At 46.4% G+C, this 48693-nt stretch carries 40 protein-coding genes; 29 read left to right on the forward strand and 11 right to left on the reverse strand.

Annotation, left to right across the window (positions count from 1 at the left end):
* The 4 genes from A6049_RS34120 to A6049_RS16160 all read left to right on the forward strand — a co-directional run.
* The coding region (locus tag A6049_RS34120) for an SPFH domain-containing protein (protein ID WP_240321467.1) at window positions 1-487 on the forward strand (487 nt) is incomplete at its 5' end.
* A gap of 216 nt (window positions 488-703) precedes the next feature.
* Window positions 704-1456, forward strand: a complete 753-nt coding sequence (gene yaaA / locus A6049_RS16150) for a peroxide stress protein YaaA (RefSeq protein ID WP_063565644.1) — start codon at window positions 704-706, stop codon at window positions 1454-1456.
* A 1012-nt stretch (window positions 1457-2468) separates the two neighbouring features.
* The gene (locus A6049_RS16155) at window positions 2469-3185 is read left to right on the forward strand and encodes a DUF1648 domain-containing protein (RefSeq protein ID WP_205412020.1); all 717 of its coding nucleotides are present in this window, start codon (window positions 2469-2471) and stop codon (window positions 3183-3185) included.
* A gap of 389 nt (window positions 3186-3574) precedes the next feature.
* Window positions 3575-3856, forward strand: a complete 282-nt coding sequence (locus A6049_RS16160) for a DUF6809 family protein (protein ID WP_095206129.1) — start codon at window positions 3575-3577, stop codon at window positions 3854-3856.
* A gap of 219 nt (window positions 3857-4075) precedes the next feature.
* Here the strand turns inward: A6049_RS16160 and A6049_RS16165 are convergent, their stop codons facing one another.
* Together A6049_RS16165 and A6049_RS16170 are read right to left on the reverse strand one after the other, a co-directional pair.
* Window positions 4076-5431 (reverse strand): right-handed parallel beta-helix repeat-containing protein, encoded by a 1356-nt coding sequence (locus A6049_RS16165; protein ID WP_240321470.1) that lies wholly within the window; start codon window positions 5429-5431, stop codon window positions 4076-4078.
* A 468-nt stretch (window positions 5432-5899) separates the two neighbouring features.
* Window positions 5900-7492 carry a catalase gene (locus A6049_RS16170; RefSeq protein WP_063565646.1) on the reverse strand — a complete coding sequence of 531 codons (1593 nt, stop codon included), beginning with the start codon at window positions 7490-7492 and terminating at the stop codon, window positions 5900-5902.
* Between the two features lie 235 nt (window positions 7493-7727).
* Between A6049_RS16170 and A6049_RS16175 the strand changes: the two genes are divergently transcribed.
* Window positions 7728-9710 (forward strand): ATP-dependent DNA helicase, encoded by a 1983-nt coding sequence (locus A6049_RS16175; protein ID WP_063565647.1) that lies wholly within the window; start codon window positions 7728-7730, stop codon window positions 9708-9710.
* Between the two features lie 135 nt (window positions 9711-9845).
* On the opposite strand, the gene cysK is transcribed toward A6049_RS16175, so the two are convergent.
* The 4 genes from cysK to A6049_RS16195 all read right to left on the reverse strand — a co-directional run bounded on the left by cysK (window position 9846) and on the right by A6049_RS16195 (window position 13139).
* Window positions 9846-10805 carry a cysteine synthase A gene (gene cysK, locus A6049_RS16180; RefSeq protein WP_063565648.1) on the reverse strand — a complete coding sequence of 320 codons (960 nt, stop codon included), beginning with the start codon at window positions 10803-10805 and terminating at the stop codon, window positions 9846-9848.
* Between the two features lie 285 nt (window positions 10806-11090).
* Window positions 11091-11477, reverse strand: coding sequence for a YhjD family protein (locus A6049_RS16185; protein ID WP_063565649.1), 387 nt, complete (start codon window positions 11475-11477; stop codon window positions 11091-11093).
* Between the two features lie 394 nt (window positions 11478-11871).
* Window positions 11872-12105, reverse strand: coding sequence for a hypothetical protein (locus A6049_RS16190; protein WP_063565650.1), 234 nt, complete (start codon window positions 12103-12105; stop codon window positions 11872-11874).
* Window positions 12102-13139, reverse strand: coding sequence for a nucleotide-binding protein (locus A6049_RS16195; RefSeq protein WP_090951561.1), 1038 nt, complete (start codon window positions 13137-13139; stop codon window positions 12102-12104). Before A6049_RS16195 ends, A6049_RS16190 begins: the two co-directional genes overlap by 4 nt.
* Window positions 13140-14054: 915 nt before the next feature.
* Here A6049_RS16195 and A6049_RS16205 point away from each other — a divergent pair.
* Entirely contained in the window at window positions 14055-14777 is a 723-nt protein-coding gene (locus tag A6049_RS16205) for a YitT family protein (protein WP_063565653.1), read from the forward strand.
* 191 nt (window positions 14778-14968) lie between these two features.
* On the opposite strand, the gene A6049_RS16210 is transcribed toward A6049_RS16205, so the two are convergent.
* The gene (locus A6049_RS16210) at window positions 14969-15442 is read right to left on the reverse strand and encodes a DUF2188 domain-containing protein (protein ID WP_063565654.1); all 474 of its coding nucleotides are present in this window, start codon (window positions 15440-15442) and stop codon (window positions 14969-14971) included.
* A gap of 223 nt (window positions 15443-15665) precedes the next feature.
* Between A6049_RS16210 and A6049_RS16215 the strand changes: the two genes are divergently transcribed.
* Entirely contained in the window at window positions 15666-16466 is an 801-nt protein-coding gene (locus A6049_RS16215) for a lipid II flippase Amj family protein (protein ID WP_063565655.1), read from the forward strand.
* A gap of 327 nt (window positions 16467-16793) precedes the next feature.
* On the opposite strand, the gene msrA is transcribed toward A6049_RS16215, so the two are convergent.
* Together msrA and A6049_RS16225 are read right to left on the reverse strand one after the other, a co-directional pair.
* A complete protein-coding gene (gene msrA / locus A6049_RS16220) occupies window positions 16794-17756 on the reverse strand; it encodes a peptide-methionine (S)-S-oxide reductase MsrA (protein WP_063565656.1) in 963 nt (320 codons plus the stop codon).
* A gap of 128 nt (window positions 17757-17884) precedes the next feature.
* Window positions 17885-18496 carry a TVP38/TMEM64 family protein gene (locus A6049_RS16225; RefSeq protein ID WP_063565657.1) on the reverse strand — a complete coding sequence of 204 codons (612 nt, stop codon included), beginning with the start codon at window positions 18494-18496 and terminating at the stop codon, window positions 17885-17887.
* A gap of 200 nt (window positions 18497-18696) precedes the next feature.
* Between A6049_RS16225 and A6049_RS16230 the strand changes: the two genes are divergently transcribed.
* Window positions 18697-19635: a Gfo/Idh/MocA family protein gene (locus A6049_RS16230; RefSeq protein ID WP_063565658.1), complete on the forward strand. Its 939-nt coding sequence runs from the start codon at window positions 18697-18699 to the stop codon at window positions 19633-19635.
* Between the two features lie 83 nt (window positions 19636-19718).
* Complete coding sequence (locus A6049_RS16235) at window positions 19719-20033, forward strand: hypothetical protein (protein ID WP_024631043.1); 315 nt, start codon at window positions 19719-19721, stop codon at window positions 20031-20033.
* A gap of 41 nt (window positions 20034-20074) precedes the next feature.
* Here A6049_RS16235 and A6049_RS16240 read toward each other — a convergent pair whose 3' ends face one another.
* Complete coding sequence (locus A6049_RS16240) at window positions 20075-20893, reverse strand: AraC family transcriptional regulator (RefSeq protein WP_063565659.1); 819 nt, start codon at window positions 20891-20893, stop codon at window positions 20075-20077.
* A gap of 189 nt (window positions 20894-21082) precedes the next feature.
* Between A6049_RS16240 and A6049_RS16245 the strand changes: the two genes are divergently transcribed.
* The 8 genes from A6049_RS16245 to A6049_RS16280 all read left to right on the forward strand — a co-directional run bounded on the left by A6049_RS16245 (window position 21083) and on the right by A6049_RS16280 (window position 28393).
* On the forward strand, window positions 21083-22195 hold the full coding sequence (locus A6049_RS16245) for a Gfo/Idh/MocA family protein (RefSeq protein WP_063565660.1): 1113 nt from the start codon (window positions 21083-21085) through the stop codon (window positions 22193-22195).
* 27 nt (window positions 22196-22222) lie between these two features.
* A complete protein-coding gene (locus A6049_RS16250) occupies window positions 22223-22987 on the forward strand; it encodes a sugar phosphate isomerase/epimerase family protein (RefSeq protein WP_063565661.1) in 765 nt (254 codons plus the stop codon).
* Window positions 22980-24062: a Gfo/Idh/MocA family protein gene (locus A6049_RS16255; RefSeq protein WP_063565662.1), complete on the forward strand. Its 1083-nt coding sequence runs from the start codon at window positions 22980-22982 to the stop codon at window positions 24060-24062. The genes A6049_RS16250 and A6049_RS16255 overlap by 8 nt, the downstream gene beginning before the upstream one ends.
* Before the next feature lie 180 nt (window positions 24063-24242).
* Window positions 24243-25211: a sugar phosphate isomerase/epimerase family protein gene (locus A6049_RS16260; protein WP_024631039.1), complete on the forward strand. Its 969-nt coding sequence runs from the start codon at window positions 24243-24245 to the stop codon at window positions 25209-25211.
* Window positions 25212-25235: 24 nt separating this feature from the next.
* Complete coding sequence (locus A6049_RS16265; RefSeq protein ID WP_063565663.1) at window positions 25236-25964, forward strand: ThuA domain-containing protein; 729 nt, start codon at window positions 25236-25238, stop codon at window positions 25962-25964.
* Window positions 25965-26286: 322 nt separating this feature from the next.
* Window positions 26287-26583: a winged helix-turn-helix transcriptional regulator gene (locus A6049_RS16270; protein ID WP_148661829.1), complete on the forward strand. Its 297-nt coding sequence runs from the start codon at window positions 26287-26289 to the stop codon at window positions 26581-26583.
* A 167-nt stretch (window positions 26584-26750) separates the two neighbouring features.
* Window positions 26751-27482: a hypothetical protein gene (locus A6049_RS16275; protein ID WP_063565664.1), complete on the forward strand. Its 732-nt coding sequence runs from the start codon at window positions 26751-26753 to the stop codon at window positions 27480-27482.
* A 197-nt stretch (window positions 27483-27679) separates the two neighbouring features.
* Complete coding sequence (locus A6049_RS16280) at window positions 27680-28393, forward strand: hypothetical protein (RefSeq protein WP_063565665.1); 714 nt, start codon at window positions 27680-27682, stop codon at window positions 28391-28393.
* Between the two features lie 82 nt (window positions 28394-28475).
* Here A6049_RS16280 and A6049_RS16285 read toward each other — a convergent pair whose 3' ends face one another.
* On the reverse strand, window positions 28476-29192 hold the full coding sequence (locus A6049_RS16285) for a Crp/Fnr family transcriptional regulator (protein ID WP_063565666.1): 717 nt from the start codon (window positions 29190-29192) through the stop codon (window positions 28476-28478).
* Between the two features lie 430 nt (window positions 29193-29622).
* Here A6049_RS16285 and adhE point away from each other — a divergent pair, with 430 nt between their 5' ends.
* The 12 genes from adhE (at window position 29623) to yidD (ending at window position 48170) form a co-directional block, all read left to right on the forward strand.
* On the forward strand, window positions 29623-32235 hold the full coding sequence (gene adhE, locus A6049_RS16290) for a bifunctional acetaldehyde-CoA/alcohol dehydrogenase (protein ID WP_063565667.1): 2613 nt from the start codon (window positions 29623-29625) through the stop codon (window positions 32233-32235).
* 577 nt (window positions 32236-32812) lie between these two features.
* A complete protein-coding gene (gene pflB / locus A6049_RS16295; RefSeq protein WP_063565668.1) occupies window positions 32813-35071 on the forward strand; it encodes a formate C-acetyltransferase in 2259 nt (752 codons plus the stop codon).
* An 83-nt stretch (window positions 35072-35154) separates the two neighbouring features.
* A complete protein-coding gene (pflA, locus tag A6049_RS16300) occupies window positions 35155-35907 on the forward strand; it encodes a pyruvate formate-lyase-activating protein (protein WP_063565669.1) in 753 nt (250 codons plus the stop codon).
* Window positions 35908-36122: 215 nt separating this feature from the next.
* Window positions 36123-37487 (forward strand): extracellular solute-binding protein, encoded by a 1365-nt coding sequence (locus A6049_RS16305; protein ID WP_063565670.1) that lies wholly within the window; start codon window positions 36123-36125, stop codon window positions 37485-37487.
* Between the two features lie 164 nt (window positions 37488-37651).
* The gene (locus tag A6049_RS16310; protein WP_063565671.1) at window positions 37652-38536 is read left to right on the forward strand and encodes a carbohydrate ABC transporter permease; all 885 of its coding nucleotides are present in this window, start codon (window positions 37652-37654) and stop codon (window positions 38534-38536) included.
* A complete protein-coding gene (locus tag A6049_RS16315; protein WP_063565672.1) occupies window positions 38536-39366 on the forward strand; it encodes a carbohydrate ABC transporter permease in 831 nt (276 codons plus the stop codon). The genes A6049_RS16310 and A6049_RS16315 overlap by 1 nt, the downstream gene beginning before the upstream one ends.
* 31 nt (window positions 39367-39397) lie before the next feature.
* The gene (locus A6049_RS16320; RefSeq protein WP_063565673.1) at window positions 39398-41239 is read left to right on the forward strand and encodes a cache domain-containing sensor histidine kinase; all 1842 of its coding nucleotides are present in this window, start codon (window positions 39398-39400) and stop codon (window positions 41237-41239) included.
* Entirely contained in the window at window positions 41236-42870 is a 1635-nt protein-coding gene (locus tag A6049_RS16325; protein WP_063565674.1) for a response regulator, read from the forward strand. Before A6049_RS16320 ends, A6049_RS16325 begins: the two co-directional genes overlap by 4 nt.
* 13 nt (window positions 42871-42883) lie before the next feature.
* Window positions 42884-44545: a beta-N-acetylhexosaminidase gene (gene nagZ, locus A6049_RS16330; RefSeq protein ID WP_063565675.1), complete on the forward strand. Its 1662-nt coding sequence runs from the start codon at window positions 42884-42886 to the stop codon at window positions 44543-44545.
* Between the two features lie 277 nt (window positions 44546-44822).
* Entirely contained in the window at window positions 44823-47078 is a 2256-nt protein-coding gene (locus A6049_RS16335) for a stalk domain-containing protein (protein WP_063565676.1), read from the forward strand.
* A 373-nt stretch (window positions 47079-47451) separates the two neighbouring features.
* On the forward strand, window positions 47452-47916 hold the full coding sequence (locus A6049_RS16340; RefSeq protein WP_063565677.1) for a Fur family transcriptional regulator: 465 nt from the start codon (window positions 47452-47454) through the stop codon (window positions 47914-47916).
* Window positions 47917-47918: 2 nt separating this feature from the next.
* A complete protein-coding gene (gene yidD / locus A6049_RS16345) occupies window positions 47919-48170 on the forward strand; it encodes a membrane protein insertion efficiency factor YidD (RefSeq protein ID WP_063565678.1) in 252 nt (83 codons plus the stop codon).
* The last annotated feature ends 523 nt before the right edge of the window (window positions 48171-48693 follow it).

Raw genomic sequence — 48693 nt, forward strand, 5'->3', positions numbered from 1 at the left:
CGCAGCTCGTAAAGGTATTTCCAAGTTTACAGTCATTGATGTTTATGGTGAGAAGTCATCCGAAGCAGGAGTGGATGTCCAACAACGTTTTTCTGACGACGTTAAAGAGTTAGGCTTTATTGTATCTAACGTTACCGTAGGTGTTCCTCAACCTGACGCTAAGACTCAGGAAGCAATCGATAAGCGTGTCGAAGCTTCTCAAGAACTGGAACGTAAAACGACTGAACTTGAGATCGCCAAAAAAGAAGCAGATCGTAAGCGCGTGGAAGCACAAGGTAATGCAGACAAACTATTGATCGAAGCAGAAGGTCAAGCTAAAGCAAATAAAGAGCTTCAACAATCATTATCGAGTCAACTCGTTGAATATGAAACCATCAAGAAATGGGATGGAGCCCTTCCATATGTAAGTGGGTCAAATACGCCAATGATTCAATTGCCGACTACAAAAACAGAGCAAAATAGCGGCACGGGGAGCGTATCTCCCTAATTAGCGGTTTGAAATGCACCCCTTACTTTTTCAACAATTTAATGTGTTGAATACTAATGAACAAGCCGGTCCAATCGTGGGCTGACTTGTTCATTTTTGAGTCATTTCAAAGGTACCATGAAGGATTTAGTTAAGCCTAGACATTGGATTCACCTGTCCAATCCTGTACAATGAATAACGACAAAAACAACGGTAGATTAAGGATGGATCAGCACGATGAGAATTATTATATCACCAGCTAAAAAGATGAAGATTGATACCGATCTTATGGCTATTGCGCAGATGCCGCAGTTTATAAAAGAGTCAGAACAACTACTCAGTTTGCTTCAAAAGTTAACCTATGACGAACTCAAAGCAATGTGGAAGTGTAACGATGCAATCGCCGAACAGAACGTGGAGCGGATTCGGAATATGAATATAAAAGCAAATCTTACGCCAGCCATCTATGCCTATGAGGGCATTCAGTATCAGTATATGGCTCCGGGTGTTTTTCAAAATAAGGAACTGGAGTATCTGGAGCAGCATTTACGCATATTATCCGGTTTTTATGGCGTGTTACGGCCTTTGGATGGTGTCACACCTTATCGATTGGAAATGCAGGGTAAGCTGCAAGGTCCAGGTTTCAAATCGCTCTATCAATTCTGGGGCAGTAAGTTGGCAGATCAACTTCAAGCGGAAAGTAACTGTATTCTGAATCTGGCTTCCAAAGAGTATAGCAAAAATATTTTGCCGTTTCTGAGTGAGGAAACCCAGTTCATTACATGTGTATTCGGACAAATGGTCGATGGGAAGCTTGTTGAAAAGGCAACGCGGGCCAAAATGGCTAGAGGTGAGATGGTACGGTATATGGCAGAGCGTAAGATTACAGATTTGGAGGATGTCAGAAGCTTTGATCGGTTGAACTTCGCTTTTTCAGAAGAGTTATCGGATAAGAGTATGTATGTCTTCTTGTATTCAGAGGGGAAATAGCCAGTTTTACAACGATGGATTTGATGTACATCTTGCAAGGGAGTTTGTTGTCACGTCTACATTGAACCAACAGGCAATTAGAAAATATTGATCTACACAGCCCTGTCATTGATGGGATGTTCGCGTGAATCAATTTATAAAACACCTGCTAATAAATATTAGTGGGAGTTTTTTTGTTTTAAAGTATAGTTAGCAATCTTAATAATCTTCCATTTGATGATACAATATTAGCTGCCAGGGGTAGATTTGTTTGAGAATCGGACTCTTGCTAAAGCTCCTAGTTCAATCAAAAAGAGGAAAAGATAAATTACAATTGTGTTGAGGTCATTCGTTTCGTGGCTAAGCATCAAAAAAATGGGATAACGAAAACCTATCCTTTACCTACACAGAATTTCAAACAGATGTACTTGCCATAATTCAGTTGTCAGATGAGTAACTCTACGTAACAAAAAATCTGGATAAATTGTTAATTTCGCCCCTGTAGTCACTAAAAGCGATTATAATTAAATTTATGTTCAAGTCGATTACCTATCCTAATTTAATAGGATAATCATACGCAAAAAGGCATAGTGATGATTCCCCTATGCTATAAGGGTTATAGAGTTTTCGAATACACACTTATGTATAAGAGGAGGCGAATGATATAACGATAATGCCTGTTATGGTAATGATCTTTGTATTTGTACCTACCATTGTACTCATGGTAAGCATGCCTTATTTAACAAGAGAGACGATTAGTTTTGGGGTCACCGTCAGCGCTGCACAATTCCACAGTGAGCCTCTGCGCCAGATGCGGAAATCATATGCTAGGATTAGTGCTACCTTACATACCATCCTATTCATTGTTTGCATCATCTGCCTAATATACGTTGAACATTCCAAGCAACAAAGTTGGATCATTGTCACTTATTCACTCGCCATGGTCGTAATCTCCCTAGTCATAAACATTAGCTATCATTTCAAAATGAAAAGTTTACTACCTATGCTGCCTATTGCTCCGGAACCGTCGATCATGGCAGTGGACACTGAATTTCGGGAAAGAAACATTGGCTTGTCTAGTAATTGGTTCCTCATTCATTTTTTAATTATTGGTGTTAGTATTCTAACTGTGCTACGCAACTACGATCTTATTCCTGATCAGATTCCGATCCATTTCAACAGCAGTTGGAACGTAGACCGCTATGCAGCTAAATCTTATAGTTCTGTGTTTATGCCTACGCTCATGCAAGTGTTCATAACACTTTTGTTCATATTTGAGAATTGGAGTATTCGCAGAGTGAAGCATCAAGTTCAACCCACTGATCCTAACCGTTCCATCAGACAAGACGTAACATTCCGCCGTACTTGGTCATATTTTATGATTACAGCAAGCTTCTTAATAGTTATCCTGTTTTCCGTCGTGCAACTAAACATGATATCTCTGCTTAACATCAATTTCGCTATCCCCATTATCCTAATTATAATAGCTTTTATCATCCTATACGCCTTCGCCTTATCGTTCTGGGCTGGTCAGGGCGGAAGCCGCTTGGAGCGATCTGACGATTCCTCCAATGTCAGACCTGTCCATGATGATGATAAATGGCTATTAGGTATGATTTATTTCAATCGCAAAGATCCAAACCTAATGGTCGAGAAAAGGTTCGGAGTTGGCTGGGGATTAAATTTCGGTCACCCAGTAAGCTGGCTGACTTGTCTCGGAATTATTGTACTGTTAGTTGTGGTGCGGTAACAAGGCTTGGAGGTTAATACTCAGCGGAGTATTCTAGCTTTCAACAAATAAATATTTTCGCTTCAAAATTAGACGCCATTCACATTAGACAAGAGCAGTTGAGAGGTGGGAAAACGAAAATCCACTTCCTTGATTAACAATTAAAAGGAGAATCGGCATTAGATAACATAATATTCGAGCAGCGGTTCTTAGGGAAAATGGTCTGCTGGATGGATTTCGAAGATGATATTTCGGCAGACACATCCGACTAGATAGAGGATGATCCACTTTATTAATATAGCGGTTGGGATGTCCCACTTGTCACGTTCGCAGTTATACTAGCGGATTTCCCGCTAAATTATCATCTCACCTCATCCCCTGAGTTACAATATCCCTGAGGTGACCGTACCATGAAGGATAACATGTCAAACCTGATCGAGGATTTGTTTCACGGAAACCTGCGGTTGGACGAGTCGATTCATCCTGAGCATGCCAAGTATCAGGAGATCAATCGCCGCATATCGGACCTGATGCAGAACTATAAGACACAGCATACGGAGAACGAATATGATGCATTGGAAGAATTGGTAGACTTAATCGGGCAATCGACGTCCATGTACGTGGAAGCAGCGTTTGAGCAAGGTTTCCGCACAGGCGGTAGGATGATGATCGAGGTTTTGTGCAGAGCATGAGCGCAAACGATTAACCCAACCTATACGCGAGCAGGGCAGATGTAACCTTTCAAAACCAGCCCAAAATATTCGAAAACATAAGTAACTAGCATTAACTGTTGGTTGCCCGATCATTCAAACCCAAAAATCCCCTTCTCCATTACCACCGATCAGGCTGGCATGGAAAGGGGCTTTTGTGTTTAATCCCGCAATTATTACCTACACCTGTCTAACTACAACCTACCGCGCACCAATATTCGTACCCGATGGCGTACCCGATCCAATCAGATCACTGCCAGTGGCAAGCTTCAGGAAGTCGCCCAGGACAGGCGTTCCATCCGCGCTGCGTGTCACCGAAGGTACGAGGGAGACAAAGTCGGCTGCGCTGGCGAGCAGGCCTTTGTCGTTCACGCTCTTCTTGTTTTTCCACCAGACGTTGGTGCTGCTGACGTCGGTTCCGCTGGTTTTGTCGCTGGCGCCGCCTTCGAAGGACAGGTTGTTGGTGAAGATATGTGTGCCTACATCAAAGGCAAAGTTGCTTTGGCCATTTTGCCAGGACGTATTGTTTTTCATCTGGATTGAACCGGGATTGCTGTTATAGGTGAAGCCGTGCTTTTTATTTTGAAAAGCAATGCTGTTCTCCACGATGTGATTCACCGCGATTTTCTCGCCGCCCAGCTTGAAGCCGTTACCGTCACTATTGGAGGTGGATGTACCATCCGAAGTCTGCCCATTGTGATGGGAGATGCTGTTGCGGATCGTTACGACGCCAATGGCGCCCGTATCTGTTTTGCTGTACAGATCCCAGCCATCGTCCACATTATAGGCAGCGATACAACCGTCGAACAGGTTGCCCGGGCCAACCGTCAATTTGGCGGCAAAGCCGTCTGCATCTTCTCCGTCATCCGGATCATAGTTATCATGGGAATAGGAGCGAATAATTTCATTATAGGCAGGCCATTCGCTGTTTGCCGCAGTCGAAGCATAACGTCCGAGTTGGATGCCAGTATCCCGGTTATGATGAGCTTCGATCTGTTCCAGACGGTTGTAACTGCCCCCGATAAAGATACCGTTGTCGCCCGCACCTTTCACTTCAAGTCCTTTGACGAGCCAGTAGTCTCCGAACATTTGCAGCCCGCGATTGGTGGAGGCGAAGGTTTGGGCCGAGAAATCAAAGATAGGCTTTTCCGATCCGTACGCCACCAGATTTTTGCGCTGTCCTGATGAACCACTGTTGCCTCGCTCAATCGTAACCGTTTCCGAGAAGCTGTAGGTACCGCCGCGCAGATATATCGTTTTGCCCGGTGCGATCTGGGTCAACGCGTTAGCCAGTGACGTAGGACTCGCGAGGGTTCCGGGATTGCTAGCCGAGCCGCCAGGAGCGACATATAGATCACCTGCAGCGAGTGCGATACTGGAGGTAGCCACAGAATCAGAAGAATTTTGCAGTCCGCTATCGATCAGTTCCGCCGCACCAGCCGATCCACCGCCGAGCAATAATAGAGGGAACGCGGCACTTAGGCAGATGTGAGTCATTTTCGATTTCAGCGAACGTTGAGATGATGCATGAGCAGAAGTAATAGGGAATAATTTCATTAAGCAAACCTCCTTAGTAATTGGGAAATGAAGTCCTAGAGGACACAGATTCATGGTAAATGTTGTAAACGTTATCATCAATAATCATTTGATCAGATGGACACAACCTACTGATAAGCCTCGTATAACTGGTCGGAAATGGAAATTCATATGAGTAGCGTATAATCCTGCGCTCAGTTCATGTCCCTCATTTAACAGGGGATCATCTGAAATGAACGTAGGAAGAGCCCCTTTTCCCGGCAAACGGCATGATCCATACCTCTAATCAACCGAAATCAACCTTATAAATATTTAAAATAGAAGGGCCCCACATGATCAGCTCACAGGCTGCTCAGGTTGAAACACCAAATACCCCCGATAGCAGCTGCACAAGCAGTCTTTGCTACCAGGGGTTATGAAATGAACCTATACGTTGCTATATAACATGTCCTTTACCTTAAAATACGCCTTAGCTAAACCAGCCAGTGCTTAATATGGATCTGCTTCATGGCTGCGCTTGGCTGCCTGTTCCACCGTGGGCTCATGCTTGGGTTGAACCGTAGCACTGTCATCCGTTGAGACAGAGGATAATCCTTCCACTACGCGGCGTCCATAATCAGCATCCGCTTGTGTGAAATGGGAGATCATGCGCTCGCGGATATCCGGTTTGCATGTGGCTAAAGCATCTACCAGATTGCTGATCAGCTCGTCTCGCTCCCAATCTTCAAACGAACGGTAGGTATCCCCGGCTTGTCCGAAGTCATTGGTACGCTCAATTTTCTCGCGAACAAGATGACCCTCAATAAGAGGTTCATGCTCCTTGCCACGTGGGGTTGCTTCTTTTAAGCCGCCCAACGAGGAAGGTTCATAGTTGACGTGTGGATTCTGACCTGGTGCACGGTCGACCTGATATTGCATCTGCCCGCCGCTCTGATTGGTGGCAACCCGATTTTTGGGTGCATTAACTGGCAGTTGCAGATAGTTGGCACCGACCCGGTGACGCTGGGTATCCGAGTAGGAGAAGGTGCGGCCTTGCAGCAGTTTGTCATCCGAGAAATCCAGTCCATCCACCAGTACACCTGTGCCAAACGCTGCTTGTTCCACTTCATTAAAGTAGTCTTCGGGATTGCGGTTTAGCGTCATTTTCCCAACCGGCAAAAACGGAAACTGCTCTGGCGGCCACAGTTTGGTCGGGTCCAGCGGATCAAAATCCAGTTCTGGATGCTCGCCGTCCTCCATAACCTGAACGCACAATTCCCATTCCGGGTAATCTCCTTGTTCAATGGCGTGATACAGGTCGAGTGTAGCGTGGTTAAAGTTCTGCCCCTGAATATCGCTAGCGTCTTTTTGGAGCAGGTTGCGTATGCCTTGATTGAGCGGTTCCCAGTGATATTTAATGAGCACGCCTGTGCCTTCCTGGTTCACCCATTTGTATGTATTGACGCCCGACCCCTGCATTTGTCGATAGTTGGCCGGAATTCCCCAAGGGGAAAAGAGAAACGTAATCATATGGGTGGCTTCAGGACTGAGCGAGACAAAATCGAAAAACCGTTCCATATCCTGTGCATTGGTCAACGGGTCCGGCTTGAAAGCATGTACCATGTCCGGGAACTTGAGTGGGTCACGAATGAAAAAGATTTTCAGATTGTTGCCCACCAGATCCCAGTTGCCGTCCTCGGTATAGAATTTCACAGCAAATCCGCGCGGGTCCCGAAGCGTCTCCGGTGAATGCCCACCATGAATAACCGTAGAGAAGCGAACGAATACGGGCGTTTCTTTGCCTTTTTCCTGAAACAGACGTGCACGTGTGTATTTCGATACCGGTTCGTCCCCGGCCGTTCCATAAGCCTGGAATACGCCATGAGCGCCAGCGCCGCGGGCATGGACAACCCTTTCCGGTGTACGTTCACGGTCAAAATGAGTGATCTTTTCGAGAAAATGATAATTCTCCAGCGTAGTCGGTCCCCGACTGCCGACGGTTCGTACGTTCTGATTGTCCGTGATGGGATGTCCCTGTCGGTCCGTTAAAGTCTCGCTTGATTGGTCTGAGGAATGCTCGGATTGTGAAGAATGGTTATCCATAGATGGAACGCCACCTTTCCTTAAGTTGGATTCCTGTATATATTTTCCCTGTGGACAGGTTCTATACATCGTGTCAACCAACGAACATCTAAGCTACCTTTTGAAAAAACTAACCAACTGCCCTTCAAGCTCCCTCGTAAAAAAAGCTTGTCACCCGCCTCATGGCATGGGATAATTAACTTTTGCCCAGCGGCCTTTTTTGAACGGAAATGAAATTTGGACCGCTTGTCTAAGAATGGAGGCTGACCTAGGATTGTCTACACAACGTTATCCTTTTGCATATGATCCGGCAGAGCCCTTTGTATCCCGTCTCGGGGAATGGGTTGCCGATGTTTTTTACGATATTTTGCCTGAGTCTGGCTTCGAGGTACGGGATGAACAGATTTTTATGGCGTACCAGCTCGAACGGGCCTATGGAGATAAAAAGACCATTATGGCTGAGGCTGGTGTGGGGACAGGCAAGACACTAGTCTATCTGCTCTACGCGGTCTGTTATGCACGTTATACGGGTAAACCGGCGGTGATTGCCTGTGCTGATGAGTCCTTGATTGAACAGCTTGTGAAGCCCGGCGGAGATATTGCGAAGCTGGCTGCACATCTGGACTTGGAAGTGGATGCACGTCTGGGAAAATCACCTGACCAATACGTCTGTCTGAATAAATTAAGTGCGATGAGATTTGCGGACGAGGATGCGCAGGTGATCGAAGAGGTGCATGAGAGCCTTCCGGATTTTGTGAATACGCCGGGTACGCTTCAGGCCTTCCATCCGTATGGTGACCGTAAACAGTATCCACATCTGAATGATCGCCAGTGGAATAAAATTAACTGGGACCCGTTCCAGGATTGCTTCGTTTGTCCCAAACGTCAACGCTGTGGTCTGACGTTATCACGTGACCACTACCGCCGTTCCAAGGACATCATCATCTGTTCCCATGATTACTATATGGAGCATGTGTGGACCTATGAAGCGCGCAAACGCGAGGGACAATTGCCATTGCTGCCTGATCACAGCTCGGTTGTATTTGATGAAGGACATTTGCTGGAAGAAGCGGCCCTGAACGCACTGAGCTACAAATTGAAACACCGCATCTTCGAGGAACTCGTCACTCGCCTGCTTGAAGGTGAGATTCGTGAATCCCTCGCCGAGCGTGTGGATGAAGCGATAGAGAGCAGTGAGCGACTGTTCGCGTTGCTGGATACGTATACGGTAGCCATTCCCGGATCGGAACGGAAAGAAGTGCGGGTAGAACCGCCGTTGCTGCGGGAGATTGAACGACTGACCAGCGTATTGGATGCGATCGGCGAAGAATTGGTATTTGAGAGCGGATTGTTCTCGCTGGACGGCTATCAGATGCGTGTAGTGGAAGAACATCTGGACATGATTCAGTCTGCCCTTGCGTTGTTCCGTAAGGAAGATGGGTACATCTGCTGGGCTGAACAGAGCGATGACGAGACAACCTTATCGATCATGCCGCGTACCGTGAAGGAAATTCTGAACGAGCGTGTGTTCAACACAGGCATTCCGATTGTCTTCTCATCCGCAACGTTATCTGTGGATAATTCATTCCGTTATGTGGCAGACAGTCTGGGGATTGATGATTTTGTATCGTTCTCCGTGGCTTCTCCATATGACTATGCGGACAAAATGCAGATGAAGATTACAGATGAAACCGTACCTGGTCACCCGGAAAATGAAAATCGGTTGCGTGACGCCGTAACGTTGCTTCAGGAGAGTGGGGGTCGTGCCCTGATTCTGTTCCGTACGATGGAAGAGCTGCGTGCATTCAAGCAGGACATTGTTCATGTCCCTGAGGCTCAAGGGTTACGCTTTATGTATGAGGGAGATCGGGAGATTAGTGACCTGATTGCCGCTTTCCAGGAGGATGAGGAGAGTGTACTGTGCTCCGTCAATCTGTGGGAAGGTCTGGACGTTCCAGGACCGTCATTATCCAATGTCATGATCTGGTCGCTCCCGTATCCACCACAGGACCCTGTATTCAATGCAAAACGCACAGCGTCAGCGGCACCTTATGAAGAGATCGATCTTCCATACATGCTGCTGCGTGTAAAGCAAGGTCTTGGACGTCTGATTCGGACGAGCACGGATTCCGGTTCTGCGGTCATTCTCGATGAATCGCTGTATACCAAAAAGGAAGCAAAAGACCGCATTGCGGCTCTGCTTCCCGAAGGTGTAGAATGGACAACCCTGACACACTAGTTCTATATTTAGAATATTTAACTTAACTGGCTCCTTTCCAGAATAAGTACTTGTACGCTACGGATTCAACGTCCAGCTGTGATCAAGCGCTCATTTTGGAGGGGAGTCTTTAACTTGTGTAAGAGTTTTTCTTTGTTAAAAAATACCCATGCTCAAATACCGTTCCCCGGTATCGGGCGCAATGCAGAGCACTCGGTGACCCGGCCCCAGTTCCCGCGCGATGCGCAGGGAGGCCCACACCGAAGCGCCAGAGGAAGGGCCGAGTAGCAGCCCTTCCCGGGCAGCAAGCTGCCGCATCGTATCCAGTGCATCCTCATCGGACACCTGGATAATGGCATCCCACACGTCGGTATTCAGAATGTCCGGAATGAACCCCGGACTTGTACCGACGAGCTTGTGGGGTCCGGGCTCGCCGCCGGACAGCACAGGTGAACCTTTCGGCTCTACCGCATAGATACGAATGTCCGGCAGCTGCTTACGCAGTTCTTCTCCCGTTCCGGTGATCGTACCGCCTGTTCCCGCCGTGGCGATAAAGGCGTCCAGCTTGCCTTCCATCTGCTGCATAATTTCGGGAGCCGTGGTGATCCGGTGGATGTCCGGGTTCGCTTGATTCTCGAATTGCTGGGGAATGAAACTTCCCGGAATGTCGGCCTGAAGTTCTTTGGCCTTGCGAATCGCGCCAGGCATCCGTTCTGCGGCAGGGGTGAGCACGACATCTGCGCCATAGGCTTTCAGAATGTTGATGCGTTCCTTGGACATGTTGTCCGGCATGATCAGAATGGCCTTATATCCCTTGGCAGCAGCATTCATTGCAAGACCGATGCCGGTATTGCCGCTGGTTGGTTCGATAATGGTTGCGCCGGGAAGCAGTAGTTCTGCCCGTTCAGCCTGAACGATCAGGTTATAGGCGGCACGGTCTTTGACGCTGCCGCTCGGATTGAAGTATTCCAGCTTGACGTATACGTCAGCGGAATCGCTACCTGTAAGTCTGTTCAGTCTGACGGCAGGTGTCTGGCCTATCAGCTCAGTAACATTTGCGGCAATGCCTGTATGTGCGGGTGTTTGATTATTAATTAAATGCGAATTCAAGTCCATGAAGTACAGCTCCTTGATTGATAAGACGTTGAAAGCAATTCCCAATGAACAAGTCTGTCCGCCTTTAATGGCAGGCAGGCTTGTTGCTTATAGGAATCCATTTTCATTACAAGTCTGAACGGAATGTACAGACAAGTCTATTCCATCTTAATGAACTCAGCCTCACCGGGTCAACCTGTTTCGATTAGGCAGAAGGGTGAGGAGTCTAAGGAGTAAGTGAACCAAGTGGACTAAGAAAGAAATGTGAATTCAAACGATGAAGGGTACATTAAGCAGATGAATTAGCTATATCGGCTGGGTCAAATCCATATCCAGATGCCGACTAAGCTCTTTTTTGACTTCATTCCGCGCGAACGTCCACAGCATATAGAACCGCTGCAAATAGCCTCTGCACAGGTACTGGGTTTCGATTCCATCAACTTGCCGTTTCTCCTCCAGAACCTTGACGCCACGAGTTCTCATTTGTTTGCGAAGCGTAAGCATTTCCTTAAGTACATCATTCTGAATGCGGGTTAGAGACAGAATGTAGACCTCTGGCATTTTGAGCTGCAACGTATCCAGTGTGCGAATATCCCGTTCAAGCACATCCAGCAGAAGAGTGCGTACAACCATGCTTTTAATCAATCGGTGGTCTTCATCCGCAGGGGATGGGGCGGAAGGGGATGATGACATACTTTCACTTCCTTAACCTTGAATTCGGACATGTTCTTATTTACAGAACGTATGTTCTTATATTATAATCAATATATGCAATGATGATACACAATACAACCGAGAAATATTGGAAGTAGCACATATGCGATTTATGCTGAGGTTGTAGGCGGTGAAATAGGGACAAGCCTTCTCCAAAATAAGGTATAATTTTTGGGTTTTGCAGGAAACCTAAGGGCATAAAGAAAATGACTTAATGCATCAGCCGAATAGGTGAAGAGCTTTTAGTCCGTTGGTACTAGCGAATGTTATGAAGGGTTGCCAAAGTGTTGCAACAAAAAAGCCCCTGCCTTGGGCGGCGGGGCCAGATGATCTACCGAACCAGACGGCAGAGTTGTATATGAGCATAAAGCGGTTAAGCCAGATACTGAGGCTTCTCGTAAAGAGCCTCTTTTTCCAGAATCACTTTGTAAGGTCTTTCCTTACCCTTCAGGGAAGGGCCAATCGTAGTCAGCGGTACGGCCGGTTTGTGGAAACGATCTTCTTCCTTGGGTTCCGGAACCGGTCGTGATGATTCGGGCGCAGAACTGAGGCGTACCTTTTTGTCGCTGCCCCAGCGCTTGCTTATTTTTTTCGTTTCCGGTTTCATTCCGGTTCGCCTCCTAACAAATCGTTGATGGCGTTGAACAGATGACGGTTCTCCAAATCCATCTGCTGAAATATCGCCTCATCCGCTTCAATATGTCCAATAATATGGACTGTGATTACATACCTCTTGGCTACAGGATAGCATAGCAGATACTCTTTCTCAAGATAATCGTCATAGAGGTTGATCTTGATTTTGTTCTCCAGGTAAGAATCAATGACCAGAATGCGCTTCGGATCATCGGGCTGCTTGTCGTCATTGGCGGACAAGTTATATTTTCTTCCCGGTTCCCCAACGTTACCACATAATTGTTCAATATGACCACTGTCATCTGTACGGTATATGGCAGTCCCACGCACGGCAAATGGAGGAAGGGATACAAATGCACTTCGAAGTGCATCGCTCATTCGCTCCAACATAACCGAATCTGCTTTGCGGGTACGCAGTAACTCCCTGAAGAATCGCAGCAGCTTGAGCAACTGTAATCGGGCTTCACCCTCAGACCTTTTGTGCTTCTCGATAATTTTTTCCACTTCGGGATCGCTCCATCGCCCCTGTTCTTCGATGCTGTCGGCGATTTTGGAACAGGCCACCGAGACGGCTGGCGCCCATTTCCCGTCTGAACGAATTTCATAAACCAGTGGATTTAACCCCAGCAGATCTGTGGGCATACGTAAACCTTCGATCTTGCTGGCGTCTTTGATGTCAGTAATATCCTCTGGAAGAATGAAAAAAATACGCTTTCGTCCTAACCGACCCATAAACAAACCCATTTCCAGCATTGTATTATCACGGACAGAGGCATAGTACTTCCCACGAATTTTCGATATATCATCCGGATGAAAAATAAAAATGGCAAAGTCTGTTGTACGCACTTCTGCTTCCAAATCGTCCATGGTATAGCTGCTTGGATTAAAAACTCCGGAGTACCAAGGGGTAACTTCGGCCGAGAAACGCAAGTTTTCGTGTACTGCGGCTGCAATCGGCTTCGCTTCCAGCGAGCAGCCAATAAAGACTCTTGGCTTTAACGTTTTCATAATCCGCCTCGCTTAAACGGGTAGTGGGATTCAATTGTTATATTATACCATAAACAGCAGAGTAAGTCTGGAAACGTTTAACTGGACCCAAGATAAGCCGATTACATTTGCTATAGTGTATGTGCAAGAGGGAAATGATTCCTTTAAAATCCGCGGAAAAATAAAAAATGGACCCAAATTGTCACAGTTGGGTGACTGGACAGTTATATTTGGAAGCTTCAGTCATAGAATGAAGGAGCAGGTAGCACCATTAGGTAGAGAAGCTTGTCCTGGTGTGGCTGTTTGGCGGCTCATGCAGGCAAGAGTGTGCTTTTTGCTCTTATTTGAAGGGTCTGCTGTTTCGACCCAATCACATCGGTGTTATATAATAGAAGAACAAGCAAGTTAGCTTAGATTTTTAAACTGAATTGAACGTTACATGTGTCTATAGAAGGCGAACTAAATTTTTACACGAGAACGTAGAGTGCAGAACCCGTCTGAAGAAACGAAGTGTTCGCCTTTATCACAGGATTTTTCCCTTAGGAAAAGGGAATCAAAAAATCCGGGGATAACAGCGATCGAAAGAGGGTACTGCAATCGAAGTGGTTAAGTGTAAAGTTTATATGGTCTTATGCATGGTGTAATATTCATCAGTTTAATTGGCACAGCTAACCACCAACAGACAGAAAGGATCAGGATACCATGAGTTCCCGAAGGATAATTTCCCCAAGGACGATCTGGAAACGTTACGATCTCTCTTATACTTAGCGCCCCTTGTAGAGTACACCACCGTAAAGAAAAAAACGGCTGACTCTGCGAAAGAGGGGATTGGAATGAATAATATTCGAAGGACAAATACGATGATTTCTTCCAGGCTTGCCTTTTGCAGGGTACGGTCGGTGCAAACCAACCTTTACAAACTGCGAGGGAACCTGAATGAAGAGAACATCGTTAACCTTACAACAAGTTAAGACAGAGGCGGTAAAGTTCGCCATTATGCTGCTCGGAACATTTATTTTGGCATTTGCCTACTATCACATTAATTTTCAGAATCATTTATCGGAGGGCGGATTTGTCGGTCTGGCCCTGCTTGGAAAGTACGCGACAGGCTTATCACCTGCTATTGGCATGCTGCTGCTGGATATTCCAGTCATGATTCTGGCCTGGTTCCTCAAGGGCTGGAAGTTCATGATTCAGGCGCTGCTGGGTGTGGCCGCATTCTCATTGTTCTATGACGGGTTTGAGCGGTACTCCACCCTGGTTATTCCGTTTCACGGTAATTTGTGGATTCCGGCAGTCTTGTCCGGTGTTATCACCGGCGTGGGTGCTGGTATGGTGCTTCGATTCGGAGGAGCAACAGGTGGAGACGACATTCTGGCGGTGCTCATTAGCCGTTGGAAGGGCTGGAAGCTGGGAACGGTTTTCTTTGTCAGCGATGCGTTTGTACTCGGATTGTCGCTTTTCTTTCTACCGGTAAAAGAAACTTTATATACCATTCTGGCCGTATGGATTGCCAGTAAAGTGATTACGTATATGGTCAGTTTCCCGGCTCGCCGGACGGTTACGACCTCAGCTGTGAAGCTGCCCGTGTCGACTGCTGCCAAAGTAGTCAGCGGTGCTTCACAACGAGCTCCTGTGGCTAGAGGGGTTTCGCATTAAACGTAACGGCCACCCTATTCGAAATGAATGTTGTTCAAGTAAGGTGGGCTTGCCTCATACCAAACACAAAGCCCTTTTGCATGCTTGATGGGAATCATTCCATTAGCGGCGAAAGGGCTTTTTTGCTTGCCTTCAGTAAAAAAAATTAAAAGTAATACATTCACGATATTTCTATTTTAGAACAGATTCACTCAAGGCTTGATGGAAGAGGCAATTTGCCCATCTTCATTATGGATAATAGCCCGAATGTTTTGTTTTTCACTCTTTTCTTTGGCAGCATCCACAGCTTCGGCTTTGGTTCGGAACGTAGCCAGAGATTTGGATTGACCTTCTTCCTTGATGGCCCAGCCAGAGTCGGTAGGAACGACATGAATATTATCATGGCTTTTGGAAGAAGAGACAGGTTCGGAATGACGGCGTGGAGATGAAGATTTTCCATGCTCCGATTTGCTGTCTGATGAAGTATGTTTTGTAGCCTGCTTCGAATGCTTCGATGTGGGATGATTCTCATCCCATTCTTCCGCTTTGGCAGTCGCGATTGCAATGGAGCGTCCTTCCTCATAACCGTCATCCAGCAATGCATTGGCAATCTCAATGGCCTTATGTCTGACACGAGGCTCCAGATTTTTCATGGAAACGGGATAATCCTGTTTGTTCCACGGCATATTGATTCCCTCCTGTACAATATAAGTTATTTGTATATTACCCTGCACCCGGATGAATAAACGATTATTGTGGAGAACTTCGAAGCGTGTGCTGTATTTTTGTGCATTCTACTGTTCAACTTCTTAGTGCTTTTCTATACTTTTATGTGGATGAGGAGTATAATGCTTCCATACTTGAAATTACAATAGAAGCACATTAGGAAAAAGATAAGGAGATTTACATATGTTTAGTTTGAGCCTGGCCATTCCTATGTTATTTACCATGCTTATTCATGCGGCTGACAGCCTGTCCTATGCACTGCGCCTTGGGGGATTACGCACTCGGCGAATAGCGCTGGCCTTGTCCCTGTCCGGAATTTTGTTGCTGGTTTCGCGTACCTCCAATATGGCCCAAGGGCCGATGGTAGGCAATCTGGTGGATACTGCGGCGAGTGGAGGGAACCCACACTTTGCAGCGCAACTGCACTGGCTGATGGGTGCGGCTACGATAGGAACGGCCTTGGCTATTCTAAGTTTTCCAACGATGGTCAAGCTCGCTTCCCGAATGGTCGTTCATTTTGAGGCGGCAGGATCGATTCCTTCCATGGTTCGAGGACTGATGAAACGCAGCAAGCTCAAAAACGCGATGTATTATATTACCCCGCCATCATGGAAAATGGCAAAACTATTGGTACAAAACGGAATGCCCAGACGTCTAATGACGTTGAACATAGCGGTGACAGCAATCTATACGACTGGGGTCCTGTCCAGTCTGTACGCTGCGTATCTTTATCCGGGTCAGGCTGTAGCTGCTTCGCAATCCACCGGACTCATTAATGGAGTAGCGACCATTTTGTTAACCATCCTGATTGATCCTCGTATTTCGTTGCTCAGCGACAAATCTCTGCGTGGTGAAATTCGGCTGGATCGAATGAATCAGATCTATGGCTGTATGCTTGTATCCCGTTTATTTGGTACATTGTTGGCGCAGTTGTTATTGATTCCATTTGCTTACTGGATCGGCTGGATTGTGAGTATGATGTAAGCCAATTTCAATCTATATACAAAAAAAGCAAACTAAAAAGGGGGCTTCCCATATGTCATAAAGATGACGGGAAGCCCCTTTTAGTCTTAATTAATGTCTAACGAACTGAGCACAAGTTAATACTCCAATTCCCTCAAGTCTGTGGTTTAACGAATCGTAGAGGCATTATTTGATCGCTTTACATGTGCTGCCTCAGGCTTTTTCGTAGATTTCAACCGAATAACGTGACTGAAGCTCGTTAAAATTAGTATTGCACGTTAATTGTCATCTTAAGGTGCGTTCGATTCGCTAGCGCTTCATTATTTCCGTACTTCAATGAATCATAACTTAATTAAACAGTACGGCGTATTCGGCATATCCTTCTTTTTCTAGGTCTTCTTTGGGTACAAAACGAAGGGCTGCGGAATTGATGCAATAACGCATTCCACCAGCTTCGGCAGGGCCGTCATTGAACAGGTGACCCAAATGGGAATCCCCTTCACGACTTCTCACTTCGGTACGAATCATGAAATGGCTGAGATCCGTTTTTTCCTTCACATTGTAGTCCCGCAGTGGACGGGTGAAACTTGGCCAGCCGCAGCCGGAATCGTATTTGTCGGTGGAACTGAACAGTGGCTCACCGGATACGATGTCCACGTAAATTCCGTCACCATGGTGGTCCCAGAACTCGTTATGAAATGCTGGTTCGGTTGCGTTGTTCTGGGTAACTTCGAACTGCAGCGGCGTCAGACGCTCTTTCAGGCCGTCTTTATCCACTTTGCCGGACCAGTTGCTTTCGATAAAGTCTTCACGTCCAGAACCTTTACGGTACCGTTTGTAGTGCGCAGGATTTTTGTGATGGTACCCTTGGTGATGCTCCTCTGCTTCATAGAACGTTTTCGCTGGCAAAATCGGTGTGAAAATTGGTTTGTCAAAACGTCCGCTTTGTGCCAAAGCTGCTTTGGAAGCTTCTGCGATCTGGCGTTGTTCTTCACTGTGATAGAAGATGGCCGTCTGGTAAGATGATCCACGGTCATGGAATTGTCCACCCGTATCCGTTGGGTCGATCTGTTGCCAGAACAATTCAACGAGCTTCTCATATGGGAAGATGGCCGGGTCGAATGTAATTTGAACGGCCTCTACGTGACCAGTCGTTTCCGAGCAGACCTCCTCATATGTGGGGTTCTCCGTATGTCCTCCTGTATAACCCGATACAATCTTATGAATGCCGGGTAGTTCCTCGAAGGGGGATACCATACACCAGAAGCACCCGCCTGCAAAAGTTGCTTTTTCACTAGTATGTTGTTCCATGCTATAGTCACTCCATTTCTGATGAAGAATGATATTTTGGCTTACTCTTCTATTATATCCCGAATTGGCAAGCCAACCAAGCAGGATCGTAAAGAGGATGAGTCTGAAATGTTTCTGACTGTTCCCACTTAGGCTTTTTTACGAGAGCGTAAGCGAAACAAGAGCAATATTATCGTCATGAACACCAGATAACCGGCAAGGATTAGCAGGCTCACCCAGATTGATGTTTCTGCTTGTGCACCTGCATAGGCAAAAACAAAAATCGCAGGCAGTTTGCCAATTGCCGTCGCAACCATGAAGACCCAGAATGGGGTATAGGTAATGCCCGCGTAGATATTAACCGCCATTTGGGGCACGATGGGCAGCAGTCGCATAGACACGATACCCATGAAGGGATGAGCCTCCATCCATGTTGTAAATCGATTCAAACCCCGAATGCGTTCGAGATAGGATCTGGCCTGATTTCGGAATATCGTCCTCGCTCCGGTGTATACCAGCAGTGCAGCAAATGTGGTCCCAAGCCAGCATATCCAGGCTGCTGTTGCAGTACCGTAACTATAGCCAAAGGCAATAATGACGATCTTGTACGGAATTACGGGTACAAGAGCAAACAATGTCGCCATGGCTAGTAAAAGTGGAATGGACTGATGCAGATCGGTCCAGGCCAGCAGTTCATATCTGTAAATAAACGTGACTCCGGCAAGTAAAACATATAAGAGGAGCCATAACCATTTTCGCAAAATCCCAAACGCTCCTTTCAGACCAGGAAGGTCTTACTGTATCCCAATCCGTATTGCTTTCTCTCTAAAGTTTACCACGTTCAACCAAAGGATGGACAATTCATGGCGGTTCTAGCTGCAATCACTGGCATGTTGCTGCCTGAAGGGTTACACTATAGGACGTAGAAATATAGAACTCATCTGAAGGTGGAATGATCATAATGGAAACAACCAAGCGAACCCGTGCTGCGATCATCGGACTCGGGGACATTGCACGTAAAGTATATTTGCCGCTGTTGACTGCCCACTCGGACGTGGAAATTGCGGGGATTATGAACCGTTCTCCCGAGCCGGTGAAGGAAATACAGCATACCTATAGATTGAACAATGGAACAACGGATATGAAAGAATTGTTGTCCTGGGATCTGGATGCGGTGTTTGTACATACAGCGACAGAAACTCATTTTGACATTGTCATGCAATGTTTGGAGCGGGGGCTGGCAGTATACGTGGACAAACCGCTGTCCTATACGTTACGGGAGTCGGAAGAAATGACCGCATTTGCGGAAGCACAGGGTCTTCTTTTGGCGGTAGGTTTTAACCGGAGATTTGCACCTTTGTATCAAAACGCGAAGGAATGGATGCAGGCTGGACAAGGCTTTGAATCGCTGACAGTTACTAAACATCGTACAGGCATTCAGGATCGTCCCGCTGCGGAAACTATCTATGATGATCTGATTCATATTCTTGACCTGATGTTATGGTATTCAGATCACAATGTGCAGCTGCTCCATCAGTGGATACGTAAAAATGACTTGGACCGCCTGCTGCACGCCGCAGGATCAGCCAAGTTGGGTAGAACGGCATATGGCAGATTCGATATGATACGCCAAGCAGGAGCGGATCTGGAGAAGCTTGAGCTGTATGGCGGGGGAAGATCGGTAGAAGTGCTGAACATGGAAATAGCGAAGTATGAGGAACGCGGTGCACAGGAACGCAAGGAAACCTTTGGCAGCTGGGAAAGTATTTTGACCCGAAGAGGATTTACGGGAGCGATTGATCAATTTTTGGCAAATCTTGAAACCCCGGATGACTGTGCCATCAGTGCAAGTCACGTTATGGACAGTCATGACCTGGCTGAACAGCTTATCCGTGGTTAATCTTGCAGAAGGTCGTGCGGGAGTATAAATGAAGCCTTCCGCACCAATGATTCATTAAACGATAATGGAGGAAGAATAACACCATGGATGAATATGAAAAAGAACGCAACAAACAGATTGAGGAAGCTGTAATTGAGACGTATAAACAGGAAGAGGAAATGATGATTCTTGTATTTGCCCAGTGGTGTGTCAATCAGGGACTGGATCCGGAAGAGATGTACCGGCAAGCCTACCCGGAACAACTGAGCAACGAGCGTTTGCAGCAGGTGCTGAAGCTAGTTGTATCCAAGGAGGAAGCCGGTGACATTCCGGACGACACCGTATTGGGCGTGCTATCCATGTTTGGCAATGAAGATCTGGCTATGGTTGTATCCGAGGCGATTGCCGCGCGCAAATAAGTTTCGGTTACGGATAATACGTATACGTATTAATGAAGCGATTACATCTGTTCCCGGTGAATGACGCGGAATTCTTTGGGCGACATGCCAAACCGGGAGCGGAATACCCGGTGGAAATACGTATAATTGTTAAAGCCGGAAGATTCGGCTACATGTTCGAGTGTCATTGGACTAAAAATGATCCGTTCCCTGGCCATGTTCAGTCGTACATCCAGTGTATATTGCATAATACTTTTACCAAACGCTTCTTTGAAGAGATGAACTCCCCTTGAAACACTGATTCCAATATGGGTAGCTATATCTTCAAGCTTGAATAGAGAAGAAGCGTTCTCCTCGATGTAACTTTTAATCTCATATGCCACATAGTTGGTGTTGGTAATCGTCGGATGCTCCGAGAGCATACGATCCACTTCAAGACAAAGAATTCGCATATAATAACTGGCGATTTCAGGGTACGGATTGGAAATACGGCGCTGCTCCAATACGAGCTGTCGAAACAGGGTAAGCAGGCTTTCGGTCAGCTGCACCTTGATCCGGTTCGGCCGCTTGTGATGTTTCCACCACTCATCCACCCAGTCCCCATTGAAGAAAATATGGTAATCACCACTCTCCACAAGTCGTTCACCCATCGGATTTTGTTCTTTGTCTATTCTCAGTTCATACGGCTCATCTGGACTAAACAGAAGCAGATCACCCGCATCAACAAGCGACATGGTGCCGTCTACACGTGCTCGGCAACGTCCGTCCGTCTGGAGTCTCAACAAGTAATTCTTTACTCCCTCAGGATGCAAGCCTATATAAGGTTTGCGATGAAACGAGAAGCCTGCTGTAAGAACCTGGCAGGAATAATCAGTCGGCATTGGCATACTCCTTGCAATTTGAAAATTATGACCAGATAGTTCATGTTTCGATCATATTATTCATTTTAATTGAAGCCGAAACGGAATACCATAGTATTAAATTCAAGTGCAACACTTAAGCGTAAAACCTTCAATTCCAAATATGCAAATTTACAGGTTCTCACCATTCATAAGGAGATGAACATCACTGTGGAGAAAATGAAAGCGGGTATTATTGGTTGCGGTAACATTAGCGCCATTTATCTTGAAAATTTTAAAGATAATCCTCTCATTGAAGTGGTGGCTGTTGCGGATTTGATCCGTGAACGGGCACAAGAACGAGCTGATGAATTCAATATCGCAAACGTTTACAATGTAGATGAGTTGCTGCAAGATAATGAAATTGAGCTTGTACTAAACCTCACGGTTCCTGGCAGTCATGCCATGACTGATCTGGCTGTGCTTGAAGCAGGCAAACATGTGTATGCCGAGAAACCACTGGCAATCTCTCTTGAGGATGGTCGCAAGGTAATCGAACTGGCTGAGGAAAAAGGATTGTATGTTGGTTCAGCACCGGATACGTTCCTTGGCTCAGGTATTCAGACTGCCCGCAAGGCTATTGAAGAAGGACTGATCGGTAAACCGATTGCGGCAACATCATTCTTCATGGGTGGAGGGCCGGAGGCTTGGCATCCGAATCCGGAGTTCTTTTATGTCGCTGGTGGCGGACCGATGTTCGATATGGGACCTTACTATTTGACCGCTCTGATTACTCTCCTTGGACCGATTCGCAGAATCAGTTCATCGGCAGGTGTACAGATCACGGACCGCGTTATTGGTTCCGGTCCGAAGGAAGGTACATCTCTTGAGGTACAGACGCCAACACACTTGGCAGGAACGATTGATTTTGAGGAAGGTGCCATTGCAACAATGATCACCAGCTTCGATATCCGGGGTGCTTCGGATTTGCCACGGATTGAAATCTACGGTACCGAAGGTACGATGAGCATACCGGATCCTAACTTTTTTAACGGGGAAGTGAAGCTCCGCAGATTCGGTCAGGACACATGGGAGACTGTGACGCCTGCTTTTGAGAGCAGACAGAACGAGCGTGGAATCGGCGTTACCGAAATGGTTGAATCCATTCGAGCCGGACGCGAACACAAGGCCAGTGGTAAGCTTGCCTATCATGTTCTTGAAGCTATGCATGCGTTCCAACGCTCCTCGTTTGAGGGCAAACACATCCAGCTGGAGAGCACTTATCAAGCAGGAGCAGAAAACAATACAGATGAAAATCAGTCAGAGGCTGTACAGTCACACTAATTGATCTCGGATGAGGTGAACCGGTAAATGTTGAAGGTTGGATTACAGCTATATACGGTACGGGATGAACTGGAGCAAGATTTCAAAGGTACACTCGCCAAGGTTGCAGAGCTTGGATATCAAGGCGTAGAGTTTCACAACTTTTACGGGCATAGCCCGGAAGAAGTAAAGGCCATTTTGGATGAATTCGGTCTGGAGATCGTGGGTACCCATGTTCAGTACAATAGTCTGATTGAGGATCTTGATGGCGTGATCGCTTATCACAAAGCCATCGGAAACAAAAACCTGATTGTCCCTTATCTGTCGGAAGAACAACGGCAATGGGATAACGTATTTGCTTCCCTGAATGAGATTGGTGAGAAATGTGCAGCGCAGGACATGGTGTTAATGTATCACAATCATGATTTTGAATTTACAGAGCAGGTTGAGGGTCAGCCGGCGTTATACGCGATGTATGATACCGTAACCGCTTCCCACCTGCAAGTGGAGCTGGATTCGTGTTGGGCTCACGCCGCAGGATACCCGCCAACGGAAGTCATCGCGAAGTATGCGGGACGTCTGCCACTTGTCCACTGGAAAGACATGCGCCGTTCAGAAGGCCAAGTCCTGACAGTGGAATTCGGCCAAGGTGAGGTAGATCTGGGAGCTGTAGCTACAGCGTCAGATCAGGCGGGAGCCGAGTGGCTTGTTGTGGAACAGGATGTATGTCAGAATCCTCCACTGCAAAGCATCGAGAGCAGTATGAACTGGATTAGAAAATATGCCGCTAATGGAGGACTTGTTCATGTCTAAAGTACTTAATATCGCCATCGTAGGTTGTGGCGGAATCGCCAAAGGTAAACATATGCCCAGCCTGTCCAAACAATCTCAGGGCCGTATGGTCGCTTTCTGTGACATTGTGAAAGAACGTGCGGAGGAGGCAGCAGCCGAATTCGGTGCTGAGGGAGCTAAAGTATATACGGATTATCACGAGATGCTGAAGGATGAGAGTATTGATGTGGTACATGTGTGTACACCAAACGACTCCCACTCCGTTATCACGGTCGCTTCCCTTGAGGCGGGCAAACATGTAATGTGTGAAAAGCCAATGGCGAAAACGTCTGCACAAGCGCAGGCTATGCTGGAAGCCGCACAACGTACAGGCAAAAAGTTGTCCATTGCGTATCAGAACCGATTCCGCAATGACAGCCAATATCTGAAACAAATGTGTGAAGAAGGCGAGCTGGGCGATATTTATTTCGGTAAGGCGATTGCACTTCGCCGCCGTGCTGTACCTACCTGGGGTGTGTTCCTTGATGAGGAAAAGCAGGGTGGAGGACCGCTAATTGATATCGGTACGCATGCATTGGACCTGACTCTTTGGCTGATGGATAATTACAAGCCGAAGAGTGTTATGGGCTCAACTTTCCACAAGCTGGGTCAACGTGAGAATGCGGCCAATGCTTTTGGTCCGTGGGACCCGGAACAATTTAAGGTAGAGGATTCTGCATTCGGCTTTGTGACGATGGAGAATGGGGCTACAATTATCGTCGAGTCCAGCTGGGCGCTGAACGTAGCTGAGTTCGGCGAAGCGAAATCACTGCTTTGCGGAACAGAAGGTGGCGCGGATATGAAAGATGGTCTGCGTATCAATGGCGAGAAACGCAGCCGTCTGTTTGAAACTAAGGTAGATCTGGATGCAGGCGGGGTTGCTTTTTATTCCGGTAGTGCAGAAAATGAAGCGGATCGTGAAGCTAGAATGTGGCTTGAAGCGATCATAGAAGACAAAGATCCAGTTGTAAAACCTGAACAAGCCATCGTGGTTACTCAGATTCTTGAAGCGATCTACGAGTCTGCTCAGACAGGCAGAGCGGTTTATTTCGACTAAACCGACCGGATGTCATTTCCAATGAAATAACCAGTATTCTTACGTTTATTTTCAGGATAGAAAAGCTCTTGATTTTCCACAATAACGATACAATCATGTGATCTGAACGGTATATTTATGCAGTTCATGGTTCATAAAACCAGCAATTAATATGATATTTAATCTAGGGAGGAATCGCACTTGAAACTCGGCGTATTTTTGGTACTATTCGGAGGACGTAAATTGGAGGATGCACTTGACTATGTTGCATCCAAAGGCTTGAAAGCAGTAGAAATCGGAACTGGTGGACATCCAGGGAATGCTCATTGTAAACCGGATGAGCTTCTGAGCAACCCGACAGCATTGAAAAACTTCAAAAATGCAGTAGAATCTCGCGGTCTGACCATCAGCGCACTGAGCTGTCACGGTAACCCACTTCATCCACAAAAGGATATTGCGAAAGGATTCCACGATGATTTCGTTAAGACGGTAGAACTGGCTGAGAAACTGGAAGTGCCTGTTGTAAACACATTCTCCGGTTGTCCGGGAGACCATGAGGATGCCAAATATCCGAACTGGCCTGTTGCACCATGGCCGAATGACTTCCAGGAAGTTCTTAAATGGCAATGGGACAACAAAGTTATCCCTTACTGGACAGAGTGGGGCAAATTCGCTGCAGATCACAATGTGAAAGTGGGACTGGAACTGCACGGTGGATTCTCTGTGCATACACCAGCTACCTTGCTGAGATTGCGTGAAGCAGCAGGCGAAGTGATTGGCGCTAACTTGGACCCGAGCCACATGTGGTGGCAAGGTATTGATCCGGTGCAAGCGATCCACATTCTGGGACGTGAAGGCGCGATTCATCACTTCCATGCGAAAGATACAACTATTGATCCAATTAACGTGAACAAATATGGTGTAACGGATATGCAGGATTATACAAACATGCTTGATCGTGCTTGGCAATTCCGCTCGGTCGGTTATGGTCACGATAACAAGACTTGGGCTGATATTATTAGTGCTCTGCGTCTGGTTGGATATGATTATGTCGTAAGTATTGAACACGAAGATGGTCTGATGTCGGTAGAAGAAGGATTCTCTAAAGCTGTGCAAAATCTCCAACAAGTATTGATTGAAGAGCCGCTGGGAGATATGTGGTGGGTTTAGAGTTACACTAGGGGGAAATTGAATATGATTAACGTCACCATTTGGAATGAATTTGTCCATGAGAAAATTCATGATGAAGTAAAAGAAGTCTACCCTGACGGTTTGCACATGGCGTTGGCAAACGGGCTGGGAGGCGAAGGCTTTGCCATTCGCACTGCAACACTGGATCAGCCTGAGCATGGATTAAGTGATGAGGTGCTGAATTCGACAGATGTGCTTATATGGTGGGGACATATGGCGCATGAGCGTGTGAGCGACGAGATTACACAGAAGGTTGCACAGCGAGTCCTGGATGGTATGGGGTTGATTGTGCTGCACTCTGGTCACTTCTCCAAGCCATTCAAAGCGCTGATGGGCACAAGTTGTGATCTGAAATGGCGTGAAGCTAATGAGCAGGAGATTATCTGGTGTGTGAATCCGTCCCATCCGATTGCCGAGGGAATCAATAGCAAGATCATTCTGGAAAAAGAAGAAATGTACGGAGAATTCTTCGATATTCCAGTACCGGATGAACTGGTGTTTGTAAGTAATTTCCAAGGCGGAGAGGTATTCCGAAGCGGATGCACGTTCCTCCGTGGTTCAGGAAAAATCTTCTATTTCCGTCCAGGTCATGAAACATACCCGACCTTCTACAATCCGGAAATTTTAAAAGTGATCAGCAATGGAGTGAAGTGGGCATATCCTACGCGCAACGTTAAGCCGGAATTTGGCTTCAGCGAGCCTGTAAGATCACTTGGTAACGTGCTGGTTTAAGCTGCAAATTGGCTGTATGAACGGATAAAATAAACGATATACCAAAGAACCCTTCTCCAAGTCAAGTATGACTGTGGCAGCTGGGTTCTTTTTGGGTAAGATAGCTACATGGGAGTTAGACGATATTTTCCCATGGTTCCGTTGTCCCATGTGATGTATACTGAGTTGTATCATCGAAGTTGAGTTATGCCCCTAAAATTTTAACTTTTTAGCGGCAGACGTTTTCTTTGAGACTTAAATATGTTATTATGAAATATACTAACTAAACGTAAGTTGAGTGATCTCTAAAGAGGTGATTAATGTGGAAGGCCAAGATCTGCGGATGTGTCCGCGCTTTGAGACGGCGTTTTCTTTCTTGGGTAAGCGCTGGAACGGTTTGATTATTCAAACGTTGATGAGTGGTTCGAAGCGGTTCAAGGATATCTCCAACCTGATTCCATCGATGAGTGATAAGATGTTGTCAGAACGGATGAAAGATCTGGAAAGCGAAGGAATTCTGATCCGTCATGTCTATCCGGAGACGCCAGTTCGTATTGAATATGAACTGACAGAGAAAGGCAAGGCGCTACAGCCCGTTATGAATCAAATTCAAGACTGGGCAGAGCAGTGGGTTGAGTAGTAACAGCTTCCCCGGCTCAAACTAAGTGAACTGATGGGATAAAGGCTCTTGATTTCCAGTGGAAATCAGGAGTTTTTGTCTTAAGGGTCCTGCACATGTTGTCGCGAGTTGTAGTATAATTGTAAATAAAATGGCCGCAGGCGGCCGGAGCGAGGAGGCCACTTGTCATGAGAGAAGAAAGCTTATCCCGTGAAGTACGCTACGGCAAGCAAGATATTGCAGAACTTGAGAGCGCATCCATCCAGGTACATTTAATCTACAAAAAAGCTGCGGAGCTATTTAAACGAACCTCATATTCCCCGTCGGTTAAGGATGATGTTGCAGGAGAGAAGACTCATTCCACGAATAGCAATGGTCAGGTAATGGCTCCGGCGGTACTGCAAAAATGGATTCAGACAGCAAGAGGCTGGAAATGTATTGGATGTGAACTGAGACAACCCGATTCCATCGGGGTTCAGGCCGAAGCCAACGTTCATGAAGAACGTGTGTATCTGGATGTGGGCGAAGGGCGTTTTGTTAAAGCGGAGATGCTGATTCAGGCGATTGTATGGTCACAATATGAGAAGATCCGCATGCTTGCGCCTTGGCTGGGTGATGACACCTTCTACACTGTACAAGAGCTGGATGTGATTGCCCGTTATATTGTACCTACCTATTTCTCTGAACGGCCGCTGCACGAGCAAGGCAAGGTATCCAAGGTACACCAATCATCGGGTCAGATTCCGCTCTACCAGGAATATGTGGATGCACCTTCGTTCTGTGTACAGGTGGATGGTGGATTACTTGAAGGGCGTTTGCTGACAGGCGTCTATGTGTCGGAGGAACAGTTCTTTGGGCTCAACCCGTATCTGAAGGATGGAGACGGAGGCCGTACCTACATGCAGGCTTGTGTTCAGTAAACATGCTACTTAATAGACCTTAATAATAATTAGGAGCCAAAGGGCCTGCTTGCAGGCTCTTTGTGTTGTACAAACCAGTTATGGACGCTGCTGGATGAAAAGTAACGGCATTGACACTTTTTTTGCATGAATTTTGTGCCATAATAGAGGTTATGGACAACAGGGTGAATGATTTTACGCAGGGTGGTGTTACCTACATGAAGAAGAGAATCCCCGGTTACATAGGTATATGTCTGCTTATTCTGGTTATATTAGCCGGGTGTAGCGAGACACAGCCTTCCGAACAGCCAATCGTCAAAGAGACCGAATCGCAGAATACTATTACTGTGGCAGTGGATGGCAGTACTTTTTTGCCTGACGCAACGAAGTCCATTAAGAGAGATTTTAGTGAAGGTCTGACGCTCAAGAAAGCACTATTGAACAGTGGACTTGTCGATTTTACAGCAGATGGCAAGCGGATCCAATCCGTGGGGGAAGTTTCTCTGGACTCCTCACTTAGCTGGGCGGTCAAACTGAATGGCAAGGATATTGACCCGGAAAATTGGGACATGGAGCTTCATGTCAAAGATGAAGTGATCATATATGTAAAAGCCGCTGACAGTGGGGGAGACGATGTTGTTTACCAAACAACATTACTCAAGGTGAGCGGTGGAAATATTATGCCAAATCTCAATCGTCAATATGCCGGGGTGTATGTTCAGGAATGTACTGTGCGTGATGTATTGAAGTCCAGTGGGATTGTAAGAATGTCGGAGAACAACAAATTCGTTGTTTCCGTTGAAAATGTAATTCCCCGGATGAACCAACGCTGGATGATCATGGTGAATGATAAGGAACTGATGGAAAACGGTTTGGACATGAAATTGAATCCACGTGATGCAGTAAAGCTCGAGTTGACTACTGTATCTTAAGCATAACAAAAGCCCAATCTTCGTTATAGAAGATGGGCTTTTTTCATTTGCGTATCAAAAGTTTTACAAGATGGGAAAAGCGTCAGATTCGGCAAATCTCGTTAGGACATAATTCACAGTGACAGATGCCCTGGAGCATGTGCAGATCCTTGATGACAATCATGCCGTTATCGTATTCAATGGCGTCTTTTTTACGCAAATCGCTTAACATGCGGTTGACACTTTCACGGGTCGCTCCAATCATATTGGACAGATCCGTGTGTGTTATTTTTTTATGAATCATGACATGCTCTCCATGGGGCTCGCCGTAGGAATTGGACAATCGAATCAGCGTGGAGCAGAGTGCGCCCGGTTTGCCATATAACATCAGATCACGGAATTTGGTTTGGGTTAACCGGTGATGGATACCCATCCATTTCATAAAGTCGATCGCAAAGTCACAGTGTTGGCAGATCAGCATTTCCAGGTCTTTATGCTCCAGTACGCCGATCTCACTATCCTCCAGCACTTCCGCCGAAAAGCTGTGTTTCGATCCGAAGAACGGATCAGCCTGCCCAATCATATCACCGGCTTGATACATGTACATAATCAATTCCTTGCCTTCATCCGTGGATTTGGTGATCTGAGCACGGCCTCGTTTCATATAATAAAGTTTGTCAGAGACATCCCCCTCCCAATACAGATGGGTTCCTTCCGGATAGGTTCTGTCCTTCATCGTTACGAGCAGATGGTTGAAATTCGCTTCCGAGAAACAGTTGGTATTTCCTCGTTTTTCCAGTACACTCAGTTGTTCTCTCATAAGTCTATCTCCCCTTTGTGTCCATCGGACGGCCTTCTGCAGCTTGGACTGGCCCCCGTGGTTCGCCGCAAACCGTTGCCGTCCTGATCAGGGTCATCTCTCGGCCGGGAAGGACGGTACAAATTGCGGTGGTTCAATTTTTAAGTTCAGTATATACCTTATCTTGCCGTTTGAGGGGCGTGGAAAGGGGGCAAAAATGGCGAAATTTCAAACATTGTGATTAAATTCACTTTCGAAAGGAGAGGATGAATCTGACAGCCCTATAGTTTAAATAGGAAGTGTAAATGGCTAAGTGAGAGACACTAAAAAACTTAAATTAAATTTGTTATACTTTGTGAAAAAAATCACATAATTAACTCTTTCCCCATGGTACGATGTGAATGTAAAGAAGAGAGACAAACCAATACGAACCTTTAGGAGGATGAGGGAGATGGCTGTAAAGAACGAAGTCGCCCCAGTAAAAGAACCGACAGCAGGTCAGTATATTCAAACGTTAATTGACAAAGCGAATAAAGCACATGCAGCATTCATGTCCATGGATCAGAAACAGATTGACCGAATCGTGCAAGCGATGGCGCTGGCAGGTCTGGACAAACATATGATGCTCGCCAAAATGGCCGTGGAAGAAACAGGCCGGGGTGTGTATGAGGATAAAATCACCAAAAATATATTTGCAACAGAATATGTGTATCATAGCATAAAATATGACAAAACAGTAGGGGTTATCGAAGATAACGAGTACGAAAGCTTCCAGAAAATTGCGGAGCCTGTCGGCATCATCATGGGGATTACCCCGGTAACGAATCCGACATCCACCACGATGTTCAAAGCACTGATTTCCATCAAAACGCGTAACCCAATCATCTTCGGTTTCCACCCATCTGCACAGAACTGTAGCCGGGAAGCAGCCAAAATCCTGCTTGATGCTGCAGTGAAGCATGGTGCTCCAGCGGATTGTATCCAGTGGATTGATGATCCTTCCATGGATCGCACAAACGCACTGATGAATCATAATGATGTGGCGCTCATTCTGGCAACAGGCGGATCAGGTATGGTACGGGCGGCATACAGCTGTGGTAAACCAGCACTGGGCGTAGGGCCAGGGAACGTACCTTGCTTCATTGAGAAAAGCGCAGATATCAATCAAGCAGTAACGGATCTGATTTTGTCCAAATCGTTCGATAACGGCATGATTTGTGCTTCCGAGCAAGCAGTCATCATCGAAGAACCGATCTTCGATCAGGTGAAAAAGAAAATGATCGCGAACGGCTGTTACTTCGTCAACAAGGATGAGGCAGCGAAACTGACCGCAGGTGCGATTAATGCTGAGAAATGTGCGGTGAACCCGGCGATTGTTGGTCAATCTGCAGTGAGCATTGCGCAAATGTGCGGCATCGAGGTCCCTGCTAACACCAAAATTCTTGTAGCCGAGATTGAAGGCGTAGGTACAAAATTCCCGTTGTCGGCTGAAAAACTAAGCCCGGTACTGGCTTGTTACAAAGTGAAAACGGCAGCTGAAGGGATTGAGCGTGCAGCAGAAGTGGTTGCTTTTGGCGGCATGGGTCACTCCTCTGTTATTCATTCGACGAACGAAGAAGTCATTAGCAAATTCGCAGATCGCCTGCAAACCGGACGGATTATCGTGAATTCGCCATCCACACACGGCGCCATCGGTGACATCTATAACACCAACATGCCGTCACTGACATTGGGCTGCGGATCGTATGGACGTAACTCGACTTCTTCCAACGTAACCGCTGTAAACTTAATCAACGTGAAAAGGGTGGCTCGCCGTACCGTGAATATGCAGTGGTTCAAAGTGCCGAATAAAGTCTACTTCGAAAAAGGTGCAACACAGTATCTTGCCAAAATGCCGGACATCACACGCGTAGCCATTATTACGGATGCCATGATGGTCAAACTCGGTTATGTGGAAAAAGTAGAGCACTATCTGCGTCAGCGTCAAATGCCAGTAGCCATTGAAGTGTTCTCTGATGTCGAACCCGATCCATCCACAACAACGGTAGACCGCGGTACGGAAATGATGCGCCGCTTCCAGCCAGACTGCATTATCGCTCTCGGCGGGGGATCACCGATGGATGCTGCCAAAGCGATGTGGCTGTTCTATGAATATCCTGACACGGATTTCAATGATTTGAAGCAAAAATTCATGGATATCCGCAAACGGATCTACAAATATCCACGTCTTGGCGTGAAAGCGAAATTCGTAGCGATCCCGACAACTTCGGGCACAGGTTCGGAAGTAACATCGTTCGCAGTTATTACAGATAAAAATCAAGGCAATACGAAATATCCACTGGCAGACTACGAGTTAACACCAGACGTAGCCATTGTAGACCCGGAATTCGTATACTCTCTGCCTAAAACCGCTGTTGCGGATACAGGTATGGACGTATTGACTCACGCCATTGAAGCATATGTATCCGTCATGGCGAATGATTACACGGATGGACTCGCGATCAAAGCGATTCAACTGGTATTCCAATACCTCGAGCAATCAGCGCTGCAAGGTGACAAATTGGCTCGTGAGAAAATGCATAACGCTTCAACGATTGCCGGTATGGCTTTTGCCAACGCGTTCCTGGGCATTAACCACAGCTTGGCACACAAATGGGGCGGTCAGTACCACACCGCACATGGACGTACCAATGCGATCCTGATGCCACACGTCATTCGTTACAATGCGAAAAAACCGACGAAGTTTGCATCGTTCCCGAAATATTCGCACTTTGTTGCAGATGAGCGTTATGCGGAAATTGCCCGCATTCTGGGATTGCCTGCACGTACGACAGAAGAAGGGGTTACCAGCCTCATTAATGCCATTCGCAAACTGAACAAAACATTGGGTATTGAAGAGTCGTTCCAGGAAATCGGATTCGATGCCAAAGACTTTGAGGCACATGTCGATTATCTGGCAGACCGCGCATTCGAGGACCAATGTACAACAGCCAATCCAAAACTGCCGCTAGTGACTGAACTGGCAGATGTGTATCGCAACGCATTCTATGGCAAGTTTGAATAACAACTAAAGCACAACAGCAGGATTAAGGCAGATAGTCAGGGTTCCCCGAAAGGGGAGCCCCGATTGCCGTCTTTCCAGTAAAAAAAGGTAAAACGTAATCTTTGCAGTTGTCTTTTTTAAAAGAGGTTACACGGAATCCGTGATGTTACTTTTTGAACCAGGTATTCATACCATAACGGAGAGGGCAGAAAAAACTGAAGAAGCGAAGCGTTCGCCTCTATCCCCGTATTTTACCCTTTGAAAAATAAAATCAAAAAAATCCGGGGATAACAGCGATCGGAAGTTGTTCTGTCCGCGCAGTGGCTAAGTGTGAATTTGCAGGGTTCACCATGACACAGCACAGGTGGAGTGAGGATGGTCACAAACTTTGTGATAAAAATCACAGATGATGAAAGAACGAAGACGTATACTGAAAATGTAAGAAAAACATTCATCCGCGGTTCCGGTTCCCAAGTAGAGAGAACATGTTCCGGCTCACATGTGAAATTTATCACATTAATCGCGGCTCTGGGCACAGATGAGACGAGTGAAGCATCCTGTCATGTGTCCGGAAATCCAAATTTGTGGAGGGATTACTATGTCGGTGATCGAAAAAGATGTCAAACAACAAACAGGCTGGAGAAACTTTACCAAAGGAACATGGACGAAATCCGTAGATGTGAATGATTTTCTGGCACGCAACTTATCACCTTACTATGGCGACGAAGCATTTCTTGCAGGTGCAACTCAGAATACGAAAGAGTTATGGGATATCGTATCCGATTTGACCAAAAAAGAGCGCGATAACGGCGGGGTACTTGATGTTGACGTAAACACGCCAGCAACGATTGTTTCTCACCAACCAGGTTATCTGGATAAATCCAAAGAACAGATTGTTGGTGTTCAAACAGATGCTCCATTCAAACGTTCCATTCAGCCATTCGGTGGAATTCGCATGATGATTGATGCTTGTGAAGCTTATGGTTTTGAAATGCCTCAAGGCGTCATTGATATATTTACGAACATCCGTAAAACACATAACCAGGGCGTATTTGATGCTTATACATCTGAAATGCGTGCAGCACGTAAAGCAGGGATTATTACCGGTCTGCCTGATGCTTACGGCCGTGGCCGGATCATCGGTGACTATCGCCGGGTAGCTCTGTACGGCGTGGACTTCCTGATTCGAGGTAAAAAAGGTGAGCTGAATGCACTTGAAGTCGATGTGATTGATGAAGATGTCATTCGCCTCCGCGAAGAACTGTCCGAACAGATTCGTGCATTGCAAGAGTTGAAACAACTGGGTGAAATGCATGGTTTCGATATTTCTTTGCCAGCCACAACCGCAAAAGAAGCGTTCCAATGGCTCTACTTCGGTTACCTGGCTGCGATTAAAGAGCAAAATGGTGCGGCGATGTCGCTCGGACGTGTTTCTTCGTTCCTTGATATTTACATTGAACGTGACTTGCAAGAAGGCTTGCTAACTGAAGAACAGGCTCAAGAACTGGTTGACCATTTTGTTATGAAACTGCGGATCGTCAAATTCCTGCGTACGCCGGATTATAATGAATTGTTCAGTGGAGACCCAACATGGGTAACTGAATCCATCGGTGGCATGTCCGTAAATGGAGAAACCCGTGTTACGAAAAGCAGCTTCCGTTTCCTGCACACTTTGAACAACCTTGGTCCTGCACCTGAGCCGAATCTTACTGTACTTTGGTCCACCAAGCTTCCGGAAGCGTTCAAACAATACTGTACGAAAGTATCCATCGAAACGAGCTCCATCCAGTATGAAAATGATGATCTGATGCGTCCGATCTATGGAGAAGATTATGGTATTGCTTGCTGTGTATCTGCGATGAAGATCGGGAAACAAATGCAGTTCTTCGGTGCTCGTGCGAACCTGGCAAAAGCATTGCTGTATGCAATCAACGGCGGTCGTGATGAGAAATCGGGAGCACAAGTTGGACCTGAATATCCGGCGATCACAAGCGAAGTGCTGGAGTACAATGAAGTTATGAAACGTTTCAAACCGATGATGGAATGGCTCGCCAAACTGTATATGAACTCACTCAACGTCATTCACTACATGCATGACAAATACAGCTATGAGCGTATTGAAATGGCCCTGCATGACCGCGACATCGTACGTACGATGGCTTGTGGTATTGCTGGCCTCTCGGTTGCAGCAGACTCTCTGAGTGCCATCAAGTATGCGAAAGTCAAACCGATCCGCAACGAACAAGGCATAGCAATTGATTTTGAAATTGAAGGCGACTTCCCTTGTTACGGTAACAATGAAGACAGTGTCGATAGTATCGCAGTTGAACTGGTGGAAAGCTTCATGGGCATGATTCGTAAACACAAAGCGTATCGTAATGCGATCCCAACACAGTCTGTACTGACGATCACATCGAACGTAGTGTACGGCAAGAAAACAGGTACAACACCGGATGGCCGTAAAGCAGGCGAACCGTTTGCACCAGGAGCGAATCCAATGCATGGTCGGGACAAAAAAGGTGCACTGGCATCCCTTGGCTCAGTAGCCAAATTGCCGTACGAACACAGCCTTGACGGGATCTCTAACACATTCTCCATCGTGCCTAAAGCACTCGGAAAAGAGTCAGACACACGTAAATCCAATCTGGTTGCCATGATGGACGGTTATTTTGGTCAAGGGGCACACCATCTGAACGTGAACGTATTTGATCGCCAGCAGTTGATTGACGCGATGGATCACCCGGAAAACTACCCGCAGCTGACAGTACGGGTATCCGGTTACGCGGTTAACTTCATCAAACTGACACGTGAGCAACAACTCGATGTCATTAACCGGACCTTCCACGGTTCGATGTAACTTGGGCTTAACTCAACGGTTCAAAGGAATAGAACCTCTATATTAAACGCACAGCGGATGCGATAAAGAAAGGAAGAGGCAGCATGGTTAATGGACATATTCATTCACTCGAAACTTTCGGGACGGTTGACGGCCCAGGCATCCGCTTCGTGCTTTTTATGCAGGGATGTCTGCTCAAATGCCAGTATTGTCACAATCCGGATACATGGGCACTGGATGGTGGCAGGGAAATGAGCGTGGAGGAGGTATTGGCTGAAATCGAGCCATACCTGTCCTACTATCGCAGTTCCGGCGGAGGACTTACGGTATCCGGCGGGGAGCCAACATTACAGGCTCATTTTGTAGCCGAAGTTTTCAAAGAGGCGAAACGCCGCTGGGGATTGCATACTACGCTGGACAGCAACGGTTTCAATGAACCGGATCGGATTCATGAATTGTTAGATAACACGGACCTGGTTTTGTTGGATCTGAAGCACATCAATGATGAGAAACATATCAAGCTGACAGGCAAATCCAACGAGAGAACATTGCGCACCGCACAATGGTTATCGGACAATGGACGAAAAATGTGGATTCGCCACGTGTATGTGCCAGGGATTCACAATGAGGAAGAGGACTTGCTCAATCTGGGGCGGTTTATTGGAACGCTAAATGGAGTCGAGAAGTTCGAAATTCTGCCTTATCATCAGATGGGTATTTACAAATGGCAGGCGCTGGGGAAAGCCTATCCGCTCGATGGAGTTCCTTCTCCAAGTGATGAGGAAGTAGAGCGTGCGTATCGCCTGATTGAACAAGGTCGTACGGAAACAGCGGGCATGACTTGCTCCAATAAGTAAACATTTATATACAGATCTTCCAACCAAGCAGTCTTTGCGAACATGTTTCGCAGGGGCTGTTTTTTTGCTGTTATCAATTGTAAATGCAAGATTATTTGTCCAGTGAAGGATTTTATCCCTCCATTGATGAATTGTCATCCTTACGATGTAAGCTACAACTTTTTATAATCAGAGTGTAAAGCCAAATGCTCAATATCTTGAGGGGGGTCATACGAATGAAAAAAGGAATGACATTACTGCTTTCATTATTGCTTATCACATCATGGACATTGGCAGGTTGTTCGAGCTCAACTAACGAACCACAACAGGGAGCAGGCAATACGCCTGCGGAGCCAAGCAAGGAACCGGTTGAGATGCTTCTCCGTCACACTCAGGTGGGTGCCGACAAACAAAAAAGGCTGGCCATTCTGCAGGACGTTGTGGCCAAAGTGGAGAGCGAAGTACCCAACCTGACCTTTACACTGGACGGAGTTGAATCCGATGTAAACCGTAAGGAGAAACTTCGTGGTGAGATGGCAGCAGGCAATCCGCCGGATATCTTCGAATTGTTCGGTAGTCCAGACTCCAAAGTATATGCTAAAGAAGGCATGTTGTTGGATCTCACGCCGATCTTGCAAGAGCTGGGCATTCAGGACCAATTTTCATCGCTTGAACCATTCACCTATGAAGGCAAAGTGTACGGACTGCCTATTGGGGGATCGGGTGAAGGATTCTTCTACAATAAAGAGTATTTTACGCAAAAAGGTTGGAAAGCGCCTTCAACAATGGCTGAGCTGGATAATATGCTCGCTGAGATCAAGGCTGATGGCAAGGTGCCACTTGCTTCTGCTTCCAAAGCAGGCTGGGTTCCACTCATGTTAACGAACCATCTGTGGTCCCGTTACGCTGGACCTGATATTACGGCGAAGTTTGCTACAGGCGAAGCCAAGTGGACTGATCCAGGCGTTGTCGCAGGATTCGCGAAGCATAAGGAATGGGTGGATAAAGGTTACTTCAAAAAAGGCGAGCTTGGTTATGAATATGCTGAATATACAACTCAATTTACGAGCGGTGAAGCGATTCTGATGTATGACGGAACGTGGAAATCGTCTGTATTCAAGGAAGGACAGAGCGGGGAGTCGCTCATTGGCAAAGTTGGTTTCTTCAATATGCCTCCGGTAGAGAACGGTGTAGGAGATCAGACAGCCCTGATGCGTGATGTCAATAATGGATACGGTTTCTCTGCAGCGGCTGCGGATGACCCGCAGAAGTTGGCGGCTGTTAAAGCCTTTATCAAAAACTTCTACAACGAAGATATGCAAGTACGTGGGCTCGTAGAAGACGGTGTGTTACCAGCGATGAAACTGGATGAAAAAGTGCTGACTGACAGCATCACCGACGATTTAATGAAAGAAATCGTAGCTGTTCTGAATGCATCGCAGACTTCTTTCCCGGCGTTTGATGCACTCGTTCAAGCTGATGTTACGACAGAGATCGGCAACCTGCAAATTCAGAAGCTGGTTGGTGGACAGACTACGCCAGAGAAAATGGCCGAAGAATTGCAAAAGGTTCAGGAAGAGGCTAATGCTTCAGTAGAATAAGCGATCTATCAAGCAAAGAAACGTACCTGCTAACACCATGCTGGTTTACCCCGGTTGGAACACTGCCGGGGTAAAACCCTTGGTCCTATCTAAAGAATTACACTGCTGAGGAATCTGCTCTATATATGAGCATAAGAAGTTGAAGTCACTGAAGGAGGTAGATCATGAATACTTCACTCCGCAGCCCGCTGATCTATACGTTGTTTGTGTTGCCGGCACTGATCTTGTTTATCATGTTTTTCCTGTATCCTATCGGCAGTTCACTCTATTACAGTCTGACCAGTTGGAACGGTGTATCCGCAGAGCCGCGTTTTGTGGGACTGTCCAACTATGCAAAAGCATTGACAGATGAACGTTTTTGGATTTCAACTCGCAATAACGGTTTCTTTATCGCATTTTCTGTTTTGATCCAGGTGCCTCTCATTGTGCTGTTTTCCCTGCTCATTGCGAATGTAAAGAAATTGAAGGGATTGTACAAAACAGCCGTCTTTTTGCCGTCCATTATGTCAACGGCAGTCATCGGTATTCTGTGGGGATTCATCTATGAGCCTAACATCGGCCTGTTGAATCAGTTACTTGAAACCGTAGGTATTTCGCCGGTCTATTGGCTATCCGATAATCGGTTCGCAATGATATCCATTCTCGTAACCAATGCTTGGCAGTGGACGGGATTCTATATTGTCATGGTTTTGGCGGCCATTCTGGCTATTCCCAAGGATCTGGATGAAGCGGCAGCCATCGATGGAGCAACAGCCGTACAAAGAGCATTCAAAATTACATTGCCACTTATCAGACCTATCATTTCCGTCGTCATCATGTTATCCATTGCCGGGGCGATGAAAGCAGCTGATATTGTTCTGGTTATGACCAAAGGTGGACCTGCAGGCTCTACCGAAGTGCTTGCCACGTATATGATCAAATACGCGATTACCAATTTTAAATACGGTTATGGCAATACGATTGCGGTTCTGATCTTTGCTCTGACGCTTGTGCTCACCGCGGTATATCAGTTGCTGGTGGCGAGACGCAACGAAAGGGTGGAATATTGATGGTAAAGAACATAAAAGGCAGTATACCTCATGTTTTGTTAATGTTGTATCTACTTGCGATTCTGTTTCCCTTTTTATTCGTAATCTTTTCTTCATTCAAGCAGGATAACAACGAAATTGCATTGAATCCGTTCGGTCTGCCCTCCACTTGGGTGTTTAATAACTACGTGGAGGCTTGGGTAAATGCCAAGATTGGTACGTATTTCTGGAACAGTATGTACATTTCGGTCTTGTCCTCAGTCGGAACGATTGTGCTTGGTGCCATGTTTGCTTTTGCTATAACGCGGATGAGACACCGCAAATGGAGCATGTTACTGTACAGCCTCATTCTGGCGGGCATGCTGATTCCAAACAATGCGCTCATGCTGCCGATTTATTTGCTTGTCCGCAAGCTCGGCATTTTGGATACTCATTTGGCGCTGATCATTCCTTATGTTGCGAATGCAATTCCGTTCACGATTATTATTTTGGCTGCTTTTATGCGGTCGCTCCCTGGAGAAATTGAGGAAGCCGCGGTTATGGATGGGTTGAGGGCTCCGGGTATCTTTGCTAGAATAGTGATACCCCTTACAGTTCCAGCCATTGTTACGGTGTTTATCGTGAATTTCCTCGGCAACTGGAACGAATTTTTACTCGCCAACTATTTCTTATCCACCGATAAACTGCGTACACTGCCTGTCGGCATGGTCCAGTTTCGTGATCAGTATCAAATGAACTATGCCCAGATGTCAGCAGGCATTGTATACAGTGTTGTACCGGTTGTTGTAATCTACGCCATATTGCAGGAGAAAATCATTGAAGGCGTAACAGCAGGTAGTGTTAAAGGTTAATTAACGATGCGTTATATAGGGAGAACGGGAAATGAACTTGCGGATGAAGCTGGCCATGGCATTTCTGTTGCTCATCATTGTACCGATGTGCACGCTTGGAATCGGCATGTTCTTGGTCACATCACATACGATTGAGAAAAAATACAATCAGCAGTCTGAATATGCACTCCAGGCGATTAGCTATAATATCGAGAATGTTTTTCAGCAGATCAACAATGTCACGGACAATGGCATTGCCACTTCGGTATTCCAGATGGCTTTGAACGCCAAAGATCCGAGCAAACAGGATCTTGGAATCGGTAATCAATTGTCGCTGAATGCCAGCCAGCGTAATTTCCGTTCCCTTTTATACAACTACCCGTTCATTAGTTATGCCTTCTTGTATGATTTGCGTCCGCGTTCGTCTCAGGATAACCAGATAGTTTCTATATTTACGAAAGAAAATTTTCAAGCGCTTCCTTTTCAACAATTTAAAGTTCATCCAATATTCAAAGAAATCCAGGAACTCAACGGCGTGCCCAAATGGCTGGCCCCTCTGGAATATCCTGAACTGACGGGCGTAGAGCCTGTCTTTACTCAGATTCGGTTAGTCAAGGAACTCAGTTATTTTCAGAATATTGGGGTCCTTGTCGTTCAGATTAAAAAAGGGGAGATGGACCGCATCTTCCGTCATTTGCAAGTAAGTGATCCTGCACAGGAAACTTCGTTCCTACTGATCAACGAAGAGGGTCTGATCGTATACGATCCTTCCGGACGTTACAGCGGAGAGAAGATGGAAAATCTGGGTGTGCGATCTGGAATTTACGGACCGGGGTTCAGCAGCACCAGAGCAGTGTTCGATGGCAGTGAAAGCATCATTTCACAATATCATCTGAAAAACTATAACTGGAGCCTGGTCAGTGTCGCTTCATGGGAAGCATTATCGGCAGAGACGAATGTGTTCGCAGGCTGGTCGATTATTATCATTCTGCTGTGTCTGCTTGCTGCGATGGTTTTCAATGTGTTCTTCATGAACCGGATTACCGGCAATATTGCGGTACTCGTGCGATTCATGAGGCGTGTAGATGACGGGGATTTTAATGCCCGGGTCGAAGGAAGTGGCTTTGACGAGATGCAATTACTCGCCCAAGGGTTCAATGAATTGCTGGATCGGATCGGAGGTCTGTTCCGACGTGTGCGTGCTGAGCAGGAACAGAAGGCCAAGGCAGAACTGCGCGTGCTTCAAGCCCAGATCAAACCTCATTTTCTATTTAATACGCTGGAATCCATTAACGGACTAGCCATGAGGGGAGAAGGGCGTAAAGTAAGTGAAATGGTGACACGTCTTGGCAATATGCTGCGCATCAGTATTCAGGATCAGGAGGAGATTTCGCTCAGTGAGGAGTTAAGGCACTTGCAGAGTTATCTTGAGATCCAGCATTACAGGTTCAGTGATTTGTTTCGGTATGAGATCGATATTCCATCTCATCTGTACACTTCATCTATGCTCAAACTTACCCTCCAACCTCTTGTGGAAAATAGTATTCAGCACGGGTTCGAGGGAATTGAATATCAGGGTGTACTTCGGATCAGTGCATTTGTGGAACGGAATAACCTGGTGCTGCGAGTTGAGGATAATGGGATCGGTATTCCCCAGGAAATGTTGGCCCGATTCGAATATATGGCAGAAGACCCACCTGAATACATCATGGCTGAGGGAACGAAGCCACTGTCTTCAATGGCAGAGCGTCGAGGGCTGGGTTTAAGAAGTGTTGCAGATCGGATAAGGATTCAATATGGGGCCGGATACGGGGTGTTTATATGTTCATCAACGGGACATGGCACCATCATTCAATGTATTATTCCACAATATGAGCAGGGGGAAGATGAATGAATCTAACCGCGTTGCTGGTTGACGATGAGCTGCCGATTTTGGAGAATTTGAGTTTTATTTTGCCATGGGAAGACATGGGCATTGAAATTGTGGGTACGGCTAGAAGTGGGTCAGAAGCACTGGACAAAGTTGCAGAATGCCACCCTGACATCATGTTATGTGATATTCGTATGCCCTCCATGGATGGTCTGGAACTGATTCGAATATTACGGGAACAAGGTGAAACTTGTGAGATTATTTTGCTGACAGGATATCAGCAGTTCGAGTATGCCCGTACGGCCATCCGTTACAATGTCCATGAATACATATGCAAGCCAATCGATTACCTGGATCTGGAACATAAATTGCGTGAGCTTGCTAGTCAGATTCAGAAGAAACGGTTGGAAGTGGAGGCTGAACGTCACCGCAAATCTGAGATGGAAGTATGGGTAAAGCACAAACATATCATTGACCTGATGCGAAAAGAGGAAGATTCGTTATTTTCTTTTCCTCCTTCTTCCCCTGAACAACATGCATCCTCGTTACGGTATATCCTGCTACTTATCGATGTTTCGGGGTATTTTAAGCATTCGATCGGATGGTCTGGGACCCGGCACCAAAGCTGGCATGGAATGATCCGTTCTAGGCTTAGGGAAATTACAGACCGGATCTGTGAAGGAACTCTGCTGATTTCTGCCCGTAAGGGAGAATGGTGTATGTTGGTGGAGGCATCAGATGAATGGAGACTGCGGGTAGATGCATTGGCTCAACAGGTTCAGATGGAATTAGATTCGACATTTGAGCCCGGTTTAGGTATGAAGACAAGGGTCATTCAGGATGTTATGCCTGTGAAACTGGATGATCAGATGGCTGAGCGATACCGGCACTGTCAGCGTTTGCTGATCATGAATGATTCTAATCAGCGCAGCGATGAGTTGGGAAAAGATTCTGCTGATTACTTAATAGAGTCAACCAAAGAACCTTCCAGAAGGGCAACGATGTGGATTACAAAAGAGGATTTGGACTTGATCACTCGCTGGATCAGACAGGGAAATAAACAGGGATTGATTGACTTGCTCGTTATGCTCAAACATCGGATGAGCGAGCATAAGAGTGCGCTGGATGGCGTAGCCGAAAACAGCCTGCGTTTTCTGCTTGTACATATGCTTCGTGAATTGCGCGAAGTACATGTCATGGCTGAACAAGACGAAATGCACTTCTGGAGTGCATTGCATTCAGCAACCTCCATTAAGGAATTAATCGAACTGGCAGAGGCGCTTGCTCATGTTTGTCATGATAAGAAAAGTGTACCTCGCCCTTCTGTGTCTGAGTTGATCAGTTCTGCGTGCGAGTATATGAACGCCAGACTGGAATGTGATCTGGGGATTGATGAGGTAGCTGATTGGCTGGGCATCAGTCCGGGTTACTTTTGTCAGCTTTTCAAAAACCAGATGGGCGTAACCTTTGTTGAATATATGACCCATAAGCGGATGGAGAGCGCAGCCTTATTATTAAGTACAACGGAATGGAGTATTACAGCCATTGGAGAAGCAACGGGGTATAAGGAGCGGCGATATTTCTCCAAAGTGTTCCATAAACATTTTCACATGAAACCATCAGAATTCAGGTCAAACCAAAGAGCAGGTTCATAATGGGGAGGAAAGCATGCGTATGAATTCGATCGATCAGCTTTCGTTGGAACAGCGGGTAGGACAGATGTTTATGTGTGGATTCCATGGACAGCATGCGGATGAACAGGTCCATCGACTGATCCGTGATTATCATGTCGGAGGCGTCATTTATTTCAGACGGAATGTGGAGAGTGTAGACCAGATCAATCGACTGTCTACCGACTTGCAAGCAATTGCCGCTGAAGCCGGGGATTTACCTCTGATGATCTCCGTGGATCAGGAGGGCGGGATGGTGGCCCGGATTGACAAAGAGGGTGTGACCCAGGTACCTGGAAACATGGCGCTTGGAGCAACGGGGAATCCGGACTATACCCTTGAATGCGCGCAGATTCTAGGTCAAGAGTTAAAAAGCATCGGTATCGATATGAACCTCGCTCCAGTGTTGGATGTGAATAATAACGTTCTTAACCCGGTCATCGGCGTGCGCTCCTATGGCGAGAATGCGGAGAGCGTAGCTTCTCACGGTGCAGCAGCCATCAAAGGATATCAATCCCGAGGCGTTGCTGCAACAGCCAAACATTTTCCCGGACATGGAGATACAGCGGTGGATTCACATCTCGGTATGGTCACTGTACCTCATGAACGTAACAGGCTGGATGAGGTGGAACTTCTGCCGTTCCATCGCGCTATTGAGGCCGGAGTGGATGCCATCATGACTGCTCACGTCATCTTCCCGGCGATTGAACCGGAGCCGATTCCAGCTACATTGTCCCGTAAAGTGTTGACGGGGCTGTTACGCGAGGAAATGGGCTTTGACGGCATTATTATTACAGACTGTCTGGAAATGCATGCGATATCCAAGCCATATGGTGTGGCCGAAGCAGCTATTCGTGCCGTGGAGGCAGGTGCTGATCTAATTCTGGTCAGTCACACATTGCAAGATCAAGTCTCTGCTGTGGAAGCCGTTGTGGAAGCCGTTCGTACTGGACGAGTGGATGAAGGCACCATTAACCAGGCATTGGAACGTATTATTTCATGGAAGGCAGCGCGTTGTGGTCAGTGGGAGCATACGTTTGTCTCCATGGAAAAGGATGATGCTGTATCGGATGGATTTGATGAGGATGGGATCATGTTCTCAAAAAAAGAGAAGGATGAGTCATCAAGGTCGTTGGCCTCCATCGAATCCAGATTGGATGAGATTGCCTCCAATAGCATTACTGTGGTTCAGAATGATGGATTGCTTCCCTTAGACCCTGAGAAGAATGTCTATGTCATCTGGCCTGAAGTTGTGCAACGGACAGAAGTGGATGAACCATGGTCTCACACAGATTCACTTGGCGTGGCGTTATCGCAGCTTAGAGCCGGAGTTCGGGAGCACAAAATAACGACACAGCCGTCTTATAATGAAGCGGACGAGATACTGAAGAATGTTTCGGAGGAAGATCAAATCATCGTATGTACTTACACTTCCGCAGGCCATCTTCCGAAAGGGCAACATCATTTGGTTCAAAAACTTAGTGAGAAGTATTCCCTGATTGTAGTCGCTCTGCGTAATCCATATGATCTATTGGAGATTCCGACGCCGGGAAGTTATATATGTACGTACGAGAACACTCCTGCAGTGGTTCGTGCTTTGTCTCTCGTCTTAACAGGTGAATTGCAGCCAACAGGACGCTTGCCTGTCAGTTTGCGTTAGCAAATTCTAAATCTCTAAATCTCTCTGTGGCATGGTGCTTATTCAACCATGTCTTGCAGGGATTTTTTTATTGTGATTTGCGGCAGATTTTAATACAGATTGCACTCCAAGTCGAACGTGTAATAGATAACTATTTTCATAGTATTTTCGCTCTATTAAATGTTTACAATTCTTATCAAATATTTTTAGCAACTTTTCCCGGTAGTAAGCGTCTAATAGTATGACTTTTTGAGGGGGATATTTATAAAATGGGAGCAGAAGGAGCCAAAGACAAAGAATGAATTTGAAGAAGAAATTATCCATACTTACCGCTTTAGCTGTATTCCAAGCGTTTGCAGCGATTCCAGCGAATGCACTAGCAGCCGATCAAAGTGATACAACAACAACAAATACAGCCAATGTTAAATCCGTGGAGGTTGTGAAGAAAGAACAAACGATCGCGGAATCGGATGTAAAGTCCGGGTCAGATTCAAAACAGTCTGATAATAATGCAGTCGAAGGAACAAACCCGGTAACAGATGAACCTACAGGTACAGATGTTACTCCGGTTGACCCTAATACAGACCCTGCTGATGAAGAGGATGCAGGCGAGGAAACAACAGTTCCAACGGCTCCAGTTGAAGTTGAGCAACCATCTACAAGCGGTCAATCTATAGCCGGAAGTAAGGGCGGAGATCTGACACTTTATATGAACAGCAACAAAATGGTGCAAGACGGCAAAACATATCTTGCCGGACAGCCGATGGCTGTTAAAAATGGAGTATCTTATGTAGCGATCCGCGCACTGGTTGATCGGGTTGGTTATGAAGTGAAATATGACAATACAACCAAAGAAACCATTATTATTAGCGGCGAAGATGAACTTCGCTTCAAAACGAATAGTAGCGTTTACACCGTTAACGGTGAATCGAGAACGATGAAAGGCCCTGCCTATCAACAAAAAAATACGTTCATGGTGCCACTGACGTCGATTACTCAGGCACTTAACATTACTTATAAAGTTAATCAGTCTGCCAAGACTGTTATACTGAACCTGAATTCCAAACCGGTAGCCAGCTTCACGGTACAAAAAGAGATTTTTGCAGGAGACACGGTAACATACAACACTAAATCGAGCTCTCCAAAGGGACTGGACATCGTAGATGAGCGTTGGACTGGCCGTCAGGATTCGTTTGACCAACCAGGTACATATACGGTAACGTATGCTGTCCAGGATTCGAGCGGACAATGGAGTGACCCGTACGCTGTAACAATTCAGGTACAAAAACTAAATCTCCCTCCTGTAGCGATGTTTACGACAGACAAGGAAGAGTACAAAATGGGTGAAAAGATCACGTACATTGATCAAAGCACCGATGATGAAAATGCCATTGTGAAAACTGAATGGGAAAACAATGCTCTGGCATTCTTTGTTCCGGGACCTAAGAGTGTAACAATTACCGTTACGGACAAACATGGTGCTAGTAACAGCTATACCAAGACGGTTAACATCACAGGTGAAACGCTGTACACCATGTCTGATTTTAATCAGTTGTTTACACCAGTAGGTGAGAAGTTCAGCTTCGATGGTAGTGGGGTACCATCGATGGAGAAAATACCTTTCACTTATTACGACGAGCCAAGTTTGCTGATTCGTAGTAACAGCCCGGAAACCGTTAATACAGAAGGTATTGTTTATAAGGAATCTTCCTTTGGACAAACACGTTTCATGATTCACCATGTAAACAACACAGGTAAAAGCGTGAAAATGTATGTTGTTGCGACAAACAACAATGCGTATACAGCATCCATTGAACAGCAAAACATGGGTTTTGCAGGTCCATCACCAATAGCAACTGCGGCAGGTAAACTGTCCATTGATCGCTGGTTCAAGTCCATACAGAACGGTACAGGACAAAAGAAAGTGTACATCCAGCCTGGAGAGAGCAAGCTAATTCTGACCGATTTGAGTGTTCTTCCTATGAAACAGGGTCAAGTCATCTCCTTGTACTCGGATGTCTTCAGCGATTATGAACTGGATTACAACGTTATCATGATTGAAGAAAGCAAAGATCCGATGGCTGTATGGTCCACACTGCCTGTTCTGGATCGTGACGGTGTGCATAACCGGGGAACATACCCGAATGCAACCCGTATCATTACGTATGACCAAGAAGTAGGTTCGAAGCCTGCTCGTTTGCCGCTGGGGGATAATGCAAGTGACCCGAATTTGGTCGGGACAGATCCAATGGCGTACACAGATGCTTCCAACGCGGGTAACTTTGGCGTGCTGTACAAAATCACACTGAACAATGTGGCTCCACGCACATTGATCTCGTTCAACCCACGTGGTGGTAAATACTCGGGTGTAGCGCTCGTTAATGGAGAACTTGTTCAGATTTCGAACGGCAAATCCGTAAGCGCACCAAATGAACAAAGTGTACTCTATCGTACAGGTTCCTATGGTCAAAGTGTAACGATTCTGTTCTCCGCAGCACCGGGAAGTAATTTGCCGGTTAACCTGCTGTTCACACCTCTTCCGACAGAGAAGTAATTGTTTCACCTTTCACCAGGAACGGACGGTTTGGAGTGAAAGCTTATATGCTATAAATCCTGTCACCCCAAAAGTCGCCCGAAGGATTAAACATCTGAACCGTCAGAAAAGGACTCCATGTTCATGGGGTCCTTTTTAATTGTGACTGAAGCAGCGGCGGGCTCAGGTTCGTTCGTTGACTATGAACTTCATTTAAGGCATTATTAGTAGTATATAAATCAAGCATAAGTATCAGCATTTGCATAATTTGATTCCATAGGCTCACGGGTACAATACCTAGACGAATCAAACCATTTCGAACTAAGTATTGCTGAAAGGAATTCGCTCTTTGGATTTATGCAGAATGCTCGAATGACAGGAGGTGCATTAGATCATGCTGTCGACAGAACAGATTATTACTACCATGTCCTCGCAGGGGCTCCGCATTACGGATCAGCGGAAGACACTGGCCCGGTTATTTGCTGAATCCCCTGGGTATTTGACACCCAAGGACGTCTATGAATATATGGGTAAGACTTACAGCGGACTGAGTTTTGACACGGTGTACCGGAATTTGCGTGTCATGCAAGAATTGGGTGTGCTGGAGCAGGTCATCTTTGAAGATGGGGTGAAGTTCAGAGCACATTGCAGCGAGGATCACCATCACCATCATATGATTTGTCTGAAATGCCAGAAGACATATCCAATCGTTTTTTGCCCAATGCAGCTTGCAGATGCGCCTGAGCAATTTCAGGTTGTCGATCATAAATTTGAAGTTTTCGGGTACTGTAAGGACTGTGCCGAACATGTGCCAGCCAAAGTGTCATCCGGACATCAGCACACTCACGGGAAGCACTGACGATGAAGTTATCTCGCAGACTGGTTCAGGCTCCCATTCGGGTGTATCGCAGCTATATCTCTCCATTGAAGCCGCCAACATGTCGTTTCTATCCTACATGCTCGGCTTACGCGATGGAGGCGATTGAGGTGCATGGTGCGTTCAAAGGATCACTGCTTTCGGCAAAACGTATTGCGAAATGCCATCCGTTTCATCCAGGCGGAGTGGATCTGGTGCCACCGAAGGCTGAAAAGTCTGTGATGGTATCCGATTAACGATCCAATGGTCGTTTTTTGCAGGTTTGAGTTGATTTAAGATTGCTGTCCACTTGACAAAGGAGGCAGTATTTCAGTATATTTTTCGTATAATGATTTCCAGTGAAGGGATAAGTACAGACACACCCCCAGTGCAGAGAGCCGGATGAGCTGAGAACCGGTCTGGGAGGAGGATGGAATATGGTCCCGGAGGAACCTCTTTCGAGCGTGCAGACGTTGATTAGAACGGCTGTCGTAAGGCTGAGGCGTGATCCAGCGTTAATGGGCGGTCGAAGGACCGGCAGAGCCTGTGGTTTGTGAAAAGCACGGGGAATTTGGGTGGTAACACGTGAGAGCAACTCTCGTCCCATACAGGGACGGGAGTTTTTTGTGTTCTTTTTTTGACAAATGCAATGAAAAAGCACGACTATATGAAGGAGGAGAAGTCATCTATGGCTGATCAAAAAACTTTTTATCTGACAACACCGATTTATTATCCGAGTGACAAACTGCATATCGGGCACGCGTACACGACTGTGGCGGG

Origin of the sequence: Paenibacillus sp. O199, from assembly GCF_001636635.1 — a bacterium.
Classification (GTDB): Bacteria; Bacillota; Bacilli; order Paenibacillales; family Paenibacillaceae; genus Paenibacillus; species Paenibacillus marchantiae.

Bases quoted from the DNA above. Each gene is read 5' to 3' on its own strand.
- A6049_RS16210 (WP_063565654.1), bottom strand. From the start codon at position 15,442: ATGCCGTGGAACAAACAGGATTATCCCGTTTCCATGAAAAATCTGGAG.
- A6049_RS16335 (WP_063565676.1), top strand. From the start codon at position 44,823: ATGAATTTGAAGAAGAAATTATCCATACTTACCGCTTTAGCTGTATTC.
- yaaA (WP_063565644.1), top strand. From the start codon at position 704: ATGAGAATTATTATATCACCAGCTAAAAAGATGAAGATTGATACCGAT.
- A6049_RS16230 (WP_063565658.1), top strand. From the start codon at position 18,697: ATGGAAACAACCAAGCGAACCCGTGCTGCGATCATCGGACTCGGGGAC.
- A6049_RS16305 (WP_063565670.1), top strand. From the start codon at position 36,123: ATGAAAAAAGGAATGACATTACTGCTTTCATTATTGCTTATCACATCA.
- A6049_RS16240 (WP_063565659.1), bottom strand. From the start codon at position 20,893: ATGCCGACTGATTATTCCTGCCAGGTTCTTACAGCAGGCTTCTCGTTT.
- A6049_RS16215 (WP_063565655.1), top strand. From the start codon at position 15,666: ATGTTTAGTTTGAGCCTGGCCATTCCTATGTTATTTACCATGCTTATT.
- A6049_RS16325 (WP_063565674.1), top strand. From the start codon at position 41,236: ATGAATCTAACCGCGTTGCTGGTTGACGATGAGCTGCCGATTTTGGAG.
- A6049_RS16165 (WP_240321470.1), bottom strand. From the start codon at position 5,431: ATGAAATTATTCCCTATTACTTCTGCTCATGCATCATCTCAACGTTCG.
- cysK (WP_063565648.1), bottom strand. From the start codon at position 10,805: ATGGACTTGAATTCGCATTTAATTAATAATCAAACACCCGCACATACA.
- A6049_RS16265 (WP_063565663.1), top strand. From the start codon at position 25,236: ATGATTAACGTCACCATTTGGAATGAATTTGTCCATGAGAAAATTCAT.
- A6049_RS16160 (WP_095206129.1), top strand. From the start codon at position 3,575: ATGAAGGATAACATGTCAAACCTGATCGAGGATTTGTTTCACGGAAAC.
- A6049_RS16280 (WP_063565665.1), top strand. From the start codon at position 27,680: ATGAAGAAGAGAATCCCCGGTTACATAGGTATATGTCTGCTTATTCTG.
- nagZ (WP_063565675.1), top strand. From the start codon at position 42,884: ATGCGTATGAATTCGATCGATCAGCTTTCGTTGGAACAGCGGGTAGGA.
- A6049_RS16205 (WP_063565653.1), top strand. From the start codon at position 14,055: ATGAAGAGAACATCGTTAACCTTACAACAAGTTAAGACAGAGGCGGTA.
- msrA (WP_063565656.1), bottom strand. From the start codon at position 17,756: ATGGAACAACATACTAGTGAAAAAGCAACTTTTGCAGGCGGGTGCTTC.
- A6049_RS16285 (WP_063565666.1), bottom strand. From the start codon at position 29,192: ATGAGAGAACAACTGAGTGTACTGGAAAAACGAGGAAATACCAACTGT.
- A6049_RS16190 (WP_063565650.1), bottom strand. From the start codon at position 12,105: ATGAAACCGGAAACGAAAAAAATAAGCAAGCGCTGGGGCAGCGACAAA.
- A6049_RS16310 (WP_063565671.1), top strand. From the start codon at position 37,652: ATGAATACTTCACTCCGCAGCCCGCTGATCTATACGTTGTTTGTGTTG.
- A6049_RS16175 (WP_063565647.1), top strand. From the start codon at position 7,728: ATGGAGGCTGACCTAGGATTGTCTACACAACGTTATCCTTTTGCATAT.
- A6049_RS16235 (WP_024631043.1), top strand. From the start codon at position 19,719: ATGGATGAATATGAAAAAGAACGCAACAAACAGATTGAGGAAGCTGTA.
- A6049_RS16270 (WP_148661829.1), top strand. From the start codon at position 26,287: ATGTGTCCGCGCTTTGAGACGGCGTTTTCTTTCTTGGGTAAGCGCTGG.
- A6049_RS16195 (WP_090951561.1), bottom strand. From the start codon at position 13,139: ATGAAAACGTTAAAGCCAAGAGTCTTTATTGGCTGCTCGCTGGAAGCG.
- A6049_RS16255 (WP_063565662.1), top strand. From the start codon at position 22,980: ATGTCTAAAGTACTTAATATCGCCATCGTAGGTTGTGGCGGAATCGCC.
- A6049_RS16275 (WP_063565664.1), top strand. From the start codon at position 26,751: ATGAGAGAAGAAAGCTTATCCCGTGAAGTACGCTACGGCAAGCAAGAT.
- A6049_RS16320 (WP_063565673.1), top strand. From the start codon at position 39,398: ATGAACTTGCGGATGAAGCTGGCCATGGCATTTCTGTTGCTCATCATT.
- A6049_RS16170 (WP_063565646.1), bottom strand. From the start codon at position 7,492: ATGGATAACCATTCTTCACAATCCGAGCATTCCTCAGACCAATCAAGC.
- A6049_RS16315 (WP_063565672.1), top strand. From the start codon at position 38,536: ATGGTAAAGAACATAAAAGGCAGTATACCTCATGTTTTGTTAATGTTG.
- A6049_RS16250 (WP_063565661.1), top strand. From the start codon at position 22,223: ATGTTGAAGGTTGGATTACAGCTATATACGGTACGGGATGAACTGGAG.
- A6049_RS16155 (WP_205412020.1), top strand. From the start codon at position 2,469: ATGGCAGTGGACACTGAATTTCGGGAAAGAAACATTGGCTTGTCTAGT.
- adhE (WP_063565667.1), top strand. From the start codon at position 29,623: ATGGCTGTAAAGAACGAAGTCGCCCCAGTAAAAGAACCGACAGCAGGT.
- pflA (WP_063565669.1), top strand. From the start codon at position 35,155: ATGGTTAATGGACATATTCATTCACTCGAAACTTTCGGGACGGTTGAC.
- yidD (WP_063565678.1), top strand. From the start codon at position 47,919: ATGAAGTTATCTCGCAGACTGGTTCAGGCTCCCATTCGGGTGTATCGC.
- pflB (WP_063565668.1), top strand. From the start codon at position 32,813: ATGTCGGTGATCGAAAAAGATGTCAAACAACAAACAGGCTGGAGAAAC.
- A6049_RS16340 (WP_063565677.1), top strand. From the start codon at position 47,452: ATGCTGTCGACAGAACAGATTATTACTACCATGTCCTCGCAGGGGCTC.
- A6049_RS16185 (WP_063565649.1), bottom strand. From the start codon at position 11,477: ATGTCATCATCCCCTTCCGCCCCATCCCCTGCGGATGAAGACCACCGA.